Source organism: Rhizobium sp. P2_G9 (assembly GCF_056403475.1).
This window is the reverse complement of sequence record NZ_JBFUFK010000022.1, coordinates 1-57265: the sequence shown is the minus strand read 5'-3', so window position 1 is coordinate 57265 and position 57265 is coordinate 1. Positions and strand designations below refer to the sequence as shown.

54 protein-coding genes and 1 pseudogene (1 of these 55 cut by a window edge) are annotated in these 57265 nt (G+C 61.0%); 31 read left to right on the top strand and 24 right to left on the bottom strand.

Going from position 1 to position 57265, the window contains the following annotated elements:
• Positions 1-506 carry the 5' end (the start) of a thiamine pyrophosphate-dependent enzyme gene (locus AC1DYF_RS19250; RefSeq protein WP_477878362.1) on the bottom strand. 1111 nt of this gene lie to the left of the window's left edge, so 506 of the gene's 1617 nt are visible here — the first part of the coding sequence; its start codon is at positions 504-506; its stop codon lies off the left edge, out of view.
• Between the two features lie 556 nt (positions 507-1062).
• On the opposite strand from AC1DYF_RS19250, the gene AC1DYF_RS19245 reads away from it, so the two are divergent.
• The 8 genes from AC1DYF_RS19245 to AC1DYF_RS19210 are packed head-to-tail and all read left to right on the top strand — an operon-like array spanning position 1063 to position 9542.
• Complete coding sequence (locus AC1DYF_RS19245; RefSeq protein WP_477878361.1) at positions 1063-2355, top strand: ABC transporter substrate-binding protein; 1293 nt, start codon at positions 1063-1065, stop codon at positions 2353-2355.
• A 32-nt stretch (positions 2356-2387) separates the two neighbouring features.
• The gene (locus AC1DYF_RS19240) at positions 2388-3116 is read left to right on the top strand and encodes an ABC transporter ATP-binding protein (protein WP_477878360.1); all 729 of its coding nucleotides are present in this window, start codon (positions 2388-2390) and stop codon (positions 3114-3116) included.
• 37 nt (positions 3117-3153) lie between these two features.
• Positions 3154-3852, top strand: coding sequence for an ABC transporter ATP-binding protein (locus tag AC1DYF_RS19235; RefSeq protein WP_477878359.1), 699 nt, complete (start codon positions 3154-3156; stop codon positions 3850-3852).
• 3 nt (positions 3853-3855) lie between these two features.
• Complete coding sequence (locus AC1DYF_RS19230; protein WP_477878358.1) at positions 3856-4716, top strand: branched-chain amino acid ABC transporter permease; 861 nt, start codon at positions 3856-3858, stop codon at positions 4714-4716.
• A complete protein-coding gene (locus AC1DYF_RS19225; protein WP_477878357.1) occupies positions 4716-5780 on the top strand; it encodes a branched-chain amino acid ABC transporter permease in 1065 nt (354 codons plus the stop codon). The genes AC1DYF_RS19230 and AC1DYF_RS19225 overlap by 1 nt, the downstream gene beginning before the upstream one ends.
• Positions 5761-6279: a cupin domain-containing protein gene (locus AC1DYF_RS19220; RefSeq protein WP_477878356.1), complete on the top strand. Its 519-nt coding sequence runs from the start codon at positions 5761-5763 to the stop codon at positions 6277-6279. The genes AC1DYF_RS19225 and AC1DYF_RS19220 overlap by 20 nt, the downstream gene beginning before the upstream one ends.
• Before the next feature lie 41 nt (positions 6280-6320).
• Positions 6321-8120, top strand: coding sequence for a CocE/NonD family hydrolase (locus AC1DYF_RS19215; RefSeq protein WP_477878355.1), 1800 nt, complete (start codon positions 6321-6323; stop codon positions 8118-8120).
• Positions 8121-8126: 6 nt separating this feature from the next.
• Positions 8127-9542, top strand: coding sequence for an FAD-binding oxidoreductase (locus AC1DYF_RS19210; RefSeq protein WP_477878354.1), 1416 nt, complete (start codon positions 8127-8129; stop codon positions 9540-9542).
• A 74-nt stretch (positions 9543-9616) separates the two neighbouring features.
• Here AC1DYF_RS19210 and AC1DYF_RS19205 read toward each other — a convergent pair whose 3' ends face one another.
• The 3 genes from AC1DYF_RS19205 to AC1DYF_RS19195 form a co-directional block, all read right to left on the bottom strand.
• On the bottom strand, positions 9617-10234 hold the full coding sequence (locus AC1DYF_RS19205; RefSeq protein ID WP_477878353.1) for a flavin reductase family protein: 618 nt from the start codon (positions 10232-10234) through the stop codon (positions 9617-9619).
• Entirely contained in the window at positions 10231-11457 is a 1227-nt protein-coding gene (locus tag AC1DYF_RS19200; protein WP_477878352.1) for an acyl-CoA dehydrogenase family protein, read from the bottom strand. Before AC1DYF_RS19200 ends, AC1DYF_RS19205 begins: the two co-directional genes overlap by 4 nt.
• A gap of 95 nt (positions 11458-11552) precedes the next feature.
• On the bottom strand, positions 11553-12335 hold the full coding sequence (locus AC1DYF_RS19195) for an alpha/beta fold hydrolase (protein WP_477878351.1): 783 nt from the start codon (positions 12333-12335) through the stop codon (positions 11553-11555).
• A 302-nt stretch (positions 12336-12637) separates the two neighbouring features.
• Between AC1DYF_RS19195 and AC1DYF_RS19190 the strand changes: the two genes are divergently transcribed.
• Positions 12638-14242, top strand: coding sequence for a XylR N-terminal domain-containing protein (locus AC1DYF_RS19190; RefSeq protein WP_477878350.1), 1605 nt, complete (start codon positions 12638-12640; stop codon positions 14240-14242).
• A gap of 477 nt (positions 14243-14719) precedes the next feature.
• Here AC1DYF_RS19190 and AC1DYF_RS19185 read toward each other — a convergent pair whose 3' ends face one another.
• From AC1DYF_RS19185 to AC1DYF_RS19150, 8 genes are all read right to left on the bottom strand, one after another.
• A complete protein-coding gene (locus AC1DYF_RS19185) occupies positions 14720-15730 on the bottom strand; it encodes a zinc-dependent alcohol dehydrogenase (RefSeq protein ID WP_477878349.1) in 1011 nt (336 codons plus the stop codon).
• 9 nt (positions 15731-15739) lie between these two features.
• Complete coding sequence (locus AC1DYF_RS19180; protein WP_477878348.1) at positions 15740-16780, bottom strand: branched-chain amino acid ABC transporter permease; 1041 nt, start codon at positions 16778-16780, stop codon at positions 15740-15742.
• Entirely contained in the window at positions 16777-17640 is an 864-nt protein-coding gene (locus AC1DYF_RS19175) for a branched-chain amino acid ABC transporter permease (RefSeq protein ID WP_477878347.1), read from the bottom strand. The genes AC1DYF_RS19180 and AC1DYF_RS19175 overlap by 4 nt, the downstream gene beginning before the upstream one ends.
• Positions 17627-18367 (bottom strand): ABC transporter ATP-binding protein, encoded by a 741-nt coding sequence (locus tag AC1DYF_RS19170; protein WP_477878346.1) that lies wholly within the window; start codon positions 18365-18367, stop codon positions 17627-17629. Before AC1DYF_RS19170 ends, AC1DYF_RS19175 begins: the two co-directional genes overlap by 14 nt.
• Entirely contained in the window at positions 18364-19092 is a 729-nt protein-coding gene (locus tag AC1DYF_RS19165) for an ABC transporter ATP-binding protein (RefSeq protein ID WP_477878345.1), read from the bottom strand. The genes AC1DYF_RS19170 and AC1DYF_RS19165 overlap by 4 nt, the downstream gene beginning before the upstream one ends.
• Before the next feature lie 19 nt (positions 19093-19111).
• Positions 19112-20416, bottom strand: coding sequence for an ABC transporter substrate-binding protein (locus tag AC1DYF_RS19160; RefSeq protein ID WP_477878344.1), 1305 nt, complete (start codon positions 20414-20416; stop codon positions 19112-19114).
• Positions 20417-20442: 26 nt separating this feature from the next.
• Positions 20443-21303: an SDR family NAD(P)-dependent oxidoreductase gene (locus AC1DYF_RS19155; protein WP_477878343.1), complete on the bottom strand. Its 861-nt coding sequence runs from the start codon at positions 21301-21303 to the stop codon at positions 20443-20445.
• Between the two features lie 656 nt (positions 21304-21959).
• Positions 21960-22952 carry a LysR family transcriptional regulator gene (locus AC1DYF_RS19150; RefSeq protein WP_477878342.1) on the bottom strand — a complete coding sequence of 331 codons (993 nt, stop codon included), beginning with the start codon at positions 22950-22952 and terminating at the stop codon, positions 21960-21962.
• A 235-nt stretch (positions 22953-23187) separates the two neighbouring features.
• On the opposite strand from AC1DYF_RS19150, the gene AC1DYF_RS19145 reads away from it, so the two are divergent.
• The 4 genes from AC1DYF_RS19145 to AC1DYF_RS19130 all read left to right on the top strand — a co-directional run bounded on the left by AC1DYF_RS19145 (position 23188) and on the right by AC1DYF_RS19130 (position 26881).
• Positions 23188-24144, top strand: coding sequence for a VOC family protein (locus tag AC1DYF_RS19145; protein ID WP_477878341.1), 957 nt, complete (start codon positions 23188-23190; stop codon positions 24142-24144).
• Between the two features lie 8 nt (positions 24145-24152).
• Complete coding sequence (locus tag AC1DYF_RS19140) at positions 24153-24815, top strand: alpha/beta hydrolase (protein WP_477878340.1); 663 nt, start codon at positions 24153-24155, stop codon at positions 24813-24815.
• Positions 24816-24859: 44 nt separating this feature from the next.
• The gene (locus AC1DYF_RS19135; protein ID WP_477878339.1) at positions 24860-26134 is read left to right on the top strand and encodes an ABC transporter substrate-binding protein; all 1275 of its coding nucleotides are present in this window, start codon (positions 24860-24862) and stop codon (positions 26132-26134) included.
• 186 nt (positions 26135-26320) lie between these two features.
• A complete protein-coding gene (locus AC1DYF_RS19130; protein ID WP_477878338.1) occupies positions 26321-26881 on the top strand; it encodes a putative glycolipid-binding domain-containing protein in 561 nt (186 codons plus the stop codon).
• 204 nt (positions 26882-27085) lie between these two features.
• On the opposite strand, the gene AC1DYF_RS19125 is transcribed toward AC1DYF_RS19130, so the two are convergent.
• The 6 genes from AC1DYF_RS19125 to AC1DYF_RS19100 form a co-directional block, all read right to left on the bottom strand.
• Positions 27086-28345, bottom strand: a complete 1260-nt coding sequence (locus AC1DYF_RS19125; RefSeq protein ID WP_477878337.1) for a GGDEF domain-containing protein — start codon at positions 28343-28345, stop codon at positions 27086-27088.
• A gap of 136 nt (positions 28346-28481) precedes the next feature.
• A complete protein-coding gene (locus AC1DYF_RS19120; RefSeq protein WP_477878336.1) occupies positions 28482-28691 on the bottom strand; it encodes a hypothetical protein in 210 nt (69 codons plus the stop codon).
• Positions 28692-28730: 39 nt separating this feature from the next.
• Positions 28731-29483 (bottom strand): SDR family NAD(P)-dependent oxidoreductase, encoded by a 753-nt coding sequence (locus AC1DYF_RS19115; protein WP_477878335.1) that lies wholly within the window; start codon positions 29481-29483, stop codon positions 28731-28733.
• Positions 29480-30118 (bottom strand): carbohydrate ABC transporter permease, encoded by a 639-nt coding sequence (locus AC1DYF_RS19110; protein WP_477878408.1) that lies wholly within the window; start codon positions 30116-30118, stop codon positions 29480-29482. Before AC1DYF_RS19110 ends, AC1DYF_RS19115 begins: the two co-directional genes overlap by 4 nt.
• A gap of 188 nt (positions 30119-30306) precedes the next feature.
• A complete protein-coding gene (locus AC1DYF_RS19105; protein ID WP_477878334.1) occupies positions 30307-31176 on the bottom strand; it encodes a carbohydrate ABC transporter permease in 870 nt (289 codons plus the stop codon).
• Positions 31177-31304: 128 nt separating this feature from the next.
• A complete protein-coding gene (locus AC1DYF_RS19100; RefSeq protein ID WP_477878333.1) occupies positions 31305-32528 on the bottom strand; it encodes an ABC transporter substrate-binding protein in 1224 nt (407 codons plus the stop codon).
• A gap of 272 nt (positions 32529-32800) precedes the next feature.
• On the opposite strand from AC1DYF_RS19100, the gene AC1DYF_RS19095 reads away from it, so the two are divergent.
• The 4 genes from AC1DYF_RS19095 (at position 32801) to AC1DYF_RS19080 (ending at position 36704) form a co-directional block, all read left to right on the top strand.
• Positions 32801-33463 (top strand): GntR family transcriptional regulator, encoded by a 663-nt coding sequence (locus AC1DYF_RS19095; protein WP_477878332.1) that lies wholly within the window; start codon positions 32801-32803, stop codon positions 33461-33463.
• Positions 33464-33563: 100 nt separating this feature from the next.
• Positions 33564-34787 (top strand): mandelate racemase/muconate lactonizing enzyme family protein, encoded by a 1224-nt coding sequence (locus AC1DYF_RS19090; protein ID WP_477878331.1) that lies wholly within the window; start codon positions 33564-33566, stop codon positions 34785-34787.
• Between the two features lie 8 nt (positions 34788-34795).
• Complete coding sequence (locus tag AC1DYF_RS19085) at positions 34796-35857, top strand: ABC transporter ATP-binding protein (RefSeq protein WP_477878330.1); 1062 nt, start codon at positions 34796-34798, stop codon at positions 35855-35857.
• Entirely contained in the window at positions 35847-36704 is an 858-nt protein-coding gene (locus tag AC1DYF_RS19080) for an SMP-30/gluconolactonase/LRE family protein (protein ID WP_477878329.1), read from the top strand. Before AC1DYF_RS19085 ends, AC1DYF_RS19080 begins: the two co-directional genes overlap by 11 nt.
• A 55-nt stretch (positions 36705-36759) precedes the next feature.
• Here AC1DYF_RS19080 and AC1DYF_RS19075 read toward each other — a convergent pair whose 3' ends face one another.
• Positions 36760-37083, bottom strand: coding sequence for a DUF3313 family protein (locus tag AC1DYF_RS19075; RefSeq protein WP_477878328.1), 324 nt, complete (start codon positions 37081-37083; stop codon positions 36760-36762).
• Positions 37084-37148: 65 nt separating this feature from the next.
• Positions 37149-37826: a hypothetical protein gene (locus AC1DYF_RS19070; protein ID WP_477878327.1), complete on the bottom strand. Its 678-nt coding sequence runs from the start codon at positions 37824-37826 to the stop codon at positions 37149-37151.
• A 163-nt stretch (positions 37827-37989) separates the two neighbouring features.
• Here AC1DYF_RS19070 and AC1DYF_RS19065 point away from each other — a divergent pair, with 163 nt between their 5' ends.
• From AC1DYF_RS19065 to AC1DYF_RS19050, 4 genes are all read left to right on the top strand, one after another.
• Positions 37990-38433: a hypothetical protein gene (locus AC1DYF_RS19065; protein ID WP_477878326.1), complete on the top strand. Its 444-nt coding sequence runs from the start codon at positions 37990-37992 to the stop codon at positions 38431-38433.
• Between the two features lie 355 nt (positions 38434-38788).
• On the top strand, positions 38789-39529 hold the full coding sequence (locus AC1DYF_RS19060; protein ID WP_477878325.1) for a response regulator: 741 nt from the start codon (positions 38789-38791) through the stop codon (positions 39527-39529).
• Positions 39529-40845 (top strand): ATP-binding protein, encoded by a 1317-nt coding sequence (locus AC1DYF_RS19055; RefSeq protein WP_477878324.1) that lies wholly within the window; start codon positions 39529-39531, stop codon positions 40843-40845. Before AC1DYF_RS19060 ends, AC1DYF_RS19055 begins: the two co-directional genes overlap by 1 nt.
• A gap of 140 nt (positions 40846-40985) precedes the next feature.
• Positions 40986-41642 (top strand): DUF3313 domain-containing protein, encoded by a 657-nt coding sequence (locus AC1DYF_RS19050; protein WP_477878323.1) that lies wholly within the window; start codon positions 40986-40988, stop codon positions 41640-41642.
• A gap of 98 nt (positions 41643-41740) precedes the next feature.
• On the opposite strand, the gene AC1DYF_RS19045 is transcribed toward AC1DYF_RS19050, so the two are convergent.
• Positions 41741-43066: a dicarboxylate/amino acid:cation symporter gene (locus AC1DYF_RS19045; RefSeq protein ID WP_477878322.1), complete on the bottom strand. Its 1326-nt coding sequence runs from the start codon at positions 43064-43066 to the stop codon at positions 41741-41743.
• Between the two features lie 233 nt (positions 43067-43299).
• Here AC1DYF_RS19045 and AC1DYF_RS19040 point away from each other — a divergent pair, with 233 nt between their 5' ends.
• The 9 genes from AC1DYF_RS19040 (at position 43300) to AC1DYF_RS19000 (ending at position 53484) form a co-directional block, all read left to right on the top strand.
• Complete coding sequence (locus tag AC1DYF_RS19040) at positions 43300-45153, top strand: sensor histidine kinase (protein WP_477878321.1); 1854 nt, start codon at positions 43300-43302, stop codon at positions 45151-45153.
• 2 nt (positions 45154-45155) lie between these two features.
• Positions 45156-46508: a sigma-54-dependent transcriptional regulator gene (locus tag AC1DYF_RS19035; protein WP_477878407.1), complete on the top strand. Its 1353-nt coding sequence runs from the start codon at positions 45156-45158 to the stop codon at positions 46506-46508.
• Between the two features lie 23 nt (positions 46509-46531).
• On the top strand, positions 46532-46783 hold the full coding sequence (locus AC1DYF_RS19030) for a hypothetical protein (RefSeq protein WP_477878320.1): 252 nt from the start codon (positions 46532-46534) through the stop codon (positions 46781-46783).
• Complete coding sequence (locus tag AC1DYF_RS19025; protein ID WP_477878319.1) at positions 46780-47664, top strand: AraC family transcriptional regulator; 885 nt, start codon at positions 46780-46782, stop codon at positions 47662-47664. The genes AC1DYF_RS19030 and AC1DYF_RS19025 overlap by 4 nt, the downstream gene beginning before the upstream one ends.
• A gap of 206 nt (positions 47665-47870) precedes the next feature.
• Complete coding sequence (locus AC1DYF_RS19020; RefSeq protein ID WP_477878318.1) at positions 47871-48938, top strand: ABC transporter substrate-binding protein; 1068 nt, start codon at positions 47871-47873, stop codon at positions 48936-48938.
• A gap of 86 nt (positions 48939-49024) precedes the next feature.
• Positions 49025-49846, top strand: a complete 822-nt coding sequence (locus tag AC1DYF_RS19015; protein ID WP_477878317.1) for an ATP-binding cassette domain-containing protein — start codon at positions 49025-49027, stop codon at positions 49844-49846.
• Positions 49843-51096, top strand: a complete 1254-nt coding sequence (locus AC1DYF_RS19010; RefSeq protein WP_477878316.1) for a sugar ABC transporter permease — start codon at positions 49843-49845, stop codon at positions 51094-51096. Before AC1DYF_RS19015 ends, AC1DYF_RS19010 begins: the two co-directional genes overlap by 4 nt.
• A gap of 25 nt (positions 51097-51121) precedes the next feature.
• Positions 51122-51850: an SDR family oxidoreductase gene (locus AC1DYF_RS19005; RefSeq protein ID WP_477878315.1), complete on the top strand. Its 729-nt coding sequence runs from the start codon at positions 51122-51124 to the stop codon at positions 51848-51850.
• Positions 51851-51879: 29 nt separating this feature from the next.
• Positions 51880-53484, top strand: coding sequence for an FGGY-family carbohydrate kinase (locus AC1DYF_RS19000; RefSeq protein ID WP_477878314.1), 1605 nt, complete (start codon positions 51880-51882; stop codon positions 53482-53484).
• 20 nt (positions 53485-53504) lie between these two features.
• Here AC1DYF_RS19000 and AC1DYF_RS18995 read toward each other — a convergent pair whose 3' ends face one another.
• Entirely contained in the window at positions 53505-55382 is a 1878-nt protein-coding gene (locus AC1DYF_RS18995) for a HAMP domain-containing methyl-accepting chemotaxis protein (protein WP_477878313.1), read from the bottom strand.
• A 291-nt stretch (positions 55383-55673) separates the two neighbouring features.
• Complete coding sequence (locus AC1DYF_RS18990; protein WP_477878312.1) at positions 55674-56072, bottom strand: DoxX family protein; 399 nt, start codon at positions 56070-56072, stop codon at positions 55674-55676.
• Positions 56073-56176: 104 nt separating this feature from the next.
• Between AC1DYF_RS18990 and AC1DYF_RS18985 the strand changes: the two genes are divergently transcribed.
• Positions 56177-57082, top strand: a complete 906-nt coding sequence (locus tag AC1DYF_RS18985; RefSeq protein WP_477878311.1) for a LysR family transcriptional regulator — start codon at positions 56177-56179, stop codon at positions 57080-57082.
• Positions 57083-57098: 16 nt separating this feature from the next.
• Here the strand turns inward: AC1DYF_RS18985 and AC1DYF_RS18980 are convergent.
• Positions 57099-57265 (bottom strand): annotated as a pseudogene (locus AC1DYF_RS18980) (IS630 family transposase); the annotation flags it as partial.

Sequence of the window (57265 nt, the reverse complement as noted above, 5' to 3'; positions counted from 1 at the left end):
CGGTTCCAGAACATTTCCAGCGCCGCCGGTCCCGGTCGTCCGGATGTCATCTCATGGAACGCGTGCGCCAGCATCGCCGGCGCCATGGCCGCATTTTCGATGCGGTCCGCCCATTTCACCAAGTGTCGCATCGTGCCGAGCTGGTCGCGCATCTCGTGCAGATGGCCGCGGCCGCGGCCGAAATAGGCGGTGGGGACCTGGCCGGTAAGGCAGAGAACCGGAGCATTGCAGCCATAGGCTGTCAGCAAGGCGGCCGAGGTGTTAAGCATGCCGGGTCCGGGGACCACGGAATAGACGCCCGGCCGCCCGGTGGAGCGGGCATAGCCGAGCGCCATATAGGCGCAGCCCTGCTCATGCCGTGCGCCGATGACTTTGATCCGGTCGCTCGCCTTATAGAGCCCGTCGAACAGTCCATAGATCTGTGCGCCCGGCAGGCCGAAGACCGTCTCCACGGAATGACGCAAAAGTCCTGCGACGATTGCCTCCCCACCCGTCATCAATGCCATGCCGTTTTTCCCAATTGTTGCCAGCCAGAGGCCATCTCGCCCAATGGCTCTTGGTCGCCAGGCGGGACAAGACCTCGCCAGCCTGTGACATCGTTAGGTGCCCCTTCGGAGCCGTTCAAATGCTTTTTGAAACGGCTCACATAAGAAAAAGGAATGTCCCGAATGGTGCTTTGCGTTCAAGGCTTTCCAGGGGCACTGTCCAGCTGGATGGCACCGTGTTTTCCGCATGCAAGAGCCGGGAAAGACAGCGGAAATATCGTCGCACAATCGCTGCAAACGCTTGCGCCGCCGGTGTTTTCCGGGGCCATTAGAATTCCTTATGGCGAGCGCTCAATATGTCATTGGACTGCGAAAGCGAGGTGGAAATAATGCAATCCTATTGGAGGAGCGGTTTGAATTTCCAGAACCTTTCCGGATCGCGTCGCTGAATATGAGCGGCTGGATGCAGGGCAATCTCGATCGGTCATCGAAAGTTTCTGGGTGCGCGAACCGCAAGGAACCCGCGACATCGGGCACATATGTGCCCAAGAATTGCATTAGAACCTGGGAGGGGTCTATGACGGAGACATCAAAAAACGGCCTGTCGATTTTTATTGGCGGATTGTCACGGCGCACGCTGCTCAAGACCAGCGCTGCCGCGGCGGCCAGCACGGCACTCTTCAGTCCCTCGATACTGAGGGCTGCCGACGAGGTGATCAAGATCGGCCATGTCAGCCCGCGCACCGGGCCGATGGCAGGCTTTGCCGAAGCCGACGACTATATGATCGGCCAGATCCGCGATTTCCTGAAACCGGGATTGAAGATCGGCGACAAGACCTATGAGGTCCAGATCATCCAGAAGGACAGCCAGACCGATACCAGCCGCGCCGCGGAAGTTGCCAACGAGCTGGTGCTCAAGGACAAGGTGGATATTCTGTCGGCCTGTAGCGGCTCGATCGACTGCAATCCGATTGCCGATGTCGCCGAGCTCAACGGCGTGCCCTGCGTCACCTCGGACGACCCCTGGGAATCCTATTACTACGGCCGCAATCCGGGCAATGAGGGTTTCGAATGGACCTACCACTTCTTCTGGGGCCTGAAGGAAGTGCTGCAGAGCTTTATCGGTGTCTGGCAGGCACAGTCGACCAACAAGATCGTCGGCACCCTGTTCAACAATGCCCAGGACGACAATTCCTGGCATGATGCCTTCATTCCGGCCATCAAGGCGGCGGGCATGCAGGTCGTCGATCCCGGCCAGTTTCCGCCCTTCGGCAATGATTTCACCCCGCAGATCGCCGCCTTCAAGAAGGCCGGCGTCGAAATCGTCACCGGCAATCTGTTCACGCCCGACTTCGGCACGTTCTGGCAGCAATGCGCGCAGCAGGGCTACAAGCCCAAAGTGGTCACGCTCGGCAAGGCCTTCCTGTTTCCGTCCGCGCTTGAATCGCTGGGCGACACGGCCGCGGGCGTCACATCCGAAGTCTGGTGGTCGCCGCATCATCCGTACAAGTCCAGCCTGACCGGCGTCAGCGCCAAGCAGCTTTGCGACACCTACGAGGCCAAATCGAACCGTCCCTGGACGCAGCCGATCGGCTTCAAGCATGCGCTGTTCGAGGTCATCGTCGATGTGTTAAAACGCTCCGAAAGCGTCAAGGATCCGGAAGCAATCCTCGCGGCGATCAAGGCGACGAAGCTGGATACGATCGTCGGACATGTGGAATGGACGGGCAAACCGGTGAAGAACGTCTGCGCGACGCCTGTCGTTACCGGCCAGTGGCAGAAGCAGGGCGGCAAGTGGAAGATGGAAATCATCGGCAATGCCGGGTTTCCGAATATCCCTGTCACCTCCAAGCTGCTGCCGCTTGCCTGAGGCGGGGTTCGAATGGCGGGCCGGAGTGCTGAATGGCTGATATCCTGACGCTCAAAGGCGTGCACAAGAGCTACGGGGCTGTGGTCATTGCCAACGGCCTCGACCTTCACCTGGCCGAAGGCGAGGCGCTTGGCATGCTCGGCCCGAACGGTGCGGGCAAGACTACGGTCTTCGGCTTGATCACCGGGACGCAATCGCTCGATTCCGGCCAGATTATCTTCGGCGGGCAGGATATTTCCCGCCTGCCGGCGGCGCATCGCTGCCGGATGGGCATTGCCCGGTCGTTCCAGGTGCCGCAGCCTTTCGGCAAGATGACGGTTTTCGAAAACCTGGTCGTTGCCGGCGCGTTTTCGCGCGGCAAGAGCGAGCGCGAGCTTTACCAGAGCGCCGGCGAGGTGCTCGATGAGGTTGGGCTGGGCAATGTCGCCAACATGAAGGCCGGCAAGCTCACGCTCCTGAACCGCAAGCGGCTGGAACTTGCCCGCGCGCTGGTCACCCAGCCGCGGCTTTTGCTGCTCGACGAGGTGGCCGGCGGCCTGACCGAGGCGGAATGCGAGCTTTTGATCGGGCTGATCCGGAAGATCAGGAGAACCGGCGTCTCGATCATCTGGATCGAGCATATCGTCCATGCGCTGACGGCCGTGGTCGATCGCGTCGCCGTGCTGGCGGGCGGCGACATCATTGCCAATGGTGCGTCCGAAGATGTGGTGCGCGACCCGCGCGTGGTCGAGCTCTATATGGGCATTCCGGCGGGAGATTGAGGACTTCGGTTGCGGCCGCGACCGATTGGAGGATGGAATGGCGTTGCTCGAAGTCGACGGGCTGACTGCGTTTTATGGTGATTTCCAGGCCCTTTACGGTATTTCGCTGGCGGTGGCTGCCGGCGAACTCGTGGCCGTGATCGGCGCGAACGGCGCCGGCAAGAGCACGCTGCTGAAGGCGATTTCCGGTCTCGTGTCGTCGAAGCGGCAGATGATCCGGTTTCGCGGCGACGCTGTCGGCGGCAGCCGGCCGTCGCAGCTCGTCAAGCGCGGCATCGCCATGGTGCCGGAAGGCCGCCGCCTGTTCTCGTCGCTGTCCGTGCTCGAAAACCTGCAGATCGGCGGCCAGTTGAAGCGGCCGGGGCCTTGGACGCTAGACCGCGTCTACGACCTGTTTCCGATCCTGCGCGAGCGGCGCAACCAGCCGAGCCATCTGCTTTCCGGCGGCCAGCAGCAGATGGTCGCCATCGGCCGGGCGCTGATGTCCAATCCCGAACTGCTGCTCTGCGATGAAATCAGCCTCGGGCTGGCGCCGATCGTGGTCAAGGATATCTTCGCGCGATTGCCGACAATTACCGCCGAGGGCACGGCCGTGGTCATCGTCGAACAGGACGTGCTGCAGGCGGTTGCCGCCAGCCGTCACGTCTACTGTATCCGCGAGGGGCGGATATCGCTGGAAGGGCCTTCGAGCACGCTGTCCCAGCAGGCAATCAAATCGGCATATTTCGGGGTCTGAGCGATGGAATGGATCAACGTCATCATCCAGGGAGCACTGCTTGGCGGCCTCTACGCGCTGTTCGCCGCCGGGCTGTCAATCATTTTCGGCGTGATGCGGCTGGTCAACATCGCTCATGGCGACCTGATCGTGGTTGCCGCCTATTTCTCCTATTTCATTATGCAGATGCTCGGCGTCGGGCCGTTCACCTCGTTGGTCATCGTCGTGCCCTGCGCGGCGGTCTTCGGCTACCTGCTGCAGCGGACGCTGCTCAACCGGACGATCGGCGAGGACATGCCGCCGCTGCTCGTCACCTTCGGGCTCTCGGTGATTATCCAGAACATGCTGCTGGTCTTCTTCACGCCCGACAGCCGCCGGCTGAATGCCGGTGTCATCGAGGTCATGAGCCTGCGGATCAACGACCAGCTTTCGCTCGGTGTCCTGCCGCTCTTGCAGTTCGGGCTCGCGGTGCTGGTGATTTTCGGCCTGCAGATGCTGTTCTACCATACCGCCCTTGGCCGTGCTTTCCGCGCTACGTCTGATGATCCGGAGGTATCGCAACTGATGGGGCTGGAAAATCGCCACATCTTCGCGCTGGCCATGGCTCTGTCGCTGGCCGTGGTGGCGATTGCGGCTGTCTTCATCGGCATAAGAACAAATTTCGATCCGTTTCGTGGCCCTCTGCTGCTGATCTTCGGCTTCGAGGCAATCATCATCGGCGGTCTCGGCAGCCTTTGGGGCACGCTCGCGGGCGGCATCCTGCTTGGTGTCGCCCAGGCCGTCGGCGGCCAGTTCGATCTCGCTTGGCAGGTGTTGGCGGGCCATTTCGTCTTTCTCGCGGTGCTGCTTTTCCGGCCGCAAGGTCTCTATCCGAAGGTGAATTGATGAGCGTCGAGCCAAGCATTCGGCCCGTTTTCCATGTCACGCATGGCGACCGCACCACCCGGGTGGGCATGATCGTCTGGGGCCTGCTGACCTTGTTTCTCATGGCGGCGCCGCTCTGGGCCAGCCGCGATCTGTTGCGGCTCTTGACGGAAATCTATTCCTATCTGGCGCTGGCGAGCCTGTGGAACCTGATGGCGGGCTATGCAGGCCTGGTCTCGGTCGGCCAGCAGGCCTATGTCGGGCTCGGCGGCTATTCGTTGTTCGTCTGCGCCTTGATGGTCGGGATCAATCCGCTTTGGGGCATACCGCTTGCCGGCGTGGTCGGTGCGGTTCTGTCCGTCCCGATCGCGCTCCTCCTGTTCCGGCTGCGCGGCGCATATTTCACCATCGGCTCCTGGGTGGTCGCTGAGGCCTTTCCCTATATCTTCTCGCAGGTCGCGGCGGTGGGCGGCGGCAGCGGCATGAGCCTGCCGGCGCGGATCGTCAAGTCGATCGTCAGCGGCCGCGATGCGCGCGAATTCCTGATCTACTGGCTGTTCCTGGCGCTGACGCTTGTCGTCCTCGGCGCGATCCTGATCCTGCTGCGCACCCGCTACGGGCTGGCGCTGACGGCGATCCGGGACAACGAGATGGCGGCCAAATCGAGCGGCATCGATGTCTATCGCACCCGTCTCGTTGTCTTCGTCGTCGCCGCCTTCGGCACGGCGATGATGGGTGCCATGATCTTCCTGCAGAAACTCAGCATCACGCCGTTCGCCGCCTTCAGCATGAACAACTGGACGGTCAACGTCATCTTCATCGTCGTCATCGGCGGCATAGGACGCGTCGAGGGGCCGATCGTCGGCACGATCATTTTCTTCGCGCTTAGGCAATTGCTGGCCGATTACGGCAGCATCTACCTGATCATCTTCGGCGTGGTCGCCATCGTCGTCATGCTCAAGTCGCCGCATGGGCTGTGGGGCTATTTCGCCGAACGCTTCGGCTGGCAATTGTTTCCACTGGCGCGGCGCCTCAGCCGCGCCACTGCCGAGATAGGGGAAAAGCATGGCGCATTCGGATCGTGAGCGGACATTCCGGCGGATCGTGACTGGTCACAACGAGGGCGGCCGGTCAGTCGTGGTGGCCGATGACGGCGTCGGCGAGGGACCAGCAGGCAATTTCGATTTCTGGATGGGCGGAGCAGGGGGCGAACTCTCTGCCCGCATGCGCCGCCAGCCATTCTTTCCGCGCGATGGTCAATCGTTCTTCCGGTTTTTCCGCATCCCGCCGACCGGCGCGGCCCTGGGCCATGCCGACATCGAAGGCTTTGCGGAGAACCTGTTCGCCAGTTTTGGCATCGATGAATGCCGGGTCGACACGAGCCGCCATCCGATGATGCACCAGACGCCGACCACGGACTACATCGTCCTCCTGTCGGGCCATGTCTCCCTGCTTCTCGATGAGGGTGAGCCGATTGTGCTCAAACCGTTTGATGTCGTCGTCCAACAGGCCACCAACCATGCCTGGATCAATACGGGCTCCGAAGATGCGCTGCTCGTCGCCGTGCTCTGCGACCAGAGGTGAGGCTGGCGCGATCCGAATGCATGCCCACAGGGAGGTCATTTATGTCGTTTACCGACCCCTTCGAATCCGGCGACAGCCCGCCCTGCGATTATGCCAGGCCGATCGACCATGAAGGTCTTGTCCGCGACCTCGATGTGGTCGTGCCGATGCGTGACGGCGTCTGCCTGGTGCTCGATGTCTATCGTCCGGATGCACCGGGGCGGTTTCCGGCGCTGCTTGCCTTTGGCGGGCATCCGAAGCACATTCAAGGGCCCGATTTCGCCTCGGCAACGCCGCCGCAGCCCGCATGGTCGAGCCTCTGGACGGGTCACATCGAATCCGGCGACACCGCCTTTTTCGTCTCGCGCGGCTATGTGCACGTGGTCGGCTCGCCGCGCGGCATCGGCCCATCCGACGCCGGCGGATCGCGTGAATGGGACGCCTATGACGTGATCGAATGGATCGCCGAACAGCCCTGGTGCGACGGGCAGGTCGGCATGGTGGGGATCGGCGCCTTCGCGGCCGAGCAATATGCCGCCGCCAAGAAACAGCCACCGCATCTCAAGACCATCTTCGCTTATGACGGGCGCGGCGCCTACGGTCCCTATGGCGGCTTCCGGCAGCAATATCCCGGCGGCGTCATGCATCTGTTCCGCTATCACTGCGACCACTTTTCCGCCGTCCATACGACAAGAGGCATACCCGGTGCGCTCACGCCGGACATGGAGGCGATGTGGCGTGAGGCGATGGAGAACCCGGACTACCGGATGTATCCGCATGTCTTCAACGTCGTCGCCCAGAAGGGCCAGCACATGCCGGTCTTTTTCCGCGAACTGGTCGATCCCTACGATCACGAGCAGGATGTCGAGAACAGCGAGGCCGATTTCGGGCGGATCACGATTCCCGCCTATATGGGATCGGGCTGGTACGGCTACACTTACAAATACCATCTCAACGGCGCGCAAAGCTATTTCGCCAATGTCGACGCGCCACGAAAACTGACGCTCTCGGGACCGTCGCATCTCGAACGGCCGTGGCGGTCGTTCCGCAACGAGACGCTCAGATGGTACGACTATTGGCTGAAAGGCATCGATAGCGGCATGATGGACGAGCCGCCGGTCAAGTATTGGGTGATGGGCGCCAACGAATGGCGCAAAGCCACGGACTGGCCGCTGCCGGAAACGTGCTGGACCAAGCTCTACCTCAACAGCTGGGAGCGCCTGACGGCCAGGATGCCCTTCGTGGCCGGCGGCTATGACGAAATCCAGCCGCCGGATGTCTTCGTGCAAATGCCGCCCAGCCAGACCAACAAGGTGGCGCGGCTGCGCTATCTCACCGACCCCCTGGCGGAAGATGTTCTCGTCGCGGGACCGATATCGCTGACGCTCTATGGCTCGATCGACCAGACCGATACCAACTGGATCGTGATCCTGAAGGATGTCGGCCCGGATGTCTCGGTGCGAACTGTGCGCGAAGGCGAACGCGAGATATCCGACGATCTGCCCGAGCGGGAGCTGACGCGCGGCTGGCTCAAGGCGTCACTGCGCATGCTCGACGAGGACCGTTCAACGCCTTGGAAGCCATGGCACAAACTGACGCGTGAATCGCGTGAGCCGGTCCTGCCGGACGAGATCCTCGAATACCGGATCGAAATCCTGTCGACGGCCAACCTGTTCCACAAGGGGCATCGCATCTGCGTGGAGATCACGTGCCTCGACATGCCGACCGGTGTCGCTGGTGCGACCAATGCCGAATATATACCTTACCATATCTGTAGCAGCGAAACGGTGATGCACCGGATCTACCATGACTTGGCGCGTCCTTCGCATCTGCTGTTGCCGATCATTCCCGAGGCAGGCTAGCCCGTCATGCAGCAGTTCGAAAATTCAGGCACAAGGCCGCGCGTTGCCCGAAGCGCCGTAGAAAGTGCGCTGGCAATCCTGCGTCCACTGCTCGGCGATCGCCTGACGCAGAACCAGGCGATTTGCGCCCAGCACGCTAACACGCTTTCCGAAGTGGCGGCCGAACCGCCGGATGCCGTGGCCTTTCCGCAATCGACCGACGAGGTCGCGGCCATTGTCCGCGCCTGCGCGGCCAGTGGCGTGCCGATGATTCCATTCGGGACCGGAACCTCCTTCGAAGGGCATGTGAATGCGCCGTTCGGCGGAATTTCCATCGATACCAGCGGCATGAAATCCATCCTGTCTGTCCGTGTCGAAGACCTCGATTGCACGGTCGAGGCAGGCGTTACGCGCGAAGAGCTCAACGCGTATCTCCGCGACCAGGGCCTGTTCTTTCCGATCGATCCGGGCGCCAATGCGTCGCTCGGCGGCATGGCAAGCACCCGCGCCTCGGGCACGAACGCGGTCCACTATGGCACCATGCTCACCAACACGCTGGCGCTGACCGTCGTGCTGCCGAACGGCGAGATCGTCCGCACCGGCAGCCGTGCCCGCAAGTCCGCGTCCGGCTATGACTTGACACGACTGTTCGTCGGCGCCGAAGGCACGCTCGGCATCGTCACCGAAGTCACGCTGAGGCTGCAAGGCATACCCGAACAGATCAGCAGCGGCTATTGCGCTTTCCCTGATGTGGCGGCGGCCTGCAATGCGGTGATTGCGACCATCCAGTCCGGCATTCCAATGGCGCGGATCGAACTGCTGGACGAAGTCCAGGTCAAGGCATGCAATGCCTATTCTCATCTCGATCTGCCGGAAACGCCGGTCCTGTTTCTCGAATTCCACGGCGGGCCGGCAGCCGTCGCCGAACAGATTGCGCAGTTTTCGGCAATCGCCGAGGGCTTTGGCGGCGCCCGTCAGGCCTGGGCGACGAAGGCCGAGGAGCGCAATCGGCTGTGGAAGGCGCGGCATGACACATTCTGGGCAGCCTCCAGCCTGCGTCCCGGAGCCAAGGGCATTCCCACTGATATCTGCGTTCCGATCTCCCGCCTGGCTGAATGTATTGTCGAAACCAAGGCCGATATCGATGCGGCAGGCCTGCTCGGGCCGATCGTCGGTCATGTCGGCGATGGCAATTTCCACGCCCTGCTGCTTGTCGACCGCAATGATGCAGCCGAGAGACAGCGCGCCGTCGAGGTCATAGATCGCATGGTGAAACGGGCGATTGCCATGGAAGGCACGTTCAGCGGCGAGCACGGGATCGGTCAATCAAACCGGAAATACATGCTTGCCGAGCATGGCGAAGCCGGCCTTGCTCTGATGCGGGCGATCAAGAGCGCAGTCGATCCGCAGGGTTTGATGAACCCCGGAAAAATGCTCCCCTGATAGGGCCAGAACGCTCAGAGCCTTTCCCGGCGGAAATATGCCCGGTCTTTCGGATCGGCACCGACTGGCTATGATCAGAACGTCGCGGAATCGTCGGGCCAGAGAAACAGCGGCGTTCGGACCGTATCGGCGATCGACTGCAAGCCATGCCAGTTTCGATTGGCATAGACGAGCGCGTCATCGAGGCGTGTCTCGGGGACGAGTTCCGGAATCGACAGCAACTCGGCAGTCACCAGGCGGGCGCCTGGCGCGACCAGCTGGTCACGGATCGCGGCCCGAAACCAGAGATCGACCTGCGGGTAGTAAGGTTCGCCTGTTTCGAGCCGGCTCCATTGCACATCTGCGCCGAACCGATCCTTGCCGCTCGTGGCGCAGAGGCGCGCCAATTGCATGTCGGCGCGCCGGACGAAGTGCACCACGATCGTTTCGGCCCGTTTTACCGAACGCGCGCTCGACGACGCATCGGACAGAGAGAAAGCCACCGTCGGCGGAGAAACACTGACGGAGATGAGTGAACTCACCGTCAGTGCGACCGGCCCGTCTCCGGGGTCGGCGGTAATGATCGCAACGCCCGACGGGTGGTAACGGAAGGCCGCCAGGAACGCTTCCGTTACCCTCGCCGTCGCGTCTGTGGTGCCGACGTCCCTGGAGCCCTGCAAAGCGTGACCCTGGTCTTTGCCGCGGAGTGTCATTTCTTTTCCACGAGGTCGTAGAATTGCCAGACGCGTTCGCTCCACAATCCGGCCAGTTCGCGACCCGCGGCGGCAACGATGTTCGGATTGATGGTGAAGTGGTTGGCGGCTGTGAGCATTTCGCGATAGACGCGCTGCATCACGCCCCGGCGTAGCGAGGCGCCGCCGGCGGCACGGTAGACGAATTGGCAGGCGTCGACACCCGCCTCGTGCACTTGGGATTTGGCAAGGTGAATCACGCTGATCTGCCGGGTCGAGACACGATTGCCGGCTTCGATCGAGGCCTCCACCTCACGCCAGATCTCGAACAGGAAGGCGCGCGCCGCCCGCACTCGCGCCTCTGCCTGTCCATAGTCGAACCAGAATTTGTCGCTCTCGCCGAGCAAGCCGGCCCGGCCGGTCTTGGTCAGGGCGTATTTCGCCACTTCATCCAGCATGCGCCTGGAGGCGCCGATCGCCCAGCCCGAATGCCCGATCGCCGCCAGTCCGACGACGCCGAGGCTGAAGAATTCCTTCTGGCGCTGCGGCTCGGCCGTGAGGATCGGAAATACCATGTCATCGGGGATGAAGACGTCCTTGGCGCTATAGTCTATGCTGCCGGTGGCCTGCAGGCCGAGCACATCCCAGTTGCCGAGCAGATCGTGGTCTCCCACCGGCGCATGGGCGCAGAGCACGACCACATTGCCATTCTCATCCTTGGCGGGCTGGCCGGTTCCGTCATCGAGCAAAGCGGCCGTATGGGTGAAGGTGGCATGGTGAATGCCGCTGGCGTAAGACCATTTGCCGTTTAGCCGGTATCCGCCTTCAACCTTCTTCAGCATGCCGGTCGGCGTGCCCTGGCCGGAAAACCGGTTGTCGACCCCGGTACCGAACAGGCGAGCGACCGCGGTATCCGGCAGGAAGGCCGCCGACATAGCGCCAATACAGGCATGCACCATCGAAACCCAGCCGGCAGCGCCGCTATGATAGGTGATCGCCTCGATCAGCTGCAGGCCTTGTGTCGGCGACAGTTGCGCGCCGCCGATCTGTTCGCCGGCGAAGATATGCGACATCCTCAATGGCTTGAGGGCTTCGAACGTCGCCTCGTTAAGCCGACCGAGCGTTTCGTTTTCGCCTGAATGCTGATCAAGGACCGGACCGATCTTGCGCACATGCTCTATCAAAGCGTCAAAATCTGTCTTCGTGCCCCAATAACTCATGTCATGCTTCAATGGTGCATTCATGTTTTCCTCCTTCGCATTGTGCTGGCCGCGCACGACCCTCCCGGTCGGTGCGGCAAGATTTCTCATGCGCGGGCAATGCCGCGCGGTTCGTCGGATCATGCCCCTGCCAGAAAATCGGCGATTGCCGTGACCGTGCCGGGGTCCTCCTGCATGGCAAAATGGCCCACGCCCGGCCTGATCAGCAGTTTCGCATTGGCAATGCGTTCGACCCAGATCGGCGCCTGCGAGGCAGGGAGCAACCGGTCCTTGTCGCCCCAGACCACCAGCGTCTCGTTCGGGATCCGGCTCAGCCAGCGGCCGAGATTGGGATGGCCCATGCCGTGGACTTTGAGGATATTGCCGAGCGCAATTCCCTCCTTGTTGCGCGCAGCCAGGAAGTCCTCAAGCGGCGGGCACTCGGCTCCGCCTGGGAAATAGCGCAAGGCAACATCGACATTGTGGGCCAGATAGCCCGAAAGCGCTTCAGGTCCTATCGTGGCGAGATCGGTGGCCGGATGGTCGGGATGGTTCAACCCCGCCGGCGCATTGAGCACCAGCTTTGAAAATCGTTCGCCGGCGACGGCCGCGATCTCGGCGGCCATCCAACCGCCCATGGAATGCCCAAACAGATGCGGTCGATCGAGGCTCAGCGCCTCCACCAAACGGAGGTTATGCACGACCAGGTCCTGCATCCCGGTAACGTGCGGCGCTTCGGCGCTTTCTCCGAAGCCTGGATGGAACGGCAGATAAACGCGAAACCGGTCCGCCAACCCGCGCGCCCAGGCATGGCCCTCGAGCGTGGCGGCTCCGTGCAAGGCCAGAACAGCGGGTCCGCTGCCGATGGCTTTCACGACGATGTGGACGCCATCGATGTCGAGAGCCAGCGTCTCAAAATCCATCATTTCCTCCCAGAACATGGTGCGTTGGCAATGAGCAATGCCGCTTCTTCCAAGAGGCATCTTCTGGAGAGATTAAGACAGGCAAAGGTCTGACGCTGTCAAATCGTCTGGCTCATCCTCAGGGCTCGCGCCTCAAAATGAACCTAAGGGATTGGGATAATTACATTTATTTCTCGATCACGCATCGAACGTCAACGAGGCTGGATGCTTATTTGATAAAATCATAAAATCGAGCTTGACGATTTCATCAACACTGGAAAATCTATGCTGGTGCGGCCGACCACGCCGCTGGGAGGAATGCAATGAGAATGCCGGTAGAACTGTCCAAGGTCCTCGACCGCGGCGGAAGACCCACCGTCCGTGAACTCTTGTCCAGCCTGTTCTTCAATCCGGCCGACGGGACGATCCGGCTGAACGGCGATCGTATCACTATGCAGCGCACCACGTTCAACGTCGAGCTTCGGCGTGAAATGATCCGCATGCTCGGTCCCGCAGACGCCCGCGCCTTCCTCATCCGCCTGGGATTTCTGGCCGGGCAGGCGGATGCCCGCTTCGTACAGACAAGTTGGCCCAATCTCGACATCGGCGATGCCTTCACGGCCGGCACGCGACTTCACACGTTCAGCGGCACGGTGCGCGTCGAGACCGTGTTCAATGCCTACGATTTCCGCAAGAAGCGGTTCTCAGCCGAGTTCCTTTGGCATGACAGCGCCGAGGCCGCACCCTTCCGCCAGGCAACTCATTCAGCTGAGCCGGTCTGCTGGACACAGCTCGGTTATGCTTCGGGCTATGCAAGCACGTTCTTCGACACCTTGATCGTCTACAAGGAGGTCGAATGCGCAGCGCAAGGGCACGCGCATTGCCGCGTCATCGGCAAACCGGCCGATGCCTGGGGTGCGACCGACCCGGAGGTGATCATGTTCCGCGAGCGCGTGATCGGGTCGCGCGACGAGGCCTTCTCGGATGGCCCGCGCAAGGCGGCGGCCAAAGCCGGCGTCGGGCAGCTATCGGAATTCGACCGCCTTGTCCTCGCGCCGGTGCGGCAGGAATTGGACAGGCTGGCGCCGATGTCGCTGCCAGTCCTCATCACCGGGGCCGCCGGCTGTGGGCGAGGCTGCGCAGCGCATTATCTCCATCGGGCCGGCTCGGGTCCGAAGGCTGAATTGCACCGTGTCTACGGAGCAGATGTCGACCCGGCCGTCTGCAGCGAAATCGCCCGGCGCGGCAAGACCGGGCGACAGAACCAGGCCGCCGAGACGATCCTGATCGACGCGATCGAGACCACGCCCGTAGCGCTTCAACCGCATCTGACGCGCGCCATCGAGGAGGGCCTGTTCGGCAGCGGGCCGCGCCTGATCGCCCTGCTCGATCATGACGGACCGCTGGACGCATCCGGACTGTCTCCCGAATTGCGTTCCATCCTCGCGACGGTCATGGTTCGCATGCCCACGCTGGCGGAACGGAAGAGCGATCGCCTGTCCCTGGCGCGCGAGATGATGGCCATCTTGTCCTGCAAGATCGGCATAAACGCACCCGGGCTTGACCCTGGAGCTGCCGAACTGATCGAACGCACGGCCTGGTCCGGCAACCTCCGGCAGATGCGCAATGTGCTTGCAGCCGTGCTGGCTGCTCGTCCCCACAGCGGACCGGTTCTCGCCGAGGAAATCGAAGCACAGCTCGACCGATTCTGCGATCGCGCCACAGCGGTCGGCGACGCCGGTCACGGCCTGGAGGGCGTGCTGGATCGGGCGATCGAGAACGGTGGATTTTCAATCTCGACGCTCGAAAAGGCCGCCTATGAGTCCGCACTCAAACGCGCCGGCGGCAATCTCTCGGCCGCCGCTCGGCTTCTCGGCCTGACGCGGCCACAGCTCGCCTATCGCGTCAATGCCAAAGACGCCGGCTAGGTCGGCGATCTCGCGGAATTGGCGCTAGGGTTCAATCCCGCCTCCGACAAGGATCGAACAGGGGACAAGGGAAGAGGTGGCAGTTTTCACAGCTTATGCCACACTGCCAGCATGACAGTTGCTTCGGACCTACCCACAGATATTATGCCATCGGCCACTCCGACCGAGGCCGAGCTTGCGGCATGGGCTGCCTTGCCGCGAGACGAGCAGTTGCTTCGGTTCCGAGCTTGCCTGACGCATCTGGATGCGACGACGCCGAGTAATGCAACGATGACCGATATTCTTGCCCGCGCTCACGCTCGCATCCCGCGTAATGGGTGAATATCGCCTTTCTCGTTTGGCCGAGCGTCATCTACTCGAAATCCACGCCGATTCCGAAGACATGTTTGGGCGCTATCAAGCAGACGCTTATCTAGCCGGTCTGGATCGCACTTTCGGACTGTTGGCCGACTTTGACTTAGGTCGCAATTTCTAGGATCACGAGCCAAACGGATCGATCAGGACCTTGCACTGCGTCGTCCGCCGTCGAAGCGCTTCGAAGGCACTGGGCATGTCGGCGAGCCGCACGGTTTCCGATATCAGGTGTTGCGGCGCGTAGCGACCGGCATCGAGCGCATCGATGGCTGTCTGGAACTCATGCATGTTGAAGAAAACCGACATGATGATCGTGACCTCCTTGGAGATCGCTCGGAAACTGTCGAGATGGTCGCGCGGTGTGCAGAGGCCGAGCACGACGACTTTGCCTCTCGGCCGGACGAGGCCGATGCAATGATCGATCAGGCCCGGCTTGCCGACGCATTCGAAGACGATGTCAGGCTGGCCACCGAGCGCTGTTTCGATGTTCGGCTGAAGCTCGGCATCCGAGGCGACGAAGGCGCTGGCGCCGAGTTCCATTGCTCGTTGCTCTTGWAAGCTGTGCAGGTCGGTTACCGCTACACGGCCCGCACCCAGCCGCCGGGCCCAGAAGGCGACGGCAAGCCCGATCGCGCCGGCGCCGACGATCAGCACTTTGTCGCCCTGCTGCATCTTTGCCTGCATCAGGCCGTGCAGCGCCACCGACAACGGCTCGGCCAGAGCGCCATCGGCGGCGCTGATCCCGACCGGAAGCTTGCGGCACTGGCGGCCGGTAACGGCAGTATATTGCGCATAGCCGCCGCCGATCAGCACCATCTCAGAGCACCAGGCGGGATCGCCGGCAAGGCAGCTCATGCAGTGGCCGCAGCCGCTGTTCGGCGCCACCGATACATGGTCGCCCACTTTGAAGCCGCCGGCGTCCGATCCAACCTCGATCACCTCGCCCGAGAATTCGTGGCCAAGGATATCGCCGGCGCGTACGCCGAAGACCGGATCCTCGGTCATGTGCAGGTCGCTGCCGCAGATGCCGCAGCGGCAGACTTTGATCAGCAGACTGTCGCGCTTCGGTTTTGGGTCCTCGGCATCGGCGATGCGAAGCGGTTCGCCGATCTTGTCGAACAGGGCGGCCAGCATGATCTTCTCCTATGATCTCAAAAGCTTGCGACCCGTGGGGAACCACGGTGCGTCGACATGCCGGGAAAACACGCCCCACAGCCCGCCGCGGACATAGAGCGCCACCAGCAGGGTCAGCACACCGAGTACGACCATATAGGTTGCCCCATATTGGCTGAAGAAGCGATCGGCGACAAAATAGATCAGCGCGCCGATGATCGGTCCTTCAATCGAGCCAATGCCGCCGACCATGACGATGAAAATGCTGATGGACGCCCAATTCGGATCGTAGGCCGAGGGCGGGGTGATGCGCAGCTGTGACATCGAATAGATCGCGCCTGCCAGGCCGCATCCGATCGCCGCAGCGATGTAGATCAGAAACCTGAGCCGCTTGACATTGACCCCCTGGCTTTCCGCCGCGACCGGATTGTCCCGCATGGCGGTCAGGGCTAGTCCATGGCGCGAACGTAGCAGCCAGTAGGTGCCGCCGACGGTGATAAGCAGCATGAGGCCGCACAACGTCATCATGGCGATTTCGCGGTGGTGCAGGCTGTACTTCGCCATGACCCGGAGCGTCAGGCCGGCCCCGGCATTGACATAGCCGAGATTGGAGGTGAACAGCCGGAAGACTTCGGCGATCACCCAGGTGCCGATGGCAAAATAGGGGCCATCGAGCCGATGCAGCAGGCCATAGGCCGGCACGGCGAGCGCGGCCGGCACCGCCAGGCAAAGCGCCACGGCCGCAAACGGATTGATGCCGAAATTCAGCGCCAGCACGAACAGCGTGTAGCCGGCGACACCCATGAAGGCCTGCTGGCCGACCGAGACCAGGCCCGCGTAGCCGGCGAGCAGGTTCCACATCTGCGCGACGGCGATGTAGCAGGAGAGCTCGACGACTTGGCGGATGGTGCCGGAACCCGCCCACCACGGCATGGCGAATACGGAGATCAGCGCCATGACGGCGATGGTCTGGGCGATGCGGCTCGACAGCGTCTGCCGCTCGATCCGGACTTTGGACGGCGCGGACGAAATGGTTTCGGAAAGGGCGGCGGAAACGGTTGCCTCGCTCATTTATACCTCTTGGAAAGTAGGCCTTGCGGCCTTGTGGCGAGCACGAGCAGGAAGACGACATGGCCGGCGAGGATGCCCCAGCCGGGATCGGCGCGAAAGCCGATCGCTTGCGAGATGCCCAGCACCATCGAGCCGAGAAAGGCGCCCCAGATCGAACCCATGCCGCCGATGATCACCGCCTCGAAGGCGTAGATCAGCTGCGCCGATCCGTCCGCAGGCGACACGGTCGAGCGCAGCGACTGAAACACACCGGCGAGGCCCAGGATACCCACCGCGATCGCCGTCGCTGCGGCGTAGACGGTGCGCGGGTTGACGCCGGTCATGGCGGCGGCTTCCGTGTCGGCCGAGGCGGCGCGCAGCGCCCTTCCAAAGCGGCTATAGCGCAGCAGGCCGTCGAGACCGCCGGTGAGCGCGACGGCCAGGACCAGTGCCAGGATCGGCAGGACGCCGAGATAGACGCCGCCGATATTCACCGAGGCCGCCTCGATGCCGCCGCCGGGCAGCGACCGCGTATCGGCGGACCAGATTTGCAGCATCAGGTTCTGCAGGGCGATGGACAGGCCGAAAGTGGCGATCAGCGACGGCAGCGGATCGTCGCCCACGACCTTGTTGAGGATCAGCCGCTGCAGCAGCCAGCCGACAGCCGCGGCAAGCGGCACCAGCATCAGGATCAGCGTGAAAGGCCCGAAACCGAACAGGGCCGCGAGCGAAATGCCGATCAGCGCCATCAGGATGACGAGGTCGCCATGGGCGATGTTGACGATCCGCATGACGCCGAACATCAGCGCCATGCCGAGCGCATATTGGGCATACATGCCGCCGAGCAGTATCCCCTGGATGAGTGCGTCAACCCATTGCATGGCCGGCTCCGAAATATGCGCGCGCGATACTGTCGCGATTGATGTCGGCAGATTTGCCGGAGAGGGTGATACGGCCTTCGAGCATGCAGTAGAGCCGGTCCGATGCGGCCCGTGCCCGCTCCACGTCCTGCTCGACGAGGATGATGGCGGTGCCGGCCCTGGTGATCGAAGGTAGCGCCTCGTAGATCTCGCCGATCACCTTTGGCGCCAGCCCCAGGGAAATCTCATCGCAGAGCAGAACGCACGGTTGGGCAAGCAGCGCGCGGCCGATCGCCACCATCTGCTGCTGGCCGCCGGACATTTTTTCCACCGCTTTCCTGCGCATCGCCGGCAAGGCCGGGAAAAGCTGGTAAACCCGGTCCAGCGTCCATCTTGTAGCATCGACGCCGGCGGCGCGGGCGTGATCGATCGCCACTTTGAGATTATCCTCGACGCTCATGCCGGCAAACAGCCGCCGACCTTCCGGCACCATGGCGAAACCCCGCTTGACCATGACATGCGGCTTGGAGCCGCCGACCGGCTCGCCATTGTGGCGGATCATCTCCCTTGCCGTCGGCTGGAGCCCCATGATCGAGCGCAGGAAGGTGGATTTGCCGGCGCCGTTGGCGCCGATCAGCGCCACCGTCTCGCCCGGCGCGATGTCGATGTCGACGGAGAACAAAGCCTGGAAATCGCCGTATCCGGCGATCAATCCATGCGTAGACAGGATGGGTTTGGCCTCCGTCATGCTTCAATCCCCATATWGACGCGGCGGACATTCGGGTCGGCTATGACCTCCTGCGGGGCACCCTCGGCAATCTTCTCACCGAAGTTCAGCACGATCATCCGGTCGGCGGCGGCCATGACGGCGTGCAACACGTGCTCGATCCAGATAACAGTCACATTGCGCTCGCGGACGCGTTTAACGAGCTTTACCAGTTCGCCGGATTCATGTTCCGTCAGCCCGCCGGCAATCTCGTCGAGCAGCAGGAGTTTTGGGTTGGTGGCCAGCGCACGGGCCATTTCCAGCCGCTTGCGATTGAGGAGCGTCAGCGATCCCGCAGGCACATTGGCTTTATCACCGAGCCCGCAATCGTCGAGGATCGCCGCGCAGTGATCATAGGCATCCCGTTCGGAGCGTGAGGCGCCGAACATCGCCGCGACCAGCAGGTTTTCGAATGTGGTCATGGCGCCATAGGGCTTGGGGATCTGGTAGGTCCGGCCGATGCCGCGTTGGCAGCGCCTGTAGGGCGGCTCGTGTTGCAGCACGGCGCCGGAGAACAGGAGTTCCCCGGCGTCGAGCCTCAGGTCGCCGCTGATAAGATTGAAAAGTGTGGTCTTGCCTGCGCCATTCGGTCCCAGAACGCCCAGGACCTCATTGGCGCGAACCTCGAAGCCAACCTCGTGGATAACGCGGATGGCTCCGAAGGATTTGCAAAGACCCTCTGCCTGCAAAAGCACTTGGTCATTCATGCGGATGCTGCTTCTCCCATCAGGTCCCGCTGATCAGCTCCATTTTCTGCTCCGGCTTCAGCACGTCCGGATAGAGCGCGTTGTCGACGATCTTCAGATCATAGGGATATTTTGCGCCCTTGACCCATTGGCCGCCAAAGATCGGCGTCTTGCAGATGTTCGGATGCGGCTTGCCGGTGAACTGGATCTTGCCAACGAGTGTATCGAGATTGATGGACTTGGCGGCGTCGCGGTTGGCGGTGCGGTCGCGCGGATCGGCGGAGCGCTTGAGGATGTCGGCTACCACCTCCCAGATCGCATGCGCATAGCCGAGCGGCTGGATCCATTCCTTGCCGACGTCCTTTTCCCAGATTTGCGCAATGTCTGCGCTGGTCTGGCCGGTCAGCGACGACTTGTAGGGGAAAGCCGGTGTCCACCAGACTTCGGTCGACATGCCGTTGCCCAGCGCGCCCATGGATTCGATGCCCGAAGGGAAGAGCAGGGCGGCGGCCACGGTGACCACTTTGGGCTTGTAGTTCTGCTGGCTGCACTGGGTAATGAAGGTCTTGAGGTCGGACGGATAGGCGATGCCGCCGATAATGTCGCAGCCCTGTGCCTTGTACTCGGCGATCTGGGCCGAGAAGTCATTGGTGCGCGGCTGGAACATGCTGGGGATCACGGTCTGGAAACCGGCTTTTTCGACGGTCGGCGGCAGGCCGTAGTCGCGATTGCCCCAGGTCTCGCCGTCGGCATTCTGCGGGAAGAGCATGCCGACCTTCTTGTTGGTTTCGACCGATTTCCACAGGCCGACATAGGTGGCGAGCACGTCTTCCAGGCCCCAGAAGAAATGGTAGTTCCATTCGAAGGCCTTGTCGGCGCCGCCGCGCGGCATGATGAAGGCCTGCCAGGGAGAGCCGGCGGAAATGGAGGGGCAGCCATAGAGTTCGGCCTGGTCGGCGACGTTGTTGTTGACATCCGTCGTCGAGGCCGGAACGATGAGATTCACTTCGTCGTTGAGGATCAGGTTGCCCGCCAGTTCGGCCGCTTTGTTGGGATTGGATTGAGCGTCCTGGACGATGATGTCGATATTGTATTTCTTGCCGTTGTTAGTGATGCCGCCGGCCAGCAGTGCCTTGATCTTTTCGACGGTGTACCCGTCGGCTTCGCCGAACGGTGCGAGTGGTCCGGTCATCGGGCTCACATAGCCGACCTTAATTGTCTCGGCCGTCTCAGCCCGCAGGATGCTGGGCATTGCCAGCGTGGCGGCGCCGGCGCCGATGCTTTTCAGCACGGTGCGGCGCGATGCGGCACCCCGTAGGATGTCGGATGTGTTGATAATGCGCATTGGGTTCCTCCTCCCGATTGTACTTGTTACGCCGTCGCCTCCCGCGACGGCGGTATGAAACGTATTGCGTCCTCCGCCGGACGCAGAGACAGTCCGCCGTCGATGACGATGTGCGAGCCGGTGACGTAGGATGAAGCCGGTGAGGCGAGATAGAGTGCGAGCCCCTTGATCTCGGATGTCTCGGCCACCCGCCCAAGCGGCGACCACATGTCGAATGCCTTGCGATCTTCGGCAAATCGCATGCGCCCGCCGGCTATGTTGGTGATGAATGGGCCGGGCGCGATGGCGTTGACCAGGATGTTGTAACGGCCGAGTTCCATCGCGGCCTGGCGGACGAAATGGGCGACGCCGGCCTTGGCGGGCAGATAGGGCGTTCCGATAATGCCGTCATTGTAGATTGCCGCAATCGACGAGGTCGCGATGATCTTGCCGCCGCCGGTGCGCTTCATGTGCCTGGCGGCAAGCTTGACGGTGTTGAAGACGCTGGTCAGGTTGGTGGCGATGACCTTGTCCCAATGGTCGTCGTCGAGATTGTCGATTTCTCCCTCGGGATTGCGCTCGCCCTCGGGGGTGAGAAAGCCGGGACCGGCGTCGATGCCCGCATTGGCAAACACCACGTCGATCCTGCCGTGCTTTTCGGCCACGGCGTCGAAGGCGTCAGCCATGCGTTTGCGATCCGTGACATCGACCTGCTGGCCCCAGACCTCGGCGTTACCTTTGCCCAGGGCTGCCACGGTTTGATCAATGCCCTGCTGGTTTAGATCGAAGATGCAGACCCTGGCCCCGTTTTCAGCCATCACCTCGGCATAGGCACGGCCCAGCCCGCTTGCGCCGCCGGTGACGATAATCGATTTGCCCGTGACGTCGAACATTTCCTGAGGCGACATGCTTTCTCCCATGTAATTTCATCTCGCATGGCCAGCTCGGCTCTGCGCAACCCGATAGAAATCCGTGTGGCCCGCTGTCGAAAGGCAACGGATTCCCCTTTGAGCCCGAGCTGAGATTGGAGTCCGCTCAAGATCTGTTAAGTCGACAAAAATGCTACAAAATCGTGCGCGGAGAAGGCTGACCGACAGACAGGCAAAAAGACCTTCGCCCGTTTTATTGCCAAGGCAGCCGCCTTGTCCGTTCTCGGTCATCCCGCGTGCGATGTCGCGAACCGCCAATGCAAATCCCTTTGGGGTGGATCATCGGTTCGTTCGTGGAATTCACCTCCCAAGTCATTCCTGATCGAAACCTTGAGCAACTTAGAGACAGGTCGGAAATGCCGTCAAATTGTTTTTACGGACCTGCGCTCTTCGTTCGCTTGGCTGTAATAAGTGCCTGATAAATTTATATTTTTAAAAATATGCTACGGGTCGTGCTAAACGGTTAGCGACAATGTTTTTATGAATTCATCAAATCGAGTTGCTGAAATCATCAAGCCTCGTGGATCGTCAATCAAAGAAGCTGCGATCAGCGCACGATGGCCAGTCGATCCCGCTGAACTGACTCATCGCGACGATGAATTCCCCGTGCAGATGAAGTCGAAACGAGCGAGCGCTCACTCCGCATTGCCGCTGCGTTCCCGTTCGGGCAGGAACGGCCCCTGGCCCCAGACGATCGATTTCTCATGACGTTCGATCACCTTTCTCAAGTCCATGAACTCGCTGGCGATGTGCTCCTGGAGCTTGCGGCAGGCGGGATTGGGGTAGGTCTTGCGCTTGGTGATGATACCGAGCGTGCGTTCCGGCTGCGGGATGTCGACGGGTACGATGGATATCTTGTTCTCCTTGCGAAAGGAGAAGACGACGGAATGCGGCAGGATCGCCAGCGCATCCGTCGCGGCAATGTAGTTGATGACCGAGAGCAGGGAGCCTCCGGAGTAGCGGATCGACAATTCGCTTATGCCGAGCGTGATCAGGATATTGTGCAGATCGAGCACCAAAGGCGAACCCGGCAGCGGTGCCACCCATGGATATTTGACAATATCGTCGATCGTCAGTCTACGCTTACGGAGCAGCGGGTGGCCAACGCCACAGGTGAGCACGTTGCGTCCCGGAAGGATTGGCTGGAATTCGAAATCAGGCTTCAGGTCGGCGCTTCCGATCGGCGTGATCGCCATGTCGATCTGGCTTGAATCGAGCTCGTTCAGCAGATCCGGCATGTTGCCATAGGATTGTTCGACCATGATGTCGCGCTCGCGGACCTGGAACGAAGCGACCATGTTCGAAATCACCGCGTCCATGAAGAAGGGCACGCCGCCGACCTTGACCCGCCCCGAAGCGCCGGACTGGTAGCTGCGCACGATCTCCACCGCCTTGCGGGAGGCGGCCAGAATGGAGCGCCCCTGGATCGCGAGTTGCTGGCCGAGCGGCGTGGCTTGCAGCGGCCGCTTGCCGGGAACGAAGAGCGGTTCGCCGATCCGGTGTTCCAGCATCGAGAGCGTGCGCGAAACAGCGGGCTGACTCATCCCCAGCATCGCCGCCCCTTCGGTGACGCCGCCCGTTTCAACCACCGTCGCCAGTTGGACAAGATGCCGCTCGTCGATCTTCATAACAAATCGCTATACCGAGTATGAGCAATTTTATCAACAAGGCGGCGCATGGCCTGTATAGTCGATCTGCTTTGGGAGGAGTTGCGACTGATCGGTGGCCGCGTTGGGGATGCAGCTTGCTTGCCTGCATCCGCCGAGGGGCGTTTCGCCAGCCCATATTCAGGACACTTAGCAAAATTCTTTGCCTATGGATCACCTTAGGATCCGCTCGACTACACTTGGAGGAGACCAAACAATGTCGTTGATATCCGGCTACCACCATCTGACAATGAGCACTGACAGCGCGCAGGACGACTACGATTTTTACACCAAGACGCTCGGCCTGCATTCGGTCAAACGCACAGTGCTGTTTGACGGCGTCATCCCCGTCTATCATCTCTATTACGGCTCGAAGAATGGCGACCCGTCGACCATCGTCACCACCTTCCCCTTCCGCAAGCCGGGCATTTTTGGCAAGCGGGGCACCAACCAGTCGAAGATCATCCAGCTTTCCATTCCGGTCGGCGCCGCGCAGTTCTGGGTCGATCGCCTGAACGGCAGGGGCATATCGGCCACCAAGACCAGCCGCTTCGGCTTGACGCGCGTGGCACTCACCCATCCCTGCGGCATCCATCACGAACTGGTGGAAAGCCCCGCCGACAGCCGCGAGCCGATCACCAATGCCGCCCACGGGATCGGGCCGGACCATGGCATCAAGGGCATCTATGGTGCAGCCATAGCCGTCTTCGACCGCACGTCGATGGACGATTTCCTCACCGTCGGTCTCGGCATGAAGAAGGAAGCCGACTCCGACGAGGGACTGATGTTCTCGGTGCCCAATCCGGGCGGTCCGTCGAGCATGGTCGAGGTCCTGCACGAGGCCTCCGGTCCGCAGGGCACCTGGACGCTGGCCGGCGGCACCATCCATCACCTGGCGCTCAACACCGGCAATGAGGAAAACCAGCTCAAGCTCAAAGCGCATATCGAAGGTCTCGGCTTCACCGACGTCTCCGACCAGAAGGACCGCAACTATTTCAAGTCCTGCTATGTGCGCTCGCCGGGCGGAGCGCTGTTCGAGATCGCCTGGTCGGTCGAAGGCGGCTGGGCGCTGGACGAACCAGTGGGCGCCATCGGCACGACCCTGGTTTTCCCGCCCTGGTTCCAGGACCGCAAGGAAGAACTGATGGCCGGTCTCGAGCCTGCGAACTTCTGAGCACGGCCATGAGCAGCCATCTCAAACCCCTGCAAGCCGGAGTGCTGCCGGCAGACGCCAAAGTGCTCTGCGTCTTCGTCCACGGCCGCACGCAGTCGCCGGAGGACATGATCGCGCAGGTCGTCGACAAGCTTGCTGCCGACGGCGTCGCCTTCGCCCTGCCGCGGGCGGAGAACAACAGCTGGTACGCTGCGCGCGCCACCGACCCGCTCAACGACGTAACGCGCCAGCAGCTCGGCGCATCGCTTGATTATATCCATGGGATCGTCTCCGCATTCCGGCAGTTGGGCGGGCTCCACAAGCCGGTCCTGGTTGGCGGCTTCAGCCAGGGCGCCTGCCTGACGCTGGAATATGCCATGCGCTACGGTCCCTGGAACGGCGCCATGGTCAACCTCACCGGCTGCCGCGTCGGCCTGCAGAACGACGAGCGGCCGCATGCCGATCTTGACAACATGCCCGTCTACCTGACCGGCTCGGACGACGATCCATGGGTTCCGGTAACCGCCTTCGCCGCGGCATCGGAGGCGCTCGGCAAGGCGCGGGCCAAACTGCGTTGCGAACTGTTTCCCGGCCGGGCGCACCAGGTATCCGACATGGAGGCGGCGGCCGTCGGCGCCATCCTGTCGGATCTCGCCAAAGGCCAGACGCCATTCCAGAGGCTTGCAGCATGATTGAGACGTGACCCAACGCGTATAAATCACAAAGGGAGGAACACATGATCACGCGCAGAAAATTAATGAAGGCCACGGCCGCGACCGGCCTCACCCTGTCGCTGGGCGGGCTTGCCGCGCCGGCGATTGCCCGCAACGCCAAGATCAAGATCGGCTATGTCAGCCCGCAGACCGGCCCGCTCGCCGGCTTCGCCGAAAGCGACGCCTATAATATCAAGGCTTTCCTTGCCACCGATGCCGGCAAGAATTTCGACATCGTCGTCAAGGACAGCCAGTCCAACCCCAACCGGGCTGCCGAAGTCGCCAAGGAGCTGATCGTTTCCGACAAGATCAACCTGATGCTGGTCGCCTCGACGCCGGAAAACACCAATCCGGTCGCCACCACCTGCGAAGCCGAGGAAATGCCCTGCATCTCGACAAAGGCGCCATGGCAGCCCTGGTTTATCGGCCAGCAGAGCAATCCTGGCGATCCGTCGAGCTGGAAACCGTTCAAATACGCCTATCACTATTTCTGGGGGCTGGAGGATGTCATCGCCGTCTTCACCAATATGTGGAGCCAGCTCGAAAGCAACAAAAAGGTTGGCGGCTTGTTCCCCAACGATGCCGATGGAAACGCCTGGGGCGATCCCAAGGTCGGCCTCAAGCCCGGCCTCAGCGCCGTGGGCTTCGATCTCCTCGATCCCGGCCGCTATCAGGACCTCACCGACGATTTCACCGCCCAGGTCAACGCCTTCAAGGGCGGCAATTGCGAGATCATCACCGGTGTCGTCATCCCACCGGATTTCACCACCTTCTGGAACCAGGCCAAGCAGCAGGGCCTGCACCCCAAGGCGGTGACGGTGGCGAAAGCCATCCTCTTTCCGCAATCGGTCGAGACGCTTGGCCCCGCCGGCCACAATCTCTCCTCGGAAGTCTGGTGGTCGGCGCAGCATCCGTTCAAGTCATCGCTCACCGGTCAGACGGCCGCCGAGCTTGCAGCGGATTTCACCGCCAAGACCGGCAGGCCCTGGACCCAGCCGATCGGCTTCATCCATTCGCTGTTCGAAATGGCGACCAATGTCATGGGCCGGGTCGACGATATCACTGATGCCGATGCCGTCGCCGAGGCAATCGCGAAATCGGATGTCCAGACCATGGTTGGCCACATCGTCTGGAACGGTCAGGGTGTTCCGCCTTTCGCGGCCAAGAACGTCACCAAGACACAGCTGGTCGGCGGCCAATGGCGGCGCAAGGACGACGGCAAATTCGATCTGGTGATCGTCGACAACAAGACGGCGCCGAATATTCCTGCAGCCGGCAAGATGGAGGCGCTGGTCTAATCTTACTGCGTCATAAGTTTACGCTTTCCGTGGATCATTGCTCCTGGAGCAGCCTGGACATCGTTTAAGGCTGTGAGAGAGTGCGACGGTCAGTTGTCTTCGGATGGCGGCGATCGACGTGACGAGCCCTTTACAGACATTCAGCCTCTTTATAGTGTTCTCTTAATGTTCACATGGGAGGCATCGATGAAGGCTGTCGTTCGTTGGCGCGATTGGGACGATGAAGGTCTTGAACATTGTGTCTGTCGCCAGGACGATAACGGCCTGACCCTTGAGGGAGTGGTCGCCGGAACTCATGGAGGGCATTACTTCGTTCGCACGGATGCTGCCTTCAGGACGCGGGAGGTTCGTGTCGGATATGTCGATGGCCCTCGATTGCACGTCGAATCTGATGGCGAAGGACGTTGGCACGATCTCATCGGGAACGAGCCAATACCAGCACTCGACGGCTGTGTTGATGTCGATATCGGGATCACGCCGGCAACGAACACGCTCCCGATAAAGAGGCTGAAGCTGGGGGAACGTGAAAGCCGGGATATTGCAGTCGCTTATGTGCCGCTGCCCGATCAGATCGAAGGGTATTTTCTGCCCCGACGTGCCGAACAACGCTACACCTGCCTGACGCCACATCGGCGTTACCGCTATGAGGGCCTGTCGAGTGGCTTTGCCGCCGAACTTGAAATCGATGGGCATGGTCTTGTGCTCGACTATCCAGGCGCGTTCCGAAGGGCTCCCGCCGCAATGTGACCGACCGCATATGTGCTTGGCTTCGACGAAAACCACGACCCCGCGCTGCATCAGCGGGTCTTTGACGGTATGGGCGGCCTTCGCATCGGATGACGAGTCCAAAGGCGGCCGCTGCCATCAATCTCTACGGTATTTTCGGCTTGCAGGCTGAGGCACCTGGAGGGGTATCCTGACGCATCCGATTTGACAGATGAGCCCTGGCAGTCACACTCGGCTAATAGCGTCCAGATCGCTGACGTCCACCAGGAACGATGGTGCGATCCTGTCGCGCCCTGCACGCTTCGCCTCGTAGAGCGCCTGATCCGCTCCCTTGAGGAGATCCGAGGCAAACCGGCATTCCCTGCCGGCGATACTGTGGAGCCCGATACTGACAGTGACCACCTTGAAATTCGAACGCTCATGGGGGATCTGCACCGACCTGATCGCTCGGCGGATGCGTTCGGCGAGAAGTCGGGCCTCATCGAGCGCAGCATCTGACAGTAGGACTACGAATTCCTCGCCACCATATCGTGCAGCAAGCGACTGCCCTTCCGGCGCACAATCGCGCACAATGCCCGCCACTGCCTGAAGACAGGCATCACCCTCCAAATGGCCGTATTGGTCATTGAAATATTTAAAGTGATCGACATCGATCAGCAGTGCCGCAATCCCCGAACCGTTCAGTTGCGCCCTTTCTGCAGCCTCGCCAAGATAGCGGTCCATTTCGCGGCGATTGGCAAGGCCCGTCAGCGGGTCGAGTCGGGAAATGCGATCGAGCTCTATGTTTGCCACATGGAGCAACTTTTCGCGCAGCTCGGATTTCAGAGAGACGAGATATGTACGCCTCGTGTACTTCTCCAAGAGATAGTTGGCGACCGAAGTCGCGAGCGCCAACATCGCGATCTGGCTAATTGCGGTGCCGTAGGCAGCAGCCGGAAAGGCGGATTGATGTGTCACCGTGAAGATGACGGAAGCGATACACCAAAGTGTAATCGGAATGGCGAACTCCGGACGTATTCTGTTTATGACGTTCGGATAGATGATCGCAATGATGATTCCGTAGACCATGTGCACGGAATCCGGCGCGATCGCTGTCACGTTGACGAAGCTTAGGATCGAAACCGTCGTGAAGGATATTCCAACTTCGATGCTGTCCTGAATCCAGAACGGCGGGCATTGACGAAGGATCAGAAAGCTCGTGACCGACCATAGCACCGCATTGCCAAGGACCAGTGGAATCGCGACCGCAAGCCTGTCCGGCGCCAGCGTGGCGATATTGATCAGGGAGAAGACCGAGAAGAGCAGGCCCAGAAGCGTCGTCAAAAGCCGAGTTTTCGCACGGGGCAGACAGGTGTCGACGCGATAAATGGCCTCAACCGGCTTTGTGAAGCGGAGCGACCATGGAAAGCGCTCCAGCAAGCTGTCCACCTCCAGCCGCAAGGCTTCGAGGACTGCGGGCGTCGCGTCATGCGATGGCTTTTCCATTGCAACTCACTGAAAAAATAGAGCGATCGGCAAATCATGGCATGAAGCCGTTAAGATTGCGTGCGCCCGAGTGCTCAATTCTAGCGTCTGCGGAAGACCCCGGCTCTTTGCCGGGGGATGCTTGCGTGCGGAACGACTAAACGCGACCGAAGCCCGCTGCAAAACGCACTTGCCACACGCTGTCAAATTTGCCGCGCGTTAGCGTTAAAGGTGAGGGCTCCCGGTTTGCGGTCGCTTCGCTCTTGATGTTGAAATGATCGTCGCCGTCGTCGTCGCCGACGATCCTACCGTGATTTTCAGGCATCATTTCAGAAGTGTTGATGCAGTGGATCGAGAGCTGCGGCAAGCTTGATCTAGCTCGACTTGTTGCAGTCGAAATTTGCGTTCAAAACGCGCCAAGTCTGCTCGACATGCCCTGGTCGGCGATAATTTCACTGCCGCTCAGGGCCTGAGCACGATCGGAAAGAAGAAAGACCGCCAGCGCTCCGACGTCGCCGACACTGTTATAGGTGCCGGTCGCATGGGCTTGCCGGAAATGCTGCCCGAGAACGGGATCGGCGGCCTCAAGCGCGGCGATTTTCTCGGTTCTGGTCAATCCCGGACAAAGGGCGTTGACGCGGATGCCGGATGGTCCAAGGCTCCAGGCCATGGCGCGCGTCATGGAAACGATAGCGCCTTTCGTTGCGGCATACATCTCATATCCGGCAAGGGTCGCCCGGGCGTGGTTGGAGCCAATATTGACGATGGAGGCAGGTTTGCGCATCAGCGGCACCAATCTCTGCGAGACCAGGAATACTGAGCGCTGGTTGACACGCCACATAAGATCGAGCTCTTCGAGCGGCATTTCCAGAAACGGCTTTTCAATGGTGACGCCAGCATTGTTGACGAGACCGTCGAGCGCGCCGAAGCGCTGCCTGATTTCCCCCGCCAGGAGATCGATGCTCTCGGGGTTGCCGACATCGATCTGCAAAAAATCGGCACCTGCGCGTTTGACGGCGTCGGCCTCCTCGGCGCGCAAGGAAACGCCGAGGACATGCGCGCCGGCCTCAACGCATGCCTGGGCTATGCCGAGGCCGATTCCGGCTCCTGCCCCGGTCACGACGACAGTCTTGCCGACTAGCCCGCTTTGCTCACTCATTTGACTGCTCCTGCTGTAATGCCGCTGACGATCCGCCGCTGGAACACGAGGAATAGAACCAATAGCGGCAATGAGCCCAAAACGGCGGCCGGAAACAGCTCTTCCGGATTGAGGTTATGGTTTCCGACAACGTGATAAACGCTCATCATCACCGTAAATTTCTTGTCGTCGGTCAAAAGCAGCAGGGGGTAGATGAAGTCGTTCCAAACCATGAGCATGACGAAGAGAGACAACGTCGCCGTCGCCGGACCGAGCAAGGGTCTGATCACGTGCCAGAAAACCTGAAAAGGCGAGCAGCCATCGAGCTCCGCCGCCTCTTCCAATTCCCTGGGGATGACCCGGATGAAACTGGTGTAGAAAAATACGGCCAAAGGCAGGTTGAGTGCGGTGAATGCCAGGATAATCCCGGCATAGGAATCGAGAAGACCGATCTTTGCGAATAGTTCGTAGATCGGCGTGATCGTCACAAAGGATGGTGTCGCCAGACACAGAGACAAAAGCGAGATCAATATCTGCGTCGGCCGGCTCTTCGAACGCGACAGCGGATAGGCGGCGAGCGCTCCGATAAAAGAGACGGCGAGCGTCACCACCAAGGTGATGCCGAGGGAATTGAGAATGCTGCGCAGATAGGACATTTTTTCATAGGCATTGACGTAGTTTTCGAAATGCCAGTGCTCGGGCAATGCCAGCGGTGCATTGACGATCTCCTGGCCGGTGCGAAACGACATCAGCAGCATATAGGCGACCGGCAGCATCATGATGGCGACAAGACCGAGCACGATCGTGTAACGCAGGAGCCGCAGCGAGGTTCTCAGCACGTTGTTCAAAGCAGATCCTCCCGGCGGCGCAAGACGTGGTTTTGCACAAAGGCGACCATCAGCACGACGGCCAGCAGCACCACGGACAGCGCACTGGCGAGCCCGAACCGATAGTCCTGGAACAGGGTCTGGATGATCTGCCATCCGATTGTCTGCGTCGCCCCGTCAGGCCCGCCCTTGGTCATGACGAAGGGAAGCTCGAACGCCTTCATGGTACCGATCGTCGACAGCATGATATTGACCGTGAAGCTCGGCGCGAGCAAAGGCAGCTGGATATGGCAAAAGCGTTGCCAGGCACTGGCTCCATCCAATCGCGCCGCTTCTTCCAGATCAGTGGGGATATTGGCAAACCCCGCCAGAAAGATCGCGCAGGTGTAACCGGTAAACATCCACACATGCGCAACGGCGACCAGGATGAGCGCTGTTACGGGATCGCCGAGCCATTCGTGCTTGAGCATTCCGAGGCTCAGCGTATCAAGAGCCGCGTTCAAACCGCCGCTGAATGGAGACAGGATAAACGTCCAGACATAGCCGACGACGATGAAGGACATCATGGCCGGCATGAAAAGCGCGGCGCGGCAAAAATTGCGAATAGCAGGCATCGCATGCAGGGCGGCGGCAAAGCCAAGCCCGAGCGCGGTTTGCAGCACGACGACGAGCGTTACGAATTGCAGGGTTATTACGAAACTGGAGTAGTATTTTGGCCGCGTAAAAATCCTGACGTAATTGTCAAATCCGACATAGTCGAAATCGCCGAGGCCGGAGGAATTTGTGAAACTCAGGCGCAAGGCTTCGAGCAGCGGCATGACGAAGAAAATCGTCAGCATGGTGACCGCAGGGACGAGAAACAGAGCCTTTTGAAACTGCCGGTTCACTGCAACCTCGCTTTCGGCAAATGACGTGAGTTCGATGAGGCCTGACGGAGCTTCGCCGCCAGGCCTCTCGTCTTTGCTTTCTGCATCAAGCCCGTTCCGGACACGCCGGTCTGTTCTGATCGCCTGCTTTACTTCTGGTCATCCACGGCATCGTCCCACTTGGCGAGGGTCTTTTCGGGCGATGCTTTGGTGTCGGCGAGGAAACCGGCCATTGAGCTGAAGATTTCGGTTTCCAGCGCCGACGGCCACGCCGCGAGACCAACCGGATACCAGATCAGGCCACCATTGACACGGCCAGCCTCATAGCTGGCGGCAACTGCAGGCGTGCCGGTGAGGCCGCCGGCAAACGGGGTGCCCGCGGCCTCGCCCTGCAGGAGGACCTTCAGGTTTTCATCCTTCTTGAAGAAGTCGATCCACGTCTTCGCCGCGTCCGCATGCGCGGAATTCTTCGGCAGAGCCCAGCCAAACCCGAAGAGATCGAAGGAAACGCCAGGCGCTTTGGCCGATGGCAAGGGCGTGAAGACGTAATCGAGGCCCACGACCTTGCTGAATGCCGCAATATTCCAAGCGCCCTGAGGCATCATGGCGAAATGGCCGGCCTTGAATTCCTCAAGTCCGGTCGACCATGCGTCGACACCGGCCTGTTCCTTGCCGTTGAAGCAACCCGCGTCCTCAAGGTCTTTCACGACGCCGAGGGCGCCGGCAAATGCCTTGCTGTCGGCAAAGCGCATCTTGCCCGAACCATAGTCCGCTGCAGGCGCCTCTCCCGCCGCCAGACCCTGTGCCATGGTGAAGACGGAGGCCGGAAAGCCGGGCGCCATGATCATCGGCTTGATGCCGGCAGCGTTCAGCGCTTTGCAATCCGCCTTAAGCTCGTCGATCGTTGCCGGCGCCTTGTCGATACCTGCCTTCTTGAGCAAGCCCATATTGACGAAATTGCCGATGCCGATCACCTCCAGAGGAAAAACGTAATTTCCCTTGGCCGATGACAGGGCCGCCTGCAGCGTCGGGTCGATCTTGCCGAACCAATCGCCCTTGTCGAGTTCGCTCAGCAGGCCGGCATTCGCCCATCGCCGCATCAGGGACATATCCGCCATGACGACATCCGGCGAATTGCTGCCCGCAAGACGAGGGGAGACGGCCGTGTCGATATCATTCCGGCTGACATAGGTCAGCTTGATCTTGATACCGGGATTGGCCGCCTCAAACTTCTTGATCAGTTCCGGAAGGCCGGCGGGTTCGGTCGCATTGCCTTTCCAGGAGGCGATCTCCAGCGTCACGGTATTGGCCAATGCCGCCACTGGCACAAATGCCATCGTGCCGGCCAGCAAAATTGATTTCACAGATGTCATGAGATACCTCCCTCAGAACTCGACGGGCAAACGATTAACAGAATTGCACATGATGTCAAACATATTGTACATTATTTTTGAATGACTGATCGGCTATCTGCGCCACAAACGGTGATCAAAGGTACAAAATCGCGATTATCGCACGCGAATTTGCAAATTTCAGGGGACGTCCTTGATCTAATCGAACTGAAAATGCATGATAAACAAGAAACTGCGGACGCAACAGCGTCGCGAAACGACGAGAGTCCGACCCGCAAAACAGGGATAACGACGTGCTCAAGCATTCAGACACAGCGACCGATGGCGACGATATCTATTCGCGGTTGATCGAAGATATTGTCAGCGGCCATTTCCCAGGCGGCGCACGCCTGAAAATATCCGATCTTGCCGCCCGCTATGAAACAAGCACCAATCCAGTGCGCGAAGCGCTACGCGTTCTGCAGGGTGAAGGATATGTCGAGTTCGAGCCCAACAAAGGGGCAATGGTCTGCCAGATAGATTTCAATACGGTTCGCGATACCTATGAAATATTGCGTATTCTGGAGCCCTATTTCGTTGGCTGGTTTGCGGAATATTCTGAAGAAAAACATATAGATGAACTTGAGAAAATTCAGGTCGAGCTGGAAAGCATCGCCGATCCGATCAGGGACAGCATTACCGATATCGATCACAGCTTTCACAACTATATCGCCGACTTTCATTACAACAAACGGGCCATTTCTCTCTGGAAAGGGCAGCGCGCCGCACTCCGGGTCTTTGCCGCGCGCCTGCCGATCGGGCGCGGACGATACAAGGCGATCTGCCAGGAGCACCGCATGCTGATCGAGGCGTTCCGCAGCCATGATGCGGCCAAAGCCACGGATGTCATCCGCACCCACATCGAGCATGCCGGCCAGCATCTTTACGAGCAGATTCGCATGCGCGATCAAAAATGAACACTAAATAGTACATTATTTGTTATATATCGTGTATTTTATGATTGCGCTTTGCCCTGATCGGGCATAATGGTTCCCTACATCTATCAAGGGGACCGAGATGGCATCCATTGACCAAGAGCCCGCGGCAAAGCTGGAGGGCATTCCCGCCCGCATTCGCTCCATAGAGCCAATCGCCGCGCGCGTGGGAACGCGCAACCAGTTGGTCGTGAAGATCCAGTCGACCGATGGTGTTATCGGCTGGGGCGAGGCGGGCTTCTCCGGACGCGAACAGGCGGTGGCTGCGACCATCAATCACTTCGCCGAATTTCTCATTGGCCGGGACTGCCGCGAAATCGGGCGGCTGTGGCAGGAATGCTATCGCAGCCAGTATTTTGAAGGCGGACGGGTGATCACAGCTGCGATTTCGGCGATCGACATCGCGCTTCACGACCTCCTGGGCAAAACCTATAATCTTCCTGTTTATCAATTGCTTGGCGGCAAGCATAGGGAACAGGTTCCCGCCTATGCCAGCTGCTATTCGGAAAGCTACGCGGGCGATGCCGGATCCTTCACCGCCGCCGTGGTCGATGAAGTGGCGGGGCTGGTTGCCGATGGCTGGACAAGCATTCGCATTCCTGTGGCCGGACATAGCGCCAGGGACATTTTCGAGCCGCGGGAGTCGATCATCGACACGGCCAAACGCATTGCAGCGGTCCGCGAGCGTTTCGGCATGGGGCTGATGCTGGGCATCGACTATCACCATCGGCTGTCGGTCGGCGAAGCGGCGTCTTTCTGCCACAGGCTGGAGAAAGGCGCGCTCGATTATATCGAGGAGCCGATCCGCGATGAAACGCCGGAAGCCTATCGCACGCTTCGGCGTTTGACCGAAGTGCCCTTCGCCATCGGCGAAGAATTCTCCTCCAAATGGCAGGCCGCACCCTATATCGAGGAGAACCTGACCCAATACCTGCGCATCGATGTCAGCAATATCGGTGGCTTTACCGAAGCCATGAAGGTGATCGGCTGGGCGGAAATGCATTATATCGATCTGATGCCGCACAATCCGCTGGGCGCCATCTGCACGGCCGCGACAGTGCATATGTCGGCGGCGACCGCGCTGTTCTCCTACACCGAGACGCATCAGCTGCCCAATTGCCCGCTCGGCTTCCACCATCCCGATATCTTCCCCACCCAGCATCATCTGGTTGGCAATGGATATCCGGTTCTCGACGCGCCCGGCCTCGGCATCGAGGTCAATGAAGAGGCGTTGCGCAAATCCGAGGCGCTCAACTGGAACCCGCCCTTCCTGCGCCGGCGCGACGGCTCGCTGACAAATTGGTAGAGGCAATCATGTCCGCGGTTGAAATCAACAATGTTTCCAAGGCGTTCGGCGGACTTAAGGTTCTGCGCGATATCACGATCAATGTCGAAAAGGGCGAGTTCTGCGTCCTGGTCGGCCCGTCGGGATGCGGCAAGTCGACATTGCTGCGCACCATTGCCGGCCTTGAGCAAAGCAGTTCCGGAGTATTGAAGATTGCCGGCAACGACGTGACCCATGTGGAGGCCGCACGCCGCGGCATCGCCATGGTGTTTCAATCCTACGCGCTCTATCCCCACATGACTGTGCGCGAAAATATCGGTTTCGGTCTGAAGATCGGCAAACGGCCGCAACGGGAAATTCGCGAGAAGGTCGATGAAGTGGCGCGCGTTCTGCGGCTCGAGGATTATCTGGACCGCAGGCCGAAACAGCTTTCCGGTGGACAGCGTCAGCGGGTGGCGATCGGCCGCGCCATCGTCCGAGAGCCGGAAGTGATCCTTTTCGACGAGCCCTTGTCCAATCTCGATGCCGAGCTGCGCAGCGAAATGCGGGTGGAAATCGCCAAGCTGCACAAGCGCCTGAAGGCGACCATCGTTTACGTCACCCACGATCAGGTCGAGGCCATGACCCTGGCCGACCGGATTGTGGTCCTGCGCAAAGGCGAGGTCGAACAGATCGGCTCGCCGATGGAGCTTTATCAGTCGCCGGTCAACAAGTTTGTCGCCGGCTTTATCGGTTCGCCGCCGATGAACTTTCTCGATGCCGAATGCGCCAACGGCCGGCTGATCTCAGCTGGCCTCGGAATGAATGTGGCAACACGGTTGCCTGATGGCCTCTACACGCTTGGCATAAGGCCGGAACATCTGACTCTCGACCGCTCCGATGGTGGCCTTATGGTCGATATCATCGAAAAACTCGGTGCAACCACCATCCTGCATCTGCAGACGGCAAGCGGGGAACGCCTGATCGTCAGCCATCCCTTCTTCGATGCGCCAGCGTCCGGAGACCACGTTTCGGTTCGTGCGGAGCTCGGCTCCATCTATGTCTTCGATCGTCAAACGGAGCAGGTCATCGCACGTGGCTTTGAGATTTGAACTGCTGGCAGTCCCCACCAGCCAGCTTGGCGAGGGCCCGGGCTACGATCCGGAAACGAACACGGCCTGGTGGTTCGACATTCTGACCTGCCGGCTATTCACGCTTGAGATGAAAAGCCGCAAGCTCACCGAGATCGTTCTGCCGGGAATGGCGAGCATGATGGCGATCACCACGGATCGCCGCCAGCTTATCGCCATGGATGAGGGACTGTGGTTGCGCGATCCCGCAACCGGCGAACTGGTGCTTCACAGCAAGGTCAACAGCGGCAAATCGGGCGGCATGCGCACCAATGACGGACGAACCCATCCAAGCGGATCAATCTGGATCAGCAGCATGGCGCATGACCCGGTGGAGGGTGCTGCCTGCATTCATCTGGTGCGCGGCAATGAGACCAGATTGCTGTTTTCGAACCTGACAATTCCGAATTCGATCTGTTTTTCGCCTGATGGCTCCGTGGGCTATTTCGCCGACACCCGGGAGGGGATTATCCATCGGGTTCCACTCGACCCGGCGACCGGAGATGTTGTGGGCGATTGCACCGTCTTTCATGATGGCCGTGGCCGGGCCGGAGGCATCGATGGCTCCGTGATGGATCGAAACGGCTGCCTGTGGAATGCCCGCTGGGGCACAGGGGAAATCGAGTGCATCGATCCCCATGGCAAACTCGCGCGAACCATCGAAATGCCGTTTGCGCAACCGACCTGCCCGGCATTCATCGGGGCTGGAGGACAGGATATGCTGATAACCTCAGCGGCAGTAAACCTCTCCGCAGATGGAATGCAGGGGGCCTCGCTCATAGTCCCGTGCGGCTTTGATGGAGTCGTGGATCCGTATTACGCGCTTTGAGCATCGACGATGCGTGACGAGTGCCGAGGTGATTTGTGAAGCCGTCACCCGCCCATCAGTACAATTCGTGGTTGGTCAGAGCAACTGACGTCCTGGATCGCCAGTGATATTGTTTGGCCACATAAGCCGCCGGCAGTTTGCTTGTCTGGGCATCATAGATTTCCACCGCACAATTCACCGAGCCGGAGAACATTACCTCCTTGCCGCGTGCCGTCTGTATGGCGTTGTACGGCCCGACCATGAGATCGACCTTGGTCACCGCCCCGACCACGGGTGTGGTGGTTTTCGCCCCCGCCAGGGTGAGATGGATCCTCAATGTCTGCGGCGCACTTTGTTTGACCAGTGCGTAGCGGGCCGACAGGCGCCGCGTGTCCGGCAAATGAGGAGGCGCCGCCCTGCTGGCGCCTCCTCCCGACCGTCCTTCCTGGTGTGAAGGACGGCTGGTCAGAAAATGAAATCAGCCTTGTCCACCGCGCTGAGCTTGACGCCCTCGAGGACGACCTGATCCGATCCAAAATCGATGACCGCATGTCCATCGACATCATGGATCGACAGGTCAGCGAAACCGTCGATCCCCTTGTAGCCGCTGAGATCGATGAGGTCGTGGCCGGAAGCGCTGTTCCTGGCATTGAAATCGGTGATCACATCTGCTCCGGAGCCTTTGGTGAACACGAAATGGTCTGCACCCGCTCCGCCCGTCAGCACGTCGCTGCCGCGGCCGCCATTGATGATATCCTTGCCGGAAAAGCCATTCAGCTCATCGATATAGCGCGATCCGGTGATCTTGTCGGCGCCTTTGAAGAAGCTTGCGACCAGTGCTTGATCGTCGTCGATGTCGAGTACGGATTTGGCCGCCTCGCCGAGCGCCTTTGCGGAAATCGACAATCCGGTGACGCTGAACACGGTCCCGTCGTCATCCGAGACGATCTGGAAGCCGGTAATGGTTCCACCATCCGGCAGTCCGGTCCAATCGTAACTGAGATTCGTGCCGGTAAATCGCTCTGCGATGCCGTCGTAATCTGCCGCGAACAGGTCCGACTTGGTCGTCGTGTCGGCCAGAAGGACTGTTGAAAAGTCGAAGCTGCTGAGGGAGACGGAATATTTTGCGATTGCGGTCGCCATGGGACATCCTTTGCTCTGTTGCGAATAACATCACCCGCCCTCCCGGAAATCATCCCGGGCAGCCCGCCAAGTCAAATTAAGTGATGTTTCGCAATGTTGCGTTTTATGTCCCGCGGCGCGAGCCGGAATCGGTCCCAACAAATCTTAACAAAAAGGAACAGAAGTGCGCGGCCTGATCCGCAAACTTGTCGGCGATCCAGCCACGGAGCCGACCATGTTCCAGACGACACGCAGAGCCTCTACGCCACACTTTTCGAGCCCGCCAAAAGTCCTGATCTATCTCGACAATCGCCGCACGGCCGAACGATTGGCGACGCTGTTGGACGGGCACAGGATTCAAGCGGTAATCATTCACACCGACACGGCGTTCGAAGAACTTCCTGCCGCAGATGCGTTCGATGTCGTGGTGACGACCACATGGATGATCGGCAGAATCAGCCTCAGGCTGCAGTTGCCGATCATCAATGTTGAGAGGTTTGTCTTCACCGTCATCGACAGCGATGCCGAAACACCGGGATCAAAGCGCTTCGATGGTGAGAAGTTCGTGGCGGAAGTCTTCGAGGCGAGAGATTTTCAGGTCGTTTCCGACCGGCGCAACATCTCTTAACAAATCAAAACCCCCCTCAACGCACAATCGGGGATGATCCTGCGAGCAGAACCGAAGAAAACGCTTGCAGAACCGGAGACCCGCATGCACCACAGATCTCAAGTGATAGCCGACATTCTGCGCGATCCGCTGATCAGGCAGGTGATGCGCGCCGACAGGGTGTCGTTGCCGGAATTTGCGCGACTGCTTATGGCCGCGTCTAGCCCGGAAAGCGCTGCGCCGATGGGTCGGCCGATTATTCTGCCGGATCATAAAGGGTGAGATAATGCTGTCTCGAACATACCCGTTCGGCATAAATGGACGGCGTCCATGCTTTGTGGAGACGCAATCGAACGACGAGCGGAAGTTGCAGCAGATGTCCAACAAAGCAAACCAGAGCGTTCCAACGACCGCCGCCCACATCCTGATCGTCGAGGATGATCGCGACATAGCCGACATGCTGGTCGAACTTGTCACCGAGGCCGGGTTCGAAGCCTCCGCCGTGATGAACGGCAGCGAGATGGACAGGCTATTGAAACGCCGGCAGCCGGACTTGATCCTGCTGGACGCGATGCTGCCCGGCGAGGATGGTTTCAGCATCTGCCGTCGGCTCAGGGCATCCGGGCCAATGCCGATCCTGATGCTGACGGCGCTCGGCGAGGACATAGACCGCATCCTCGGCCTGGAACTCGGCGCCGACGACTACGTGACCAAGCCCTTCAATTCGCGTGAGCTGATCGCCCGCGTCCGCAGCCTGCTCAGGCGATCCTCCTATGGTGGGGCCAGCCAGGAAGAGCGCAGTGCCATGACATTCGCCGGCTGGCGCATCGACCCGGAAAGCCGGCAAGTGCTTGATCCCGAGGGCTTGGAAGTCTCGATGACGACGGCGGAATTCGATATTCTGCTGGCCTTCTGCCGCAACCCCGGGCGGGTGATGACGCGCGAACAATTGCTGGCGCTGACCCATGCCGGCGCCGCAGGCCCGGTGCAGCGCAGCATCGATGTGCATGTCAGCCGCGTCAGGCAGAAAATCGAGCCGAACCTGCAGCAGCCGTCCTTGATCAAGACCGTGCGCCTGGGCGGCTATCTGTTCACGCCCAAAGTGGAGAAGGCTTGATGCTGGGGCGACTGACAAGAGCGTCGGTGCGGACGCAGATCGTCCTGCTTGCGACCCTGCCGCTGCTGATCCTGTCGATCGTCCTGCCGACCTTTCCGCCCTTTGCCGACAGTAGCAGAGAGCGCGAATACCAGGCGAGCTTCATGATCGGAAAGCTGGTGCTGATCGCCGAACAGGTCCGGCTGGCCAAAACGCCGGAAGAGAAGTCCGCGGTTCTCGGTGCCTCCATCCAGGCCGGCGGCTTCCTCGCCATCATACCCGGCAGCGCATCGGACGTGATCGATGTCGGCGGGCTCACTGCGGCCGAGATGCGGCAGACACTCGCAGCACGCCTGTCGGAGATCGCGCATCGCTGGGAAACCTCCGTGACACCAGTCGTCATGCAGATCGACAGCCAGCATTCGCTCGCCTTTCAACCGCCGGTCGGACCGGCATTGCCGGCTTTCGCCTGGGGGGCCGCCCTCGATCTCCTCCGGGTCGCGGCGATCGTTGTTCCGATGTTTCTGCTTGCCTGGTATCTCAGCTGGCGGATCACCTTTCCATTGATCCATTTCGCCGCGGCGGCCAGGCGCATCAGCCTTGAAGACGAGCAGGAGCAGCCCTTTCTTGCGGAGGGGCCGGCGGAAGTGGTCAGCCTCGCCGCGTCGCTGAATGCAATGCGGGCGCGGATCAGGCAGATGGTGGAGCACAGGACGCTTGTGCTGCGCGCGGTCAGCCATGATCTCAGAACGCCGCTGACGCGCCTGCGCATGCGGGCGGAGCGCTGCGAGGCGCCGGAATTGCGCCGTCAGATGCTGGTGGACATCGTGGCGCTGACCGGCCTGATCGATGACAGCATGGCCTATATCACCGACAAATCCATAAAAGAGAGCCTGCGCCGGATCGACATGGCCAGCCTGTTGCAGACCGTGGTCTCCGATTATTCGGATATGGGCCTTGCCATCAGCTTTTCCGGCCCGCGCCGCCTTGCCCACAATTGCAGGCCGCGCGGCATTGCGCGCGTGGTCGGCAACCTCATCGACAATGCCGCCCGATATGCGACGCATATCGAAGTCTCGCTTCGAGCGGAAGACGATGGCCACGCCGTGATCGAAGTGAGCGACGACGGGCCTGGGCTTCCTGAGGACCTCAAGCGACGGGCGATCGAGCCATTCTTCAAGGCCGATCCTGCCAGAACCTCTCAGGAAGGCAGTGGTCTCGGCCTGGGACTGGCCATCGCCGACGGCATTGTGAAAACACATGGCGGTTCGCTACGCCTGCTCGACAGGCAGCCGCATGGGCTTGTCGTGCAGATCAGCCTGCCGCCCAATCTGTAGCCATTTCGGCACAGCCGGTCCGGATGGCTGACCGGCAATATCTCTTAACAAAATGAAAGGCACCGAAATACCGGAATTCATAGTCTCGGGTTTCCTATCCTTCGCCAGGCCGACGTGCCCGGCGCAACCCGAGAGCAAACATGTCGCATCGTCTGCCGCAGATTTCCCTGATCGTCCTGTCCGGCGTCATCGCCGGATGCCAGAGCACCGATCCCGTCGCCTATTCGGCCCTGTCGTCGGCCAGCTATCTCAAGCCCAACAGGACGGACATTTCCGGCCATGTGCCCTACAGCTACACCAGCCGGGTTGACTGGTCGCTCTACCATAGTGCCATCATCGAGCCGGTCACCATCTATCGCGGCGCCGACAACCAATTCGGCAAGCTGGAGGAAAAGGACAAGGCGTTTCTCGCCAACTATATGCAGACGGAATTCACGCACAGCCTGTCTCAACGATTTGCCGTCGTCGGCACGGCAGGTGCGGACACGCTCAGGATAAAGCTGACTCTTGCCGGAGCCAAAACCAATACGCCCGGCCTGACGACACTGGCAAAATTCGATCTCGCGGGCGGCACCTACAATATCGTGCAGGCTGCGAGGGGCAAGGAAGGTGCGATGACCGGCTCCGTCAATTATGCCGTCGAAATCTTTGATTCCAGCTCAAATCGCCTGCTCGCGGCCTATGTGATGAAGCAATATCCGTCCGCTCTCAATGTCGGAGCCAGCTGGTCGAAGCTCGATGCCTCCATGGTCGGCATCAAGAAGGGCGCCGAAGCCTTGTCCGACGAAATGATGTGAGGGCGGAACTGGCCGAGGCTGTCAATATGAAAGGCCCGCCGTTCAAGGGCGGGCCTCTCCTGATCGATTGATGCCGACGGCTATAGGCCGCGGACCTGCTACTCTGCGGGTACTGGCAATGCCTCGATGGTCCTCTCCGGCTCGCCGGCAAGAGCTGCGGCGAATTTTGCCTTGTCGAGTTCGCCTTCCCAGCGCGCCACGACGACGGTCGCGACGGCGTTGCCGATCAGGTTGGTGAGCGCGCGGCATTCCGACATGAACCGGTCGATGCCGAGGATGAGCGCCATGCCGGCCACCGGCACGCTCGGGACGACCGAGAGCGTGGCGGCAAGCGTGATGAAGCCGGCGCCGGTAATCCCGGCGGCGCCCTTCGAGCTCAGCATTGCTACGAGCAGCAGCAGGATCTGGTCGGTAAGGCTGAGCGGCGTGTCCGTCGCCTGGGCGATGAACAGAGCGGCCAGCGTCATATAGATATTGGTGCCGTCCAGGTTGAACGAATAGCCGGTGGGGATGACGAGGCCGACGACCGAGCGCTTGCAGCCGGCGCGTTCCATCTTGTTCATCAGGCCGGGAAGGGCTGCTTCCGACGACGACGTGCCGAGCACCAGCAACAACTCTTCCTTGATGTAGCGGATCAGCGCCAGGATCGAGAAGCCGTTATAATAGGCCACCGCGCCGAGCACGACGAGGACGAACAGCACCGATGTCAGGTAGAACGTGCCGACCAGCATGGCAAGATGGGTGATCGAGCCGATCCCGTATTTGCCGATGGTGAACGCCATGGCGCCGAAGGCACCGATCGGCGCCGCCTTCATCAGGATCGACACCAGCTTGAAAATCGGAACGGTGAGGCTTTGCAGGAAATCGGTCACCGGCCGGGCGCGCTCGCCGACCATGGACAGCGAAATGCCGAACAGGACCGAGAAGAACAGCACCTGCAGGATATCGCCGTCAGCGAAAGCACCAACGATCGTGTTCGGGATGATGTTCATCAGGAAGCCGACGACGCTCTGGTCATGGGCTTTGGCGGTATAATCGCTGATCTTTGTCGCATCCAGCGAGGCGACGTTGATATGCATGCCGGCGCCGGGTCGGATGACATTGGAGACGATCAACCCCACGACTAGCGCCAATGTCGAGAAGACCAGGAAATAGATCATTGCCTTGCCCGCGACGCGGCCGACCTTTTGCAGGTCCGACATGCCGGCAATGCCGGTGGCGACGGTGAGGAAGATGACCGGGGCGATGATCATCTTCACCAGCTTGATGAAGGCATCGCCGAGCGGCTTCAGGTTGGCGCCGATCTCGGGGTAGAAGTGCCCGAGCACTATCCCCGCCGCGATGGCGACGAGAACCTGAAGATAGAGTTGGCGGTAAAACGGTAGCTTGCTGCGCGGTGCGGCCGCTGATGTCGAAATCTGCATGTTGTCCTCCACACGCTCCGCCGCATGGCCTGCCTCCCGGAGCGAACGTTGATGGTCCGCGGCTCGTTGCCGCGACACCACATTTGCAACGTGCGTGCCAACTTACTCTATTCTATTTAAGTTATTGAATTAAAATAACTATTTTCTTAGTTTCGTGTTGCTGCTGATCAGTTTGTGCGGGCTTTCACACAAATTGAATTGAGATGTGTGTGAAAACATGCACAAGATCTTCTATGCCTGAAACCCAGATCGAAGCCGGTCCATCCATCGCGCAGCTGCAGCGCCGCGCCCGCGTCGCATGGTTCTGGTCCGTGTTCGCCGCCGTCGCAGGGGCGATCCTGGTGGCCTATGGGGCGCGTGAGTACGGGCGATCGGCGGCGATCTGGGACCTCAGGCAGCAGGGCCGCACGGAGGCCAATCTCAAGGTGGCGCTGTTGCGAGCGGTGCTCGAGCGGCCCCGGGCCTTGCCGCTGGTGCTTGCCGAGGATCGCGACATCACCGACGCGCTTGCGACGAAAACCATGCAGGACGTCGATCGCCTGAATCGAAAGCTGGAAAGCCTGGTCAAGGGGACGAAGGCGGCGGTCATCTATGTCACCGGCGCCAACGGTGTCGCCATCGCATCCAGCAACTGGCGCGAGCCGGTTAGCTTCGTCGGCAACAACTATTCCTTCCGCGACTATTTCCGCATGGCCATGGCGGATGGCGTGGCTGAGCATTTCGCGCTGGGCAATGTCAGCAAGCGGCCGGGGCTTTACATCTCCCGCCGTGTCGGCCCGGCCGGCAATCCGCTGGGTGTCGTCGTGGTGAAAATGGAATTCGATCAACTCGAAACAGACTGGCGCGACACCGGGCGGCCGGCTTTCGTCACCGACAACCGCGGTGTCGTGCTGATCACCAGCATCTCCTCCTGGCGCTTCATGACGATGCAGCCGCTGGCGCCGGAACGCCTGGCCGAGATCCGCCGTAGCTTGCAGTTCGGTGACGCGCCGCTCGAGCCGTTGCCGATGCTGGACCGGATCACAATGTCGCCGGGGACGGAGGAGGTTCGTGCCGTGCTGCCGGGAACCGGCGAGGCATCCTATCTCGGGCTCGCCACCCAGGTGCCAACAACACCCTGGACACTGCGATATCTCCTGCCGATCGAGCCGACGCTCGGCACCTCGGTGAGCCGCTCCATGCTGATCGCCTTCGCCGTGCTGATGCCGGCTTTCCTGCTGGCCGCCGTGGTCCTGTGGCGACGGCAAGCGGCGGTGCTGAGGCTGGCGCTTGCCTCGCAGGCACGCGGCGAGCTGGAGCGCCGGGTGCTGGAACGTACCGAGGATCTGAGCCGCGCCCGTGACCTGCTCGAGGTCGAGATCGCCGAACATCGCAGCACGGAGCAGCGGCTGCAAGGCGTGCAGCAGGAACTCGTCGCCGCCAACCGGCTTGCCATTCTCGGGCAGGTCGCGGCCGGCGTGGCCCACGAGATCAACCAGCCGCTCGCCACCATCAGGGCCTATGCCGACAATGCGCGCGTTTTTCTCGAACGGGACAAGACCGCTCCGGCGGTCGAGAACCTGACGTCCATCGCGGAGCTTACGGAGCGGATCGGCACGATCACCGACGAGCTCAAGGCCTTCGCTCGCAAGGGCCGGTCTGCGCCCGAACCAATCGTGCTCCGCGCCGTGATCGAGGGTGCCGTTGTGCTGCTGCGCAGCCGCTTTGCCGGCCGCATGGAAGCGCTCGACATCCTGTCGCCGTCGCCGGAACTCAAGGTGCTCGGCAACCGCATCCGCCTGGAACAGGTATTCATCAATCTTTTCCAGAACGCGCTGGAAGCACTTGAGGGGAAGGGCGGCGCCCGGGTCGAGGTGCGAGCCGTGGAAACGCCTGGCAGGATCGAGGTCACCATCGCCGACAACGGCCCGGGAATTCCGCCCGACATACTCGAGGCGCTGTTCACGCCGTTCAACACGTCCAAGGAACGGGGCCTCGGGCTGGGTCTCGTCATCAGCAAGGAAATCCTGGCCGACTATGGCGGTACGATCGCGGTGCGCAGCGATGGCAACGGCACCTGCTTCACGATCGGCTTGAAAAGGGCATGAACATGGATGCGGCACATTCAGTTTTTCTCGTCGACGACGACAGGGATTTGCGAAAGGCGACGGCCCAGACGCTCGAACTCGCTGGCTATGAGGTCAGCGCCTTCGGCCGGGCATCGGAGGCGCTCGACGCGCTGCCGGCAGATTTCCCCGGCGTCGTGGTCAGCGACATCCGCATGCCCGAGATCGACGGGCTGGAGCTGTTCGAGCGCCTGCAGGCGCGCGATCCCGACCTGCCGGTCATCCTGATCACCGGCCATGGCGATATTCCCATGGCGGTTCAGGCGATACAGGGCGGGGTTTACGACTTCATCACCAAGCCCTTTGCCGCCGAACGGCTGTTGCAGAGCCTGGCGCGGGCTGAGGAGAAGCGGGCGCTGGTGCTGGATAACCGCAGGCTGAGGCACGCCATCGAAGCGGCTGGCGACGACATGCCGCTGCTCGGACAGACATCTTCCATGGCCCGGCTTCGCCACACATTGCGCCAGATTGCCGATACCGATGTCGACGTGCTGGTCACCGGCGAGACCGGCAGCGGCAAGGAAGTGGTGGCCAACCTGCTGCATCGCTGGGGCCGGCGCCGTCATGGCAATTTCGTTGCACTCAATTGCGGTGCACTGCCGGAAACGGTGATCGAGAGCGAGTTGTTCGGCCACGAGGCCGGCGCTTTCACCGGCGCGCAGAAAAAGCGTGTCGGGCGGATCGAGCATGCCAGCGGCGGCACGCTGTTTCTCGACGAGATCGAAAGCATGCCGGTGGCGACGCAGGTGAAAATGCTGCGGGTGTTGGAAATGCGCGAGATCACGCCGCTTGGCACCAATGAGGTCCGGCCCGTCGACCTCCGCGTCGTTGCCGCCGCCAAGGTTGATCTTTCCGATCCGGCCAGTCGCGGCGATTTTCGCGAGGACCTCTACTATCGACTCAACGTCGTGACCATTTCCATTCCGCCGCTGCGCGAACGCCGCGAGGATATACCGCTGCTCTTCACCTATTTTGCCGGGCGGGCCGCGCGACGGTTTCGGAAGGACATGCCGGAAATCGGTCGGCCGCTGCTGGATGGACTGCAGAAACGCGATTGGCTCGGCAATGTCCGCGAGTTGTCGCACTTTGCCGAACGCTTTGTGCTTGGCCTGGAAGGGGAGCTGGAACCAGCACCCGTGTTGTCCGCGACCGAGGGCACCACGCTGCCGGAAAAGCTTGAGCGCTTCGAAGCTGAAGTCATCCGCAATGCATTGAGCCTCTACAAGGGCGATGTGCAGCAGACGATCGAGGCGCTTGGTATCGCCCGCAAGACATTTTACGACAAGCTGCTGCGCCACGGCATCAACCGCTCGGATTACCGGCTGCGCAATGATTGACGATCGGGGAGCGGCTTCGGTCAATGCGGGACGGCTTCCCGCCTGCGGTACTCATTTTCAGCCAATCTATCCCTGTTCACACGCTGCAAATCCGCACGCTCCAGCATACCTGGAACAAATTCGTGCGCAAAAATATCAAAAAAGTATCGGTAAGCGATGTCAAACTTGGTGGCGCTGCCGCCCATCCTGACGTAATTTCTTCACATGAGGAGCAGGCATACACGGGTCACGGCCTGACGCGCAGCGTCATCGGGCCGAGGAGGAGACGGAAATGAAGCCGGATCTTGAGGTCGTTCAGATACGCGAGGGCGAGTCCTTCAAGGCCTGGTCGCATGGCTATCCCTTCCGCACCGTGCGCTGGCATTTTCATCCGGAATACGAGATCCACATGGTGGTGGCGACCCATGGCCGCTATTTCGTCGGCGATTTCATCGGCGAGTTCGAGCCGGGCAACCTGGTTCTGGCCGGGCCGAACCTGCCGCACAATTGGGTGAGCGACATTCCGAAGGATACCAGTGTGCCGCTACGCTGCCGGATCATCCAGTTCAGCGAGGAATTCATCGCCGGCGCCATGGGCCTGTTTCCGGAACTTGCCGCGCTCGGTCCGATCCTCGACTCGTCGCGCCGGGGCTTGCGTTTCCCCGAAGAGACGAGCCGGTTGGTGGCGCCTGTTATGGAAGAGATGATGACGGCGCAGGGCGTGCGCCGCATCGAGCTTTTCATGATGATCGCCGGCGCGCTCAGCCGGGCGCAGGGTGCCGAAATGCTTGCCAGCACCAGCTATCTGCCCGACCCGTCAGGCTATATGTCAGCCGGCATGAACCAGGCGCTTGCCTATATCCGCGAGAACCTGACCGTGCCTTTCGACGAGGCCGACCTCGCCAAGATCGCCGGGCAGACGACCAGCGCGTTTTCGCGTGCCTTTCGCCGCCACACCGGCATGTCGCTGGTGCAGTATGTGAAGCGGCTGAGGATCAACCTCGCCTGCCAGATCCTGATGAGCGACGAGCAGGCGTCGATCACCGACATCTGTTACGAGGTCGGTTTCAACAATCTTTCCAACTTCAACAGGCAGTTCCTGGCGGAAAAGGGCATGCCGCCCTCGCAATTCCGCAGGCTGCTGGTCGAGAACATAAACGCGGCCAAGGCCGCCTAAAGGGAGGAAAAGGGAGGAACGCATTCGACGGATCTGAAGGACATGGGCGCGCCCTGAGCGGCCCGTGACGGGAGGCGCTTGTCCAGATTTCTGAAAACGGTGGCGGTCGGCGGAGGAGTCGCTTGGCACCGAAGAGAGATCATGTGCGCCGACACTAGCAACCCAATCACCGACTGACAACTATCTCGTCAAAGGGAGTAGACGACATGACAGCAATTCATTTCAAGCGTGCCGGCATTGCCGCTTTCGCACTGACGCTTATGAGCGGCGCCTCGGCCCTCGCCGGGTCCACGGTGGAAAACGCCACCGTGGCTTTCCTGATGCCGGACCAGGCCTCGACACGCTACGAGCAGCACGACTATCCGGGCTTCAAGGCCGAGATGGCAAAACTTTGCGCCAGCTGCAAGGTGCTTTACCAGAACGCGGATGCTGATGCCTCGCGCCAGCAGCAGCAGTTCAACTCCGTCGTGTCGCAGGGCGCCAAGGTGATCGTGCTCGATCCGGTCGACTCGACGGCGGCCGCCTCGCTGGTCAAGCAGGCCCAGTCTCAGGGCATCAAGGTGATCGCCTATGACCGCCCGATCCCGGCTGCCAAGGCCGACTTCTATGTCTCCTTCGACAACCAGGGCATCGGCAAGGCAATTGCGGATTCGCTCGTCGCCCATCTGAAAGCGCTCGGCGTAACCGCCAAGGATGGCCAGGGCATCCTGCAGATCAACGGTTCGCCGACCGATGCGGCTGCCGGCCTGATCAAGAAGGGTATCCATGAGGGTGTCGACCCGTCGGGCTATCCGTTGCTTGCCGAATTCGATACGCCGGATTGGGCACCGCCGAAGGCGCAACAGTGGGCGAGCGGCCAGATCACGCGGTTCGGCAAGAACATCCTCGGCGTCGTGGCCGCCAATGACGGCACCGGCGGCGGCGCGATCGCGGCCTTCAAGGCGGGTGGCATCGATCCGGTTCCGCCGGTGACAGGCAATGACGCGACGATCGCGGCGCTGCAGCTGATCATCGCCGGCGACCAGTACAACACGATCTCCAAGCCCTCCGAGATTGTCGCGGCCGCCGCTGCCAATGTGGCGATCAAGTTCCTCTCGGGCGAGACCCCGGAGGCCAAGACGACGCTCTATGACACGCCTTCCGAACTCTTCGTGCCGGCAGTCGTGACCGCCGAGAACCTCAAGGCCGAGATCATCGACAAGAAGATCAACACGGCGGCGGAACTCTGCGTCGACCGCTACGCCGATGGTTGCAAGAAGCTCGGCATCCAGTAACCTCCCGAGCAGAGCCGCCCGACCGTTTTCCTCGCGGCCGGGCGGCACGCCATGATCGCCAGTAAATTCGAAAGGCAGGCTCGCACATGTCGGACACGCAGCATGGTTCACCGCCGCAGCGCGAACTCGTCTTGAGCCTGCGCGGCATCTCCAAGAATTTCGGTGCGGTCTCGGCGCTGACCAATATCGATCTCGACGTGCATGCGGGCGAAGTCGTGGCGTTGGTCGGCGACAACGGCGCCGGCAAGTCGACGCTGATCAAGATCCTCGCCGGCGTGCACCAGCAGACATCCGGTACGATCGAATTCCGCGGCGACACCGTGACACTGRCCGATCCCAGTGCGGCACTGCGCCTCGGCATTGCCACCGTGTTCCAGGACTTGGCACTGTGCGAGAACCTCGATGTCGTCGCCAACATCTTCCTCGGCCGCGAGCTAAACCCCTTGAGGCTCGACGAAGTATCGATGGAAATCAAGGCATGGAAGCTTCTTAACGAGCTCTCGGCGCGGATCCCAAGCGTGCGCGAACCGATCGCATCGCTCTCCGGCGGCCAGCGCCAGACGGTTGCCATTGCCCGTTCGCTGTTGCTCGATCCCAAGCTTATCCTGCTCGATGAGCCGACCGCAGCACTCGGCGTCGCCCAGACGGCCGAAGTGCTCGATCTCATCGAGCGCGTCCGCGACCGCGGGCTCGGCGTCATCATCATCAGCCACAATATGGAAGATGTCCGCGCCGTTGCCGACCGCATCGTCGTGCTGCGGCTCGGCAAGAACAACGGCGTCTTCACGCCCGATGCCTCCAACCAGGAACTGGTGAGCGCGATAACGGGCGCCGACAACAATTCCGTATCCAGGCGCGCCAGTCGCCGCAGCGCTCTGCACGATCCGTCCCAGGAGACAAGGCCATGACCAACCCCAGCGGCAACGGCGCCGCGCCGCTCCTCGACCGCAGCGATGAGCGCGTCAAACACGCCGAAGGCATCGGCGGCGCGATCCGCGCCTTCCTCGACCGCGTGCGCTCGGGCGATCTGGGCTCGCTGCCAGTCGTGGTTGGCCTGGCGATCATCTGGACGATATTCCAGACGCTGAACCCGGTCTTCCTGGCGCCCAACAATCTGGTCAACCTGCTGTTCGATTGCTCGACGGTCGGCGTCATCTCGCTTGGCATCGTCTGCATCCTGATGGTGGGCGAGATCGATCTTTCGGTCGGCTCGGTCAGCGGCTTCGCCTCGGCCATGGTCGGCGTGCTTTGGGTCAATCTCGGCTGGCCGGTGGGCTTTGCGATCATCTCGGCCATGGTGGTCGGCGCTGCCATCGGCGCGCTCTATGCCTTCCTGTTCAACAAGTTCGGCATGCCGAGCTTCGTCTCGACGCTGGCCGGCTTGCTCGCCGTACTCGGMCTGCAGCTCTATCTGCTTGGTTCGACCGGTTCCATCAACCTGCCCTATGGCTCACCGCTGGTGAATTTCGGCCAGATGCTGGTCATGCCGGCTTTGGTGGCCTATGGGCTGGTGGCGCTTGCGGGGCTCGGCATTTTCATGACCGGTTTCCGCACTGCCGCCCGGCGGCGAGAGGCCGGCCTTTCCGCCCCGTCACTTGGCGGCATAGTCTTCAAGGCGGTGATCATCACCGTGGTGCTCGAAGGCGTCGCCCTCTATCTCAACCGCGATCGCGGCGTGCCATGGATGTTCGGCCTGTTCGTCGGGCTCGCCATCGCCATGAACTATGCGCTGACCCGCACCCAATGGGGCCGGATGATGCATGCCGTGGGCGGCAATCGCGAGGCCGCGCGCCGCGCTGGCATCAATGTCCGCTTCATCAACATGACGGCCTTCATGCTCTGCTCGGTCTTTGCGGCGGCCGGCGGTATCTTGTCGGCGGCCCGGCTTGCCTCCGCCAGCCAGCAGGCCGGCACCGGCGACGTTAATCTCAATGCCATTGCAGCGGCCGTGATCGGCGGCACCAGCCTGTTCGGCGGACGCGGCAGCGCCTATTCGGCGCTGCTCGGGATCATCGTGATCCAGTCGATCGCCTCGGGGCTGACGCTGCTCGATCTGTCGTCGTCGCTTCGCTACATGATCACCGGCGCGGTTCTCGCCATTGCCGTGATCGTCGATTCACTTGCCCGGCGCTCGCGTGTTTCCCACGGCCGTGCCTGATCCCAACAGAGAATAGAGAATGACCATGAGTGAGCAACTGAACGGAAAGGTCGCGGCCGTCACGGGTGCTGCGTCCGGCATCGGGCTCGAATGTGCCCGGATCATGCTGAAGGCGGGCGCGACCGTCGCACTCGTCGACCGGGCTGAGGACAGCCTGAGAGCCCTCTGCGCCGAGCTCGGGCCGAAGGCGATTCCGGTCGTGATCGACCTGACGAATCCGGCGAGCGTCGCCACGATGCTGCCGCAGATCATCGAAAAGGCGGGGCAGCTCGACATCTTCCACGCCAATGCCGGCACCTATGTTGGCGGCGCGATCGTCGACGGCGATCCGGACGTCTGGGACCGGGTGCTGAACCTCAATATCAACGCCGCCTTCCGCTCGATCCATGCCGTCCTGCCGCATATGGTGGAGCGCAAGACCGGCGACATCATCATGACCAGTTCGATCGCCGGCCTCGTGCCAGTGGTCTGGGAGCCGATCTACACGGCGTCGAAATTCGCCGTGCAGGCCTTCGTCCATACGGTCCGGCGTCAGGTGGCGAAAGACGGCATCCGTGTCGGCGCCGTGGCGCCCGGCCCGGTCGTGACCGCGCTGATCAGCGACTGGCCGAAGGACAAGCTCGAACAGGAACTGGCTGCCGGCGGGCTGATGGAACCGATCGAGGTGGCGGAAGCCGTGCTTTTCATGCTAACGCGGCCGCGGAACGTGACGATCCGCGACCTCGTCATCCTGCCGCAAAGCAACGACCTCTAGTCTTCCCAACCAGAAAGCCGGAATGAGCCATGGCTGAGCATTTCCTTGGTATCGACGTCGGCACGGGCAGTGCGCGTGCCGGTGTATTCGACGCGTCCGGTAACCTGCTGGGTTCGGCCAAGCGCGACATCACCCTGTGGCGCGAAGCGGGCGATATCGTCGAGCAATCGAGCGAAGACATCTGGGCCGCCGTGTGTGACAGCGTCCGCCGTGCAATCGCCGAAGCCGGTGTCGACGCGGCTTCTATCGCCGGCATCGGCTATGATGCAACCTGTTCGCTGGTCGCGCTTGGCCCGGGCGGTACCCCGCTGTCTGTCTCGCCCTCCGGCGATCCTGAGCGTAATGTCGTGGTCTGGATGGATCATCGCGCCGTGGACCAGGCGCGCCGCATCAACCAGTCCTGCGCGGGCGTGCTCGATTATGTCGGCGGCACGATCTCGCCCGAAATGGAGACGCCGAAACTTCTTTGGCTGGCGGAAAACTTGCCGGCTACATTCATGGAGGCCTTGCAATTCTTCGACCTGACCGATTACCTGACATGGCGCTCGACCGGCAGCCTGGCGCGCTCGGTCTGCACGGTCACCTGCAAGTGGACTTATCTTGCGCATGAGAAACGTTGGGACGAAGGCTATTTCAGCAAGATCGGGCTTGGTCGGTTGGCGGACGAAGGCTTTGCCCGGATCGGCACGGATATCGTCCCCGGCGGCACGCCGTTGGGCGCGGGCCTGACCGCCCAGGCCGCGGCCGATCTCGGCCTCAGCCCGGGCACGCCGGTGGCCGCCGGCCTCATCGACGCCCATGCCGGTGGGCTCGGCACGGTCGGTGCGCGGGGCGCGGCCGGTAGCGTTCTCACCCGCATGGCCTATGTTTTCGGCACCTCTGCCTGCACGATGACGACGACCTCGGAGCCCGTCTTCGTGCCAGGCGTCTGGGGTCCTTATTTTCAGGCCATGGTGCCCGGTCTTTGGCTGAACGAGGGCGGACAGTCCGCCGCCGGCGCTGCGATCGATCACCTCGTGCGCATGCATCCGGCTTCAGCCGATGCAGCGGTGATTGCCCGCGACGCTGGGATGAGCCTGAGCAACTGGCTGTCGCTGGAAGCCGAAAGGCGCGGTGGTGCCACTGCGACCATGACGCTGGTCGGCGGGGTGCACGTCGTGCCTGAATTCCTCGGCAATCGCGCGCCCTTCGCCGATCCCGACGCCAGGGCGTTGATTGCGGGCATCGGCCTGGAAACCGATATCGACAGCCTGGTCGGCCTCTACGTTGCCGGCGTCTGCGGCCTTGGCTACGGCGCCAGGCAGATCGTCCGGACACAGCAGGAGAAAGGCATTCGGACCGATACGATCGTGGTCAGCGGCGGCGCGGGTCAGAGCCCGCTTGTGCGGCAATTGCTTGCCGACGCGACCGGGCTCAACGTGACGACCACGACTTCGCCGGAGCCGGTGCTGCTCGGTTCGGCCATATTGGGGGCGTTGGCGGCTGGCCATTATCCTGACGCCGTCTCGGCCATGTCGGCGATGTCCGAACTGGCAGAGGTCCAGAAGCCGCAGTCTGGAATGCGGCAATGGCATGACCTCCGCTTCCAGGCTTTCGAGGATCTCCAGACGTTGGGACGGCGGCTAAGAACGTAGATTCACTGTAGCGCCGTCCGTTATCGGGCGGCGCGGCGTGGCGCGGCAGCAGGCGTCCAATGTTCGCTGCGGACAGAATGGGCCGTTTGCGGGCGAGCACTGGCGCGCATATGCGTATCGTCCAGCTGGAACTGATTGACCAGGTCGCGCAAGCGGCTTGCCTCGGAGGCCAGTGTCGCCGCCGCGGCTGTCGATTGCTCGACCATGGCGGCATTCTGCTGGGTCGCCTGGTCCATCTGGTTGACCGCGGTGTTGATTTCGGCCAGTCCGGTGGATTGTTCCCGCGCCGAGGTGGAGATGGCATCCATCACTTGGTTGATCTGGGCGACATAGTCGCCGATCGATTTCAGCGACAGGCCGGTTTCGAGGACCAGCTTCACGCCGTTTTCGACTTCGGTCGACGATTTCTGAATAAGCCCCTTGATCTCCTTGGCGGCCTGGGCGGCACGCTGGGCCAGTTCGCGCACTTCCTGCGCGACGACGGCGAAGCCCTTGCCTGCCTCGCCGGCACGGGCTGCCTCGACGCCGGCGTTCAGCGCCAGAAGATTGGTCTGGAAGGCGATTTCATCGATCACGCCGATAATGTTGGAAATCTGCTGCGAGCTTTCCTCGATGCGTCGCATGGCCTGCTCGGCCTCCGATACGACTGTCGACGATTTCTGGGCGCTGACATTGGCTTCCACGGCGACCTTGCGCGCCTCGTCTGTGCGCTTGGTGGCCGTCGAGACATTCGCGGTGATTTCATCCAGAGCCGCGGCGGTTTCCTCGAGCGAGGCGGCTTGGTGCTCGGTGCGCTTTGAAAGATCCTGCGCGCTGGAGGCAATTTCGCTGGTGCCGCTATCGATGCTGTGGACGGTTTGCAGCACCGCGCCGATTGTGGCGCCAAGCTGTTTGAGAGAGGCATTGAAGTCCTCGCGCAGGGTTTCGTATTCGGTCGCAAATCGCTCCGAAAGCTGGAAGGAAATGTCGCCGGCGGCAAGCCGTTTGAGGCCTTCGCCCAAAGTGCCGGTCGCAAAGCGCAATTGTTCGGCTTCACGCTCGGCGCGCTCCTGGGCCGCAGCGCGTGACGCCTCGCTCCGACTGCGTGAGGCTGCTGCCTCCTGCTCGAGCCTGACGACATTGAGCGCATTCTGGCGGAAGACTTCGACCGCGCCCGCCATTTCCCCGACCTCGTCGGCACGACCGGCATAGGGAATGGTGCTGTCGAGGTCTCCGCCCGACAGTTGCTGCATCGCCGATGCAATCCGGCGGATTGGGTTGGCAATGCCCGAAATGGCAAACACGATGCCGACAAGCGCGACGATGACCGCCAGAACGGCAATCGCGGCGGTCAAGACGAAGGCGGAACTGGCCGCCGCATCGCTCGTCTGCACGAAACCTTCCGTCTGGCTGAGGATGAAGGCCACCAGGTCTGAAACCGCCTTGTTCATCTGATCGGACTGCGCCGTCATGCTGCCCTTGAAGAGGCGAACCGCGTCGGCGGTTTTGCCATTGTTCTCCAGCGTGATCATCTGTTCGGCAAGCTGGCGATATTTGGCGAGCTCCGGTTTGATCCGATTGATCAGTTGCCTGCCGCGCTCAGTACGAACGCCCTTGTCGTATTCGGTCACGGCCTTGTCGACCGCGGCATTGGCGCCGGCGATCTGGTCGACAGCGGACTTCAGCTCCGCCGGTGTCGTTTCCAGCAGATAGTGGGAATAAGTCAGCTTCAAATCAGAGAAACTGCCCTTGATCTCACGAGCGATCACCAGCCGCTGGATCCAGAACGTGCCGATCTGTGCGGTATTGGCATTGATCGTCGAAATCGCGCTGAGCGAAATATAGGAGAGGCCGATCACGAAGGCGCATATGATCGACAATGTTATGACGAGGGCTTGCTTGATGCTTGGGCGTTTCATGCGGGTCTCCAATCCAAGTCTGTTTGGGTGACCGGCGGTTTTCGGGGTCGCTACAAAATGTCGCGCCAAGCGTCTAATTTAGTGTTAACTTTAATAAATTCTCCGTTTTATTTTTGGAACTTCCCATAATTTCCCATAAATTGTACGCAATAAGAGTTCAATCACAGATAAATGTCGGCATCCTTTGCGATAGCTGCGCGGCTGGTACAATCGAAAGCGCGCCTCTTGCGAGGCGCCCATATCGAGACCAGGAGCAAACTGCTCGAATGGAAATCAGGCTTTATCCGCTGCCTAGCGACCGGTACCGAGAAAGGCCTTCAGGCTCTCACGCTGGAAGTAGACAAGCAGGATAAGGAGCGCGCCAATGACGATCGTATGGATCCAGTCCATGTGAAGCACCGAGACTTGCGCGACGAATGCGCCAGCATCGACAGCCAGAAGCAGGAGTGCGCCGAGAGCCGACACGCGGGGAACCAGAATCGCGACGCCGCCGATCAATTCCAGAGCCGCAGTGAAATAGCGGAACCATTGCCCGAGCCCCACCTGCTGGAATTCGGCCACCATCTGCGGCTGACCGCTCAGCTTCATCACGGAGGCTGCGAGGAAGGCAAGGCCGAGCAGGATGCGTAGAACCCAGATCGCGATCGAGATGGCTTTGCCACGCGGTGCGGCACCCATAACATTTTCCATACGAATTCTCCGTCATTGATATCGTGAGACAGGCTTTAACATGCGCCATGCATTTACAGAATGGATGGAATTTCGATATTATGTATCGAAATTGGAGATACATGATGTTAAGTGCGCTCACCCTCGATCAGCTCCGCGTCCTCGTCAGCGTGGAGGAGACGGGCAGTTTCTCGGCTGCCGGACGCAGGTTGGGTCGGGTCCAGTCGGCGATCAGCCATGCGATCCAGTCGCTGGAGAGCGTTCATGGTGTCGTCCTGTTCGATCGCAGCGGCAAATCACCCAGGCTCACGGAAGCAGGCCGCGTTCTAGTCACCCAAGCGCGCCAGGTTCTGCAGCAGGCCGAAACGTTCGAGCGAACGGCAAAAGCAATTTCCACGGGATTGGAACCCGAACTGGGTTTTGCCATTGACAGCATGGTGCCGACGGAGCCGGTCCTGCGGAGTCTGGCCGGACTGCAGTCGTCATTCCCGGACTTGATGGTCACGCTGTTCACGGAGGGGCCTTGGTCGGCGGAGCGGCGCTTGCGCGAGGGCAGCGCGGCGATGGCCGTCGGGATGTTCCTTCCAGTTGCCGCGCAGGGCTTCAGAGCCTATCCCTTGACCTCCATCAGTCTGGTCCCGGTCGTTGCTCCCAACCATCCGTTGGCTCGGGAGAATTCGCCAATAACGCGGGAGCATCTGGCGCAACATGTGCAACTGATCCTGACGGATCCGGGCCAGTCCGGCGGGCAGAGTTTCAGTGTCGTCAGTTCAAAGATCTGGCGGTTCATCGACATCGCGCGACGGCTCGAATTCATGGTTGCCGGCTTCGGATGGGGTAACATGCCCTATCATCTCGTTGCTGATTATCTGGCCGATGGGAGGCTGAAACAGCTTCCTGTCGACGACCCGTCCGTGACGCCCGGTTCGCTGCCGATTTATGCCGTCTGCAGACGGGACAATCCGCTCGGCATCGCTGCCAGATGGCTGCTCGCCGAATTGCAGCGGCAGAACTGGCCGGACGACAACTAGTACCTCTGCACAGAGATTATGACTCTTTGGCGATTGGGTTTGGGTATGCTTTGGCAAGTTTGGCGCGGGCTTGCTCGGTTGAGAACATCCATTTGATGCGGGCTCCACTTTGATTGCGACGGTGTTCCCAAGGGGCGAGTTCGGCGTTGAGGCTATCGTGGCTTTCGATTCGGCGGTTAAGAC

Bases quoted from the DNA above. Each gene is read 5' to 3' on its own strand.
- AC1DYF_RS19050 (WP_477878323.1), top strand. From the start codon at position 40,986: ATGTCGCATCGTCTGCCGCAGATTTCCCTGATCGTCCTGTCCGGCGTC.
- AC1DYF_RS19175 (WP_477878347.1), bottom strand. From the start codon at position 17,640: ATGCAATGGGTTGACGCACTCATCCAGGGGATACTGCTCGGCGGCATG.
- AC1DYF_RS19245 (WP_477878361.1), top strand. From the start codon at position 1,063: ATGACGGAGACATCAAAAAACGGCCTGTCGATTTTTATTGGCGGATTG.
- AC1DYF_RS19040 (WP_477878321.1), top strand. From the start codon at position 43,300: ATGCCTGAAACCCAGATCGAAGCCGGTCCATCCATCGCGCAGCTGCAG.
- AC1DYF_RS19125 (WP_477878337.1), bottom strand. From the start codon at position 28,345: ATGGAAAAGCCATCGCATGACGCGACGCCCGCAGTCCTCGAAGCCTTG.
- AC1DYF_RS19020 (WP_477878318.1), top strand. From the start codon at position 47,871: ATGACAGCAATTCATTTCAAGCGTGCCGGCATTGCCGCTTTCGCACTG.
- AC1DYF_RS19070 (WP_477878327.1), bottom strand. From the start codon at position 37,826: ATGGCGACCGCAATCGCAAAATATTCCGTCTCCCTCAGCAGCTTCGAC.
- AC1DYF_RS19115 (WP_477878335.1), bottom strand. From the start codon at position 29,483: ATGAGTGAGCAAAGCGGGCTAGTCGGCAAGACTGTCGTCGTGACCGGG.
- AC1DYF_RS19180 (WP_477878348.1), bottom strand. From the start codon at position 16,780: ATGAGCGAGGCAACCGTTTCCGCCGCCCTTTCCGAAACCATTTCGTCC.
- AC1DYF_RS19205 (WP_477878353.1), bottom strand. From the start codon at position 10,234: ATGACACTCCGCGGCAAAGACCAGGGTCACGCTTTGCAGGGCTCCAGG.
- AC1DYF_RS18985 (WP_477878311.1), top strand. From the start codon at position 56,177: ATGTTAAGTGCGCTCACCCTCGATCAGCTCCGCGTCCTCGTCAGCGTG.
- AC1DYF_RS19055 (WP_477878324.1), top strand. From the start codon at position 39,529: ATGCTGGGGCGACTGACAAGAGCGTCGGTGCGGACGCAGATCGTCCTG.
- AC1DYF_RS19135 (WP_477878339.1), top strand. From the start codon at position 24,860: ATGATCACGCGCAGAAAATTAATGAAGGCCACGGCCGCGACCGGCCTC.
- AC1DYF_RS19155 (WP_477878343.1), bottom strand. From the start codon at position 21,303: ATGTCGCCTCAGGAAATGTTCGACGTCACGGGCAAATCGATTATCGTC.
- AC1DYF_RS19085 (WP_477878330.1), top strand. From the start codon at position 34,796: ATGTCCGCGGTTGAAATCAACAATGTTTCCAAGGCGTTCGGCGGACTT.
- AC1DYF_RS19025 (WP_477878319.1), top strand. From the start codon at position 46,780: ATGAAGCCGGATCTTGAGGTCGTTCAGATACGCGAGGGCGAGTCCTTC.
- AC1DYF_RS19045 (WP_477878322.1), bottom strand. From the start codon at position 43,066: ATGCAGATTTCGACATCAGCGGCCGCACCGCGCAGCAAGCTACCGTTT.
- AC1DYF_RS19005 (WP_477878315.1), top strand. From the start codon at position 51,122: ATGAGTGAGCAACTGAACGGAAAGGTCGCGGCCGTCACGGGTGCTGCG.
- AC1DYF_RS19145 (WP_477878341.1), top strand. From the start codon at position 23,188: ATGTCGTTGATATCCGGCTACCACCATCTGACAATGAGCACTGACAGC.
- AC1DYF_RS19060 (WP_477878325.1), top strand. From the start codon at position 38,789: ATGTCCAACAAAGCAAACCAGAGCGTTCCAACGACCGCCGCCCACATC.
- AC1DYF_RS19150 (WP_477878342.1), bottom strand. From the start codon at position 22,952: ATGAAGATCGACGAGCGGCATCTTGTCCAACTGGCGACGGTGGTTGAA.
- AC1DYF_RS19110 (WP_477878408.1), bottom strand. From the start codon at position 30,118: ATGTCCTATCTGCGCAGCATTCTCAATTCCCTCGGCATCACCTTGGTG.
- AC1DYF_RS19030 (WP_477878320.1), top strand. From the start codon at position 46,532: ATGCGGGACGGCTTCCCGCCTGCGGTACTCATTTTCAGCCAATCTATC.
- AC1DYF_RS19130 (WP_477878338.1), top strand. From the start codon at position 26,321: ATGAAGGCTGTCGTTCGTTGGCGCGATTGGGACGATGAAGGTCTTGAA.
- AC1DYF_RS19235 (WP_477878359.1), top strand. From the start codon at position 3,154: ATGGCGTTGCTCGAAGTCGACGGGCTGACTGCGTTTTATGGTGATTTC.
- AC1DYF_RS19240 (WP_477878360.1), top strand. From the start codon at position 2,388: ATGGCTGATATCCTGACGCTCAAAGGCGTGCACAAGAGCTACGGGGCT.
- AC1DYF_RS19200 (WP_477878352.1), bottom strand. From the start codon at position 11,457: ATGAATGCACCATTGAAGCATGACATGAGTTATTGGGGCACGAAGACA.
- AC1DYF_RS18990 (WP_477878312.1), bottom strand. From the start codon at position 56,072: ATGGAAAATGTTATGGGTGCCGCACCGCGTGGCAAAGCCATCTCGATC.
- AC1DYF_RS19225 (WP_477878357.1), top strand. From the start codon at position 4,716: ATGAGCGTCGAGCCAAGCATTCGGCCCGTTTTCCATGTCACGCATGGC.
- AC1DYF_RS19230 (WP_477878358.1), top strand. From the start codon at position 3,856: ATGGAATGGATCAACGTCATCATCCAGGGAGCACTGCTTGGCGGCCTC.
- AC1DYF_RS19220 (WP_477878356.1), top strand. From the start codon at position 5,761: ATGGCGCATTCGGATCGTGAGCGGACATTCCGGCGGATCGTGACTGGT.
- AC1DYF_RS19035 (WP_477878407.1), top strand. From the start codon at position 45,156: ATGGATGCGGCACATTCAGTTTTTCTCGTCGACGACGACAGGGATTTG.
- AC1DYF_RS19210 (WP_477878354.1), top strand. From the start codon at position 8,127: ATGCAGCAGTTCGAAAATTCAGGCACAAGGCCGCGCGTTGCCCGAAGC.
- AC1DYF_RS19190 (WP_477878350.1), top strand. From the start codon at position 12,638: ATGAGAATGCCGGTAGAACTGTCCAAGGTCCTCGACCGCGGCGGAAGA.
- AC1DYF_RS19000 (WP_477878314.1), top strand. From the start codon at position 51,880: ATGGCTGAGCATTTCCTTGGTATCGACGTCGGCACGGGCAGTGCGCGT.
- AC1DYF_RS19195 (WP_477878351.1), bottom strand. From the start codon at position 12,335: ATGGATTTTGAGACGCTGGCTCTCGACATCGATGGCGTCCACATCGTC.
- AC1DYF_RS19170 (WP_477878346.1), bottom strand. From the start codon at position 18,367: ATGACGGAGGCCAAACCCATCCTGTCTACGCATGGATTGATCGCCGGA.
- AC1DYF_RS19160 (WP_477878344.1), bottom strand. From the start codon at position 20,416: ATGCGCATTATCAACACATCCGACATCCTACGGGGTGCCGCATCGCGC.
- AC1DYF_RS19100 (WP_477878333.1), bottom strand. From the start codon at position 32,528: ATGACATCTGTGAAATCAATTTTGCTGGCCGGCACGATGGCATTTGTG.
- AC1DYF_RS18995 (WP_477878313.1), bottom strand. From the start codon at position 55,382: ATGAAACGCCCAAGCATCAAGCAAGCCCTCGTCATAACATTGTCGATC.
- AC1DYF_RS19140 (WP_477878340.1), top strand. From the start codon at position 24,153: ATGAGCAGCCATCTCAAACCCCTGCAAGCCGGAGTGCTGCCGGCAGAC.
- AC1DYF_RS19090 (WP_477878331.1), top strand. From the start codon at position 33,564: ATGGCATCCATTGACCAAGAGCCCGCGGCAAAGCTGGAGGGCATTCCC.
- AC1DYF_RS19215 (WP_477878355.1), top strand. From the start codon at position 6,321: ATGTCGTTTACCGACCCCTTCGAATCCGGCGACAGCCCGCCCTGCGAT.